Source organism: Vibrio sp. ArtGut-C1, assembly GCF_002105475.1.
Classification (GTDB): domain Bacteria; phylum Pseudomonadota; class Gammaproteobacteria; order Enterobacterales; family Vibrionaceae; genus Vibrio; species Vibrio diabolicus.
This window is the reverse complement of sequence record NZ_NCTH01000017.1, coordinates 1-57671: the sequence shown is the minus strand read 5'-3', so window position 1 is coordinate 57671 and position 57671 is coordinate 1. Positions and strand designations below refer to the sequence as shown.

Below are 57671 nucleotides of genomic sequence, written 5' to 3'. Positions count from 1 at the left end.
GAACGGTTGCCGCAGTACGAGAAGGAACTTGAAGCTTTTTAAGTAAACTCTTCATATGCACTTTAACCGTGGATTCAGAAATAAAAAGACGGTCGGCAATCTGCTTGTTGCGGAAACCTCTTGCCACCTCTCTTAAGATCTGCGTTTCGCGATCCGTCAACGTATCAAAAACGTCCTCTTGTCCTGAACGCTCACTCAAATACTTAGAAACTTCTTGGCTGTAAGCTTTGTCGCCTTGATGCGCTTGTTTTAGCAACTCAACCAGCTCATCAGGCTCGGTATCTTTCAATAAATAGCCATCTGCGCCACTTCGAACTATTGCTTCTATGTCAGCAGGACTATCCGATACGGTTAAGATAACAATTCGAGCTTCACAACCATCAGCACGTAGCGCTTGTAAGGTATCGAGGCCTGACATGCCTTTCATATTGAGATCAAGAAGTACAAGATCCAGTTCCAGCTCATGCGCTTTCGCTACCGCATCTGCGCCATTACTTGCTTCTGCAACGACTTCAAACTCAGGCTCAAAGCTTAAAAGTTGGTGAATACCTCGTCGCATGAGTGGATGATCATCCACCAGCATTACTTTACACACTGTCACTGTTTACTTCCTTACTATGTTGGAATTCTAGTTTTACGGTACAGCCTTTGTTGATCGATGCTTCAATGTGAAGATCGGCATGTAGCCTAGCGGCTCGCTCTTGCATGATACTCATACCGTAATGATTTAATTTTTCGTCTTGATGTTCAAAGCCTATTCCATCATCGGTAACGGTTACTGTGACTTTTCCATCATTATCAAGACATTGAATGTGAATATTATCTGCTTGCGCATGCTTGATGGCATTAATTGCCGCTTCTCTTATCAACTGTAGTAAATGAACCTGCTGGTGTGCATCCAGTTCAGTTGAAGAAAGTCTATTTTTTAACGTAATGTCAGCGACGGTTTGTTCGTTGAGCGTTTCGACCATATCTTGCAATGCTTGGCCAAAACTGCCCTCTTTAATCGTAAGACGAAACGTCGTCAGTAATTCGCGTAGTTGGGTATAAGCAGCAGATAAGCCCGTATCCAACTCGGCAATGACTTGATTCGCCTGAGCTATCGCTTTTTCATCAGGCAAATTCTTTACGCTTCTCTTTAATAAAGCGACCTGAATTTTTAAATAGGAGAGTGCTTGAGCTAATGAATCATGCAGTTCCCGAGCAATGGTGGCTCGCTCTTCCATCAGTAGGATTTGTTCTGCTTGGCGTTGGGCTCGATTGTAATACACGGCACGCGATAAAATCTGCACAAAGTTGTCAATCAGTGCCTCATTCGGACAAGGTAACCCGGCCTTCCAATACAAATAGCCTAAGTGCTCACCGTCCAACGTTAGAGCCTTACTGTGGCAATCTTCATCACAGTCGTGGCAGCACTCTTCCCCTTCCATCAATATCCAGCTCGGTTCTCCCAATTGCTCTATTTCAAGTTTGACTGCTTTAATGCCTTCAAGACTTGCAATATGTTGTAATATGGCTTGGAAGTTATCCTGATTAATACGCGAAGCCGTTAACTCTTTCGACGAGTCATACAATACTTCTAAAGACTGATTCGCATGCTGTAATTTACGCGTTTTTTCATCAACCGCTTGTTCTAGCCCTCGGTATAACTTACCAAGGTCCGTCGCCATCCGATTAAAGGTTCGAGTCAGGATCCCCATTTCATTATCGCTGGATACATCAAGCGATATATTAAATGAGCGATTCTTAATTTGCTCGCTAGCAAAAACTAAAGCACGCAAAGGCCGTACAACTTCGAGGCGCACAAAATGGACAACAAACATACTGACACAAAGGATACCGCCTAACCCTAACCCGCCAATCCAAGCTAAGTTAATCAGCTTTTGCTCCGAAAAGCTTTGCAGCTTAAATACAAACTCATCGATCTGCTTTACAAAACCAGCCACTAGGAGTTGGTACTCCGCCGGGTTGTCTCCTCTCAACACCGACTTGAGCTCATGCCATCTCATAATAAGACGGTAGTAATCATGAGTAATGTCTTCTGGCACTGACCAATGCTGGAGCGCTTTCATAGAAGGTGAGTATATCGAATGTTCAAATGCGTCAATATGTGAAGAGTAATCAACAGATTTAATCTGAATATCATGTGCCAAACGATAACTTTGCATTCGCATTGAGCCAGCAACATTGACGGCTTCTGCATCATTCAAGCTTGACGCTAATGTAAAAATTGCAAAACCAGTCGTAGCAACTGAAAGCAGCAAAATAAGAAGCATCGCGGAAGCAATCGTGCGCGTCACTGACTTTTTCACATTTTTAAACAATCTGAGTTCCTCGCCCATTAACAACCCTATTTGTACGTGCAATGAACCCATTACCTTTCAACTTTATCAATATGTGATCACCTGCGACGGAATTTATTGATCCAAAACAATATTGCATCCCATTTACCTCCTAAGAGGTATTTATACAAATATGTCGAAAACTACAATTTCGTTAGTTTAAATGACAGTTTATTAATGAAAATTGTGGACTATGCTTAGTTTGGGTTCCAAGTTTCGAGGTGACTAAGTGGTAGACCTTTCCAGAAGAAGACTCTTTGCAAGAAAAGCGCACCCCGACAACGCCGTACGTTTGCCTTGGTTAACCAAGCCAGAACAGTTTACGGACGATTGCACTCGCTGCGGTAAATGCATTGAGGCCTGCGAAACAAAGATTATAACTAAAAGTGATGGCGGATTCCCTTCGGTCGATTTTTCTATTGATGAATGCACATTTTGTTATCAGTGTGCAGACGCCTGTCCTGAGCCCCTTTTCTTGCCAAAAACAGAGCAACCTTGGCAAGCGAAAGCAAGCATCAACGATAGCTGCTTAGCAAAACAAAATGTCGAATGCCGAAGCTGTGGGGATATGTGCGACCCGATGGCAATTCAGTTCAAATTAGAGCTGGGGAAAGTAGCACAACCCAATTTAGACCTTGATGAGTGTAACGGCTGCGGCGCCTGTGTTTCAGTGTGCCCGACTTCATCCATCAATGTGAGCAATATAACAGCCTAAGCCGTATGTCGTCGGCCAAAGGCAATAAATGAGAGAGCTATATGTCACTAAATGAAGTGCATATTTCAAGTTTGGTAGTACATGTACTGCCGGAACATCTGGACGAAATCAAACAACAGATCGAAGCACATGAAAATGCGGAAATCTATGGTGACAGTCCAGAAGGCAAGATTATCGTCGTGCTTGAAACCGAGAACCAAGGTTTTATCACTGACACTATCGATGCCATTAACAATTTACCGAATGTCTTGAGCACGGTATTGGTTTATCACCAAATCGAAACTGGGCTTGAAGAAACGGATGAAGAAGACACTGGAACACAACATTCCCAAATCGAGGGTGAAGTATGAAAATGACAAGACGTGCGTTTGTGAAAGCAAACGCGGCTGCATCAGCTGCTGCTGTCGCAGGTGTGACACTACCAGCATCTGCAGCCAACCTGATTGCAAGCTCTGATCAAACCAAAATCACATGGGACAAAGCACCTTGTCGTTTCTGTGGTACAGGCTGTTCTGTTCTTGTTGGTACTCAAAATGGCAAAGTGGTAGCAACACAGGGTGACCCAGAAGCACCAGTAAACAAAGGCCTAAACTGTATTAAAGGCTATTTCCTTTCTAAGATCATGTACGGTCAAGACCGCCTGACTCAGCCGATGCTGAGAATGAAAGATGGCAAATTCCACAAAGACGGTGAATTTACACCTATCTCTTGGGATGACGCTTTCGACATCATGGCTGAGAAATGGAAAGCTTCCCTCGAGAAAAAAGGTCCAACAAGCGTAGGTATGTTTGGCTCAGGCCAATGGACAGTAATGGAAGGCTACGCTGCGTCAAAGCTAATGAAAGCGGGCTTCCGTTCAAACAACATTGATCCAAACGCTCGTCACTGTATGGCTTCTGCTGTAGTTGGCTTTATGCGCGCATTCGGTATCGATGAGCCAATGGGTTGTTACGATGACTTTGAGAACGCAGACGCATTCGTTCTGTGGGGCTCGAACATGGCAGAGATGCACCCTGTTCTATGGACTCGTATTACTGACCGTCGCCTAAGTCACCCTCACGTTAAAGTGAACGTGCTTTCTACTTACTACCACCGTTCATTTGAGTTGGCAGATCACGGCTACATTTTTAATCCACAGTCTGACCTAGCGATTGCTAACTTCATCGCGAACTACATCATCGAAAACGATGCGGTAAACTGGGACTTCGTAAACAAGCACACTAACTTCACTCAAGCAGATACCGACATCGGTTACGGCCTACGTGACGATGATCCGCTACAAAAAGCAGCGAAGAATCCTAACTCAGGCAAGCTAACGTCTATCTCTTTCGAAGAGTACAAAAAGTCTGTTGCACCTTACACAGCTGAGAAAGCCTCTGAAATCTCTGGTGTTGAAAAAGAGAAGCTTATCGAGCTTGCGAAGCAATACGCCAATCCAAATACGAAAGTAATGTCACTTTGGACAATGGGTATGAACCAACATACTCGTGGCGTGTGGATGAATAACTTGGTTTACAACATCCACCTACTAACAGGTAAAATCTCGACTCCGGGCAACAGCCCATTCTCACTAACGGGTCAACCATCAGCATGTGGTACCGCTCGTGAGGTTGGTACGTTTGCTCACCGCCTACCTGCGGACATGGTGGTTGCTAACCCGAAACACCGTAAGATTGCAGAAGAGATCTGGAAACTGCCAGAAGGTACGATTCCACCAAAACCTGGCTTCCACGCCGTATTACAAGACCGTATGCTGAATGACGGCGTTCTGAACTGTTACTGGGTTCAATGTAACAACAACATGCAAGCGGGTCCAAACATCAACACTGAACGTCTTCCAGGTTACCGCAACCCTGAAAACTTCATCGTTGTGTCTGACCCATACCCAACAGCGACAGCGCAAGCAGCAGACCTTATTCTTCCAACAGCAATGTGGATTGAGAAAGAAGGTGCTTACGGTAACGCAGAGCGTCGTACTCAGGCTTGGTACCAACAAGTGGGCACGGTCGGTCAGGCAAAATCTGACCTATGGCAGCTAATGGAGTTCTCGAAACGCTTCAAAATGGAAGAAGTGTGGCCTGAAGAGCTACTAGCGAAAGCGCCTCAGTACCGTGGTAAAACCATGTACGACGTACTATACCGCAATGGTAATGTCGACAAGTTCCCTATCGAAGAAGCTCGCGAATTGAATGACGATGCCCACCACTTCGGTTTCTATGTTCAAAAAGGTCTGTTTGAGGAATACGCAACGTTTGGCCGCGGTCACGGGCATGATTTAGCACCATACGACCGTTACCATGAAGTGCGTGGTCTACGTTGGCCAGTTGTTGATGGTAAGGAAACACAATGGCGCTTTAAAGAAGGTTCTGATCCATACGCAAAAGAAGGTTCTGGTTGGGATTTCTACGGCAATGCTGACGGCAAGGCGAAGATTATCTCTGCACCATATGAAGCGCCACCAGAAGTGCCAAACGATGAGTTTGATATGTGGCTATGTACTGGCCGTGTTCTTGAACATTGGCACACAGGCACCATGACTCGTCGTGTACCTGAGCTATACAAAGCAGTACCAGACGCAGTGTGTTACATGCATCCTGAAGACGCAAAAGCGCGTAACGTTCGTCGTGGTGAAGAAGTACTCATGGCAAACAAACGCGGCGAAGTACGCGTTCGTGTTGAAACTCGCGGTCGTAACCGTCCGCCAAAAGGTTTGGTATTCGTACCGTTCTTTGATGCACGTATTTTGATTAACAAGCTCATCCTAGATGCGACTGACCCACTGTCTAAACAGACAGACTTTAAGAAGTGTCCAGTCAAAATCACTAAGATTGCTTAACCTTCAGATACCGAATGCTACGGCCGTCACTATGGCGGCCTAATAAAGAATTTAAGCCATAAAGGCGGAGATGAAATGATGAAAAAATTACTTGTCGCACTTTTATCTGTAGGTGCTTTAGTGACAGGCATTGCGCAAGCTGAGTTAGATAATCCAGGTGGCATTGGTGGTCTAGAGTCTCTACGTGGAATGTCTCAATTGGAAGACACACGCCCAGCAGATGAGTTCAAAGACTTCCCTAAAGACCAGATTGTTGAAGATAGCTTTGTTTATCAACCACCGTTGATCCCACACAGCATCCGTCACTACGAAGTATCGTTAAATGCTAACAAGTGTCTTGCGTGCCACAGCTGGAAAAATGCAAAAGAGTCAGGCGCGACTAAAATTAGCGTAACGCACTATGTAAACCGAGAAGATGCTGTATTGGCGGATATGTCTCCTCGTCGTTACTTCTGTTTGCAATGCCACGTGCCACAAACTAATGCTAAGCCACTAGTTGAAAACAAGTTCGAGGCAGTTGATTCGCTTCAGTAATTGAAACGCGAGTACGAAGAGGTTATTTATGAAAATACTTAAAGCGTTTTGGAAAAGACTGAAGAACCCAAGTAAAGCTGCCGCTGGTGTGGTTTTGTTCTTAGGTTTTGCTGGCGGTCTTTTATTTTGGGGCGCATTCAACACAGGTATGGAGGCAACCAACACAGAAGAGTTCTGTTCTGGCTGTCACGCACCAATCGTTGCTGAAATTCAAGAAACAATTCACTACTCTAACCGTTCTGGTGTTCGTGCCATCTGCTCAGACTGTCACGTTCCTCATGAATGGACAGATAAGATCGTTCGTAAAGTACAAGCATCCAAAGAGCTATTCGCTCACTATGTTCTGCGTACTATCGATACACCAGAGAAGTTCCAAGAGCGTCGAGGACACCTTGCTGAGCGAGAGTGGGCGCGAATGAAAAAGAATGACTCTCTTGAGTGTCGTAACTGTCACGAGTTTGATTACATGGATTACTCTCAACAAGGCTCACGAGCAGCGGAGCAGCACTCTACTGCGCTAGCTTCTGGAGAGAAAACCTGCGTAGATTGTCACAAAGGCATCGCGCACAAACTACCGGACATGAGCGGCGTTGAAGGCTGGCACTAAGGAGACTTACCATGAGTACTTTAGAATCTGTAATTTGGCATATCCTTGGCTATAGCGCCATGCCTGTGATTATTCTTTCCGGCTTTGTGGCAGTAGCAGCAATCTCTCTCTGGCTGCTGTCATTTGGTAAGGATAAAGAGGTGTAACGTAACGCACTTCTACCCGTCAACTTGCCTATTTGTTGACACTAAGCGCTGAGTATCTACTCGGCGCTTTTTTATTCACCGTCACTTTCGGCCCAAAATCTCCTCAACCGATACATATATTCAATCGGTATAATAAGGTAACCAGTAACGACCAAAAAAAGCGACCATAAAGGTCGCTAAAATTTACTGCTATAGGGAGTTGTTTAAGATTCTTTTACTGGCAGAACCTGCTTGACGTATTGCCCTGGTGCTTCATCGATTGCTGGGTGGTCTTCCGAGCCAATAGGGAATGGTTCGACTTGCTCTTTTGGATTGAATTGAAGTAGCCATTCATTCCAATGTGTCCACCACGACCCCTCTTTGTGCTCGGCATTATTCAACCATTCGTCAGCCGAATCATCCAAAGTATCGTTCAACCAATAACCATACTTATTTTTCGCTGGAGGGTTCACAATACCCGCAATATGACCCGACTCACCGAGAACAAACGTTTTGTTGCCACCAGTGTTCAGGGCACCACGATAAGTTCCCTGCCATAACGCTATATGGTCTTCTTTCGTTGATACAAAATAGCTAGGAATTTTGATCTTATTTAGATCAATCCATACCCCACCAATTTTGACGCCTTTGTCTTGCACCAGCTTGTTCTCTAAATAGAGCTCACGAAGCAAGAAGTTATGAGAGGCGGCACTCACGTTGGTGCTATCACTGTTCCAGTACAACAAGTCAAAATCGACTGGGCTGTTGCCCTTCAAGTAGTTGTCGACATAGTAGTTCCAGTACAAACTGTTTTCGCGCAGTAAGCTGAATGTGACACTTAATGAACGACCGTCCATATACCCTTTTGCGTTGTTTTGCGCCTCAATTGCACTCACAATGGTGTCATTGATGTACGCGCCAACTTCGCCTGGCTGAGAAAAGTCGAGCAATGTGGTGAAGAAAGTCGCTGATTTAATACGCTTCTTCATACGTTTTGCCGCATAGTACGCAACCGTGCTCGCCAGAACCGTACCACCGATACAGTAACCAGCCGCGTTGATTTGCTCTTGGCCCGTTATATCTTCAATTGCGGCGACGGCTTTGACGACGCCTTCTGTCACATAGTCACCAAACTCTACATGCGCTTGTGCCTTGCCTGGGTTGCGCCAAGACATCATAAATACGCTATGTCCCTGCTCTAGCAACCATCGAACCATTGAGTTCTTCGCTGTTAAGTCAAGGATGTAGTATTTATTAATGAAAGGAGGAACGATGAGCAGTGGCGTCGCATTCACTTTCTCTGTTAGAGGTCGATATTGAATCAACTCAAACAATTCGTTTTGAAAAACCACATCGCCCGGAGTGGTCGCCACGTCATCACCCACGCGGAACGCATTGTTGTTCGTCATACGAATTTTCAAAATGTCCGCACTGGACTCAACGTCTTCTTTTAACTGCTCTAAGCCAGCCAGCAGGTTTTGACCGTTTTGCTCAAGTGTCAGTTTCAAGAGTTCTGGATTCGTCGCGATGAAATTCGAAGGGGAAAGTGCATTGATGGCTTGACGAGAAAAGAAAAGTATTCGCTCTTTAGATTTTTCATCCAAACCTTCGAGTGACTCAATTGTATCTAAATAAGTCTTGCTGAATAACAGGTAGGATTGCTTAATGAAGCTATACATCACCTCATTTTGCCACGCTTCATTAGAAAAACGCTTGTCCCCTTTTTCTGCTTCAATGACCTGTTTTTGGTTACCCGCCAACGCGACATTCTGCCAAATTTGTAGCTGCTGTTCCCACCATTCTGCTTGCAGTTTTAAGATCGCAGCAGGTTGATTTACAGCTTGTTCGAAGAGTTTGGCAGTGTCTTCCAAGTTCACTTCTTGCATGGCCTTATTTAAAGGAGAGTTCACGACTGCCTTGTTCACTTCGAAATCATGCCACCACTGTTGATTGGTTTGTTGAAGCTGTACAAGATAGTCCGAAAAGAAGTGCTGAAACATAGTCTTACTCCTATATTCGGAAAAAACAACGCCGCCCAAATTAGGGTCTAGAGACCCTAAGGCGGCGAGAATCGGACAAATTACGCTGGAGTAACAGTCTTTAGATTTTCCGAAGTCATTTTCTCAACGTCTTCTTTGAACTCTTTTGCAATAGCTTGAAGCTTGTTGCTGTCGTCCATCATTTGTTGAGAAAGCTTAGTAAGAACGCTTAGTTGCTGGCTGTTGAAAGCAGTCAATGACGTTACGTCTTTGATTTCTGATGCCGCTTTCATTTGGTTCAGACCCACTTCGCTGTAAGTACGAATTGCATTCAGTTGAAGCTCAGTCAACACTTCTACGTTTTTTGTCACTAGCTTGTTGAACTTCAAGTAAGGTTCTAGATTTTTTTCAGTTTGATCGCTAAAGGTTTTGAAGAAATCTGTGTACATGGTTTATCTCCTAGAGAAAGAATTAAAAATGTCCGTTTAAATAATTACTTAACTGCTTTTATAACCACAGCCGTCCCCATGCCGCCGCCCACACAAAGTGATGCGACACCATATTGACCATTTTGCTTATGAAGCTCGTGAACAAGCGTCACTAAGATTCGGTTGCCCGATGCACCAAGTGGGTGACCTAACGCGATAGCACCACCATTAAAGTTCGCTTTATCTTGAATCGCGTTAACGGGAACTTGGTTGGTTTCCGCCAACTGATGAATCACGCCAAGTGCTTGCGCGGCAAATGCTTCGTTTAACTCGTAAACGTCAATGTCGTTTACCGTTAATTCTGCTTTTGCTAGTGCTTTATTGACTGACTCCACTGGACCTAGACCCATGATTTTCGGATCAAGTCCCGATTGCGCATAGCTTACGATCTCAGCAATAGCCGTGAGTCCATGTGCTTTAACTGCGCTCTCAGACGCGACGATAACTGCACTCGCACCATCGTTAATACCTGATGCATTCCCCGCAGTCACAGTGCCTTCACGGTCAAAAGCAGGGCGCAGCTTGCTTAACGCTTCCATAGTCGCATTAGCCTTTGGGTATTCGTCGGTATCGAATAGCACCGTTTCACGGCGTTGCTTTACTTCTACAGGCACAATTTCGTCTTTGAATTTGCCCGCTTCGATTGCCGCCACCGCTTTCTGTTGGCTAGACAGCGCATACTCGTCTTGCTGTTGACGGGTTAGGCCGATTTCTTTTGCAACGTTTTCTGCCGTCACACCCATGTGATATTGGTTATAAACGTCGGTTAAACCGTCTGCTACGAGCAGGTCTTTCAGCTCTAGGTTGCCCATTTTATTGCCATCACGAATACTACTTGGCGCGGCAAACGGTATCTGAGACATGACCTCAACACCTGCTGCAACAACAATCTCTGTATCGCCACTACGGATATGTGAAACTGCATCCATGACCGTTTTCATGCCACTGCCGCAAACCATGTTTACGCCATACGCAGGAACCGCGTCCGGAATCCCAGCGAACAATGCCGCCTGACGACCAACCCCCATGCCTTGGCCTGCGCCAACAACGTTGCCAACAATCACTTCGTCAATCTTGTCACCAGCCAACTTTGCCGCTTCTAACGCACCTTTAATCGCTACAGCTGCCAAGTTGCCAGCAGAGGTATTTTTCAGGCTGCCACCAAAGGCACCAATTGGAGTGCGCTTCGCTGCTACGATAAACACTTTTTCCATCATCTTATCTCCTTAGTGCATGTATAGGCCGCCGTTCACCGACAAAGTCTCACCGGTGATATAGGCTCCGGCATCGCTGACCAAGAAGCTGACTGATGCTGCAATTTCTTCTGGTGTAGCAAGGCGTTTCATTGGGATTTGATTCGTGATGGATTCCAATACTTCTGGCTTCATTTGCTCAACCATTGGCGTACCTGTGTACCCCGGAGCGATAACATTGACCGTCACACCCGAGCGAGCACCTTCATACGCCAACGCTTTAGAGAAACCTATCATCCCAGCTTTCGCCGCCGAGTAGTTTGCTTGACCAAACTGCCCTTTTAAGCCATTGACTGAGGAGATGTTAATGACACGACCACCGCCTTTTTCGCACATCGCAGCGAACAGAGGTTGCGTAACGTTGAATAGACTATTGAGGTTGGTATTAATGACATCATTCCAAGCTTGCGCAGTCATCTTTTTAAACACGCCATCACGTGTGATACCTGCGTTGTTGATAACGACATCAATGGTCCCTTCTTCCTCAAGCAATTGCGCTAACTTTGCTGCACACTCTGCAGTGTTTGTTACGTCCAACTCAAAAAGGCGAACCTGATCTTTGGTAAACCCTTTACTGTTGAACCACTCCAACGCACATTCATAGTTGCCTGTGAAATACGTAGCGATTACACGGTAACCATCATTCACTAATTGAGAGGAAATAGCAGAACCAATTCCGCCTTTTGATCCGGTGATCAAAGCGACTTTCTTCATCGAAGACTCCATTCTTAACGGCATTTAAAAAAGCAAACTAAATACACTGATGAAATAAATCACCAACTGACGTGTTTATTTATTCTTTTGGCTATCAATCCTGTGATGCCTTTTATTTTAAGTTAAACCAGAAATATTACATTTCAAATAAAAAACTAATCCATTTGCATAAGATTGATTTAGATCTCATTAAGCATGAAATGTTATAAAATGGTTAACCATTTATAAGTCATTGTTTTAAATAAAATAAAGTTAAACACAAGCTTATCAGAACATAAATTTAAGCATTATTTATCAATAAGTTACATACCGAACAATGGACGTTACATCATCTCATGATTTCAGATACAACTCTCATGCTGAGAGTTGTTATCTATAAATACGATTAGAATAATAATTCAAATATCAATATAAGCAATTGTCAGTAATATCATTTAATTACTAACTTAAATGATATTACTGACAGTATAAACTTAATTTTATATTTATAGTTTCACTTATGAAAATTGGTATATTTAGAATGAAAAAATAGAAGAAAACGTCTCGTTTTGGTGCAGTTCGCACTATTATGACGCAGCAATTAAAAAATAATTTCAGTTTTATTTTAAATATCCAAATAACATCAATTAACTAGCATTTAACGTATCGAATCACTTTTAATCTATTGAAGTACCGGTACGGTGCAATATTCGATAGTGCCATCTCCTAAAGCAATCATCTAGATTCTTTAACCCAAGTAAATTGATGTTATATCCAAATGACGTCAAGATGCAGAAATCGTGTCAGTGACATGCTCCGCAAGGCGAGTTGCCTTATCCCACAGCCTTTGTTAACGATTTTTGATTTAGAACCACTAGATCTTCAAATCGTTGCCGTGCCTGTGAGCCAAGTCATTCTCGCTGAACCTAAGCACCTTGAGGTTATTTGGGGATATTTGGGGATAGTATCCTTTATCAATTTGCACTATCTTTGTGGCTTCCATCAAATCACTTAGTTATCAACAAACATGAATCTTGCATTGCTCAGTATGTTCATCCCTACCTTCTTTTTTGTCTCAATTACACCAGGAATGTGCATGACGCTCGCCTTAACGCTAGGAATGAGTATCGGTTATCGCCGCACATTATGGATGATGATTGGTGAACTCGTCGGTGTCGCGCTGGTTTCAGTCTCGGCCGTATTAGGGATCGCAGCGATCATGCTCAACTATCCTTGGATGTTTATCGCACTAAAGTTTATTGGTGGCGGCTACTTACTCTATCTTGGTGTAGAAATGTGGCGATCTCGAGGTAAGTTAGCAATAAATGTCGATAATTTGGAGACACCCAGAAGTGGCAATGTCGCGCTCATCATGCAAGGCTTCGTTACCGCTATCGCAAACCCAAAAGGCTGGGCATTTATGATTTCTCTGCTGCCGCCTTTTATCGATCAAAATGCGGCTCTTGCTCCACAGCTGATCGTGCTTGTCTCCATCATTCTTCTTTTTGAGTTCATTTGTATGTCTCTGTATGCCACGGGTGGTAAAGGACTGAAACGCGTGTTGGGTCAATCAAAGAATGTGCGCCTGATGAACCGTATCGCGGGCACTTTAATGATGGGGGTTGGTGTTTGGCTATTACTGAGCTAAAGCAACGCTGAAATGATGAAAAATATCCTAAGAAAAATTACGCGAAACATAAGTGAAGTATTAGATTTTCAGGCCCGGGTTTGGGTCGTAAACGTTTATGCTGGAGAACACAAAGGCGAATCTTACGTTGTAAACGAAGACAGCTTTTCCGAGCCATTGCAATGGATGAAAAAGAAAGGTTATCACACATCCATGCTGCGCCTGGTTGAATCGATGAAGCGCTCTCAAATCATTGAGTTCGATTTAGGTCACGTCAAACACCGCCTGATGCGTGTGAAATAGCACAAAGTAAAACGCCACTCAAACTGAGTGGCGCAAGCACTTTTTACCTTCAGCACCTCGCCTTACGGCGCGGTATCAATCTCGACAGGTAAGTAGTGCTTCGGTTCTAGTTTGAACAGTTCAGGTAATACGGTACCAATGGAAATGGAAGACCATGTACCTGATAGCACACCAATAAACATCGCGGTTGAGAAACCCGCTAGCGGTGCTCCCCCCATAATCCATAGTGCACCAACAGTAATCAGTGTTGTGCCTGATGTCACCATCGTTCTAGAGAACGTCGCGATGACAGCCTGGTCATTGATGTCTTCCATTTTCCAACTTTGTTTCGCGATCAGTAGCTCACGAATTCGATCTGAAATGATGATCGAATCATTCAATGAGTAGCCTAAAATTGCCAATACGGCAGCAAAAACCGTTAAGTTGAATTCCATTTGGGTAACGGCGAAGAAGCCGAGGACGACAATTACGTCATGAGCCAGAGCAAATACAGAGCCACTCGCTAAGCGCCACTCAAAACGGAAACACAAGTAACCAAGGATGCTCAGCACACAAATCAATAGTGCTAAACCGCCTTGGTCAAACAAATCCTGACCAACTTGAGCACCAACAATACTGTTGCTGACGACATCAACTTGATGTGAAACTGGCTTTAATACCTCTTCCACACTCGGCAGAGTTTGTCCTTCTTCTGGGGCGGAGTAGCGAATAAGCCAACGACCATCTTCACCTGTGCGGGTGACAGAGGTTGATTCACCAAGTTTTGGTTGTAGTGCATCAAGCAGATCGTGGTTGGTTAACGACTTATCGACTTTCACTTCTGTCACCATACCACCAGTAAAATCCAAGCCTAGGTTCAACCCTTTAAAGCCCAGAGCACCAAGTGCGATCACCGTCAAAACGATAGAAACTAGCGTAGTAAAGTGGCGAATTTTACGAATATTTTGTTTTAGCATTTCGACCATGATTAAACCCTCACATCACGACGGGCATCTCGGCCCCAAATTAAATTGATCATTGCTCGAGAGGCAAATACGCCTGTAAACATACTGGTTAACAAACCTAATCCGAGTGTTAAGGCAAAGCCTTGGATTGGACCGTTACCGATGGCGTATAAAATCACGGCGGTGATCATGGTAGTAATGTTGGCATCAAGAATGGTCGAGAACGCGCTATCAAAGCCCAGATCAATCGCTTGAGCGAAACTGCGGCCTTCACGCATTTTGTCCTTAATACGTTCGAAGATAATAACGTTGGTGTCCACTGCCATACCAACGGTTAACACCAACCCTGCAATACCTGGAAGCGTTAGCACCGCACCTGGTAACAAGGCAATTAAGCCAAGCAAACAAAGCATGTTGGCACAAAGCGCCACGTTCGCCACCCAACCTAAGCGGCGGTACCAAAGGGCCATAAAGGTCAGTGTTAAACCCATACCCAAAGCAAGTGCCGCAAAGCCATTTTCAATGTTTTCAGCTCCCAAAGAAGCACCAATAGTGCGCTCTTCTACGATAGTAACCGGGGCAGTTAACGACCCCGCACGAAGTAATAGCGCTAACTGCTGCGCTTCGTCCATGCTGCCAGCGCCGGTAATACGGAATTGGCTACCAAGTTGAGATTGAATAGTCGCAACGCTGATAACGCGCTCGCTGCGCTCTGTTACGCCACGATCGTTTGTCTTGTATTCGCGATAAACCGTCGCCATTGGCTTGCCAATATGCGTTGCAGAGAAATCACTCATCTTTTTACCGCCCGCGTGGTCAAGCGAGATGTTAACTTCTGACATACCCATATTGTCGACGCCTGCACGAGCGTTAACAATGTGCTCACCCGTTAGGACTGGTCGTTTCTCTAGAACAACAGTTCGGCCATCGTTATCTTTCAGTACAAGATCTTGGCCGCTTCGCGCTTGGCCTGCATCTTTCACTTCGTAGAATGCCAAACTCGCAGTGGCACCAATAACGTTTTTCGCTTGTGCTGGGTCTTGTACACCTGGGAGCTCAATACGAATGCTGTCTTTACCCTGACGCTGAACTAATGCTTCCGTAATACCTAGCTCTTCAATACGACCACGCATAATCTTCAAGTTTTGTTGTAATGTCGTTGATTGGAACTCTTGAATATTCTGCTCACTTGGCTCAAGAACAAAACCGCGAGACGAGCTTTTCACCACCCAACCTGGATAGTTTTGACGCAAGAATTTGTTTACTTCAGCTAGGGCGGTATCACTCTCACTGTTTACCGCAATGCGGTTACCACTTTCTGCGCGAATTTGTACACCACGCACGCGCTGATCTCGCAGGCTTGCTTTGATCTCATCGATCAAAGCATTACGTTGCTCCTCAAATGCTTTATTTACGTCGACATTCAAGAGGAACTGTACCCCACCGCGAAGGTCAAGACCGAGTTTGATTGGGCTAAAGCCCATCTCATTCAGCCACTCTGGAGCAACAGACACATATGAGAAGGTAATGCTGTCTTCTTTATTTAGCTCATTGTTTAGTAACGCACGAGCTTTGCTTTGCGCATTTTCATCATCGAATACAATGGTCGTTTTGCCATCTTTTTCGATGATTTTGTCTGCTGAGATGTGATTGGTTTTCAGTAGTTGATTCAACTGAACAACCGACATTTCACTGCTGTTTTGGTTTGAAAACGTCAGCTGGATCGATGGTTGCTCACCGAACCAAGTCGGAATCGCGCTTAACGTTAAGATAATGACCGTGGTGATTAATACGACATATTTCCAAGCTGAATAGTGATTCATCAGCTTTCTGTTCTTTTGCTGCTTTGGTGTTTTTTTCATGTAAACATCATCCCTTCACTACGAAGTGAAGCTTTTAATAACAAGGCTTAACACACGACAGATGCCCCCAGAAAAAAATTCAGGGTATGAAATGCTCAGGACGGTTACGCCCTGTTGAATACAATCGTCGTGTTAAGAGTGCACAATGGTGCAAATAGATGGTGTTTAGGCAGAAAATTGACTATTGAGTGCGACGTACATTGCGTTGGTCTCTTTCCAACCAGAAATGCGATGATCGCTTGTGAAATGATAAAAAGTGTACTGGTTTTGACGCCAATTGATATCCATCAGGCTGTAGGCATAACCTGCGTCAGCATAGAAAGGCGTGTTTAGGTCACCAACAACGTCAACATGCTCATCATCAAGGCCTTCACGTAAGTGAGAAACCCAACGTTGAGTGTTAAATAGGGCTAGCGTATCGAGTCTTGCATGACCTTCAGAAATCGGAGACTGCGTCGTTTCTTCTGAGACTTCAGAAAAATCGATTGAGGTATTTGCAAAAGCAATACTCGCAACAAATGGTTGCAGCTTAGAAAAGTAAGGTAAATGAGCTTTCTGATCGATTTGCGCAGCAAAAACATGCGCTGGTAGCAATACCATCGCAAGCAGCATAAAAAGCAATTTTTTCAAGCAAATCTGAGACATAAGAACTCACTAAAAACAAAACGAGTCGAGTTTTTTCACTCGACTCGATGATAGTATTCCTATTAATTATGGTTCACAACTAAAAAGTTATAAATCTCTAGAGGCTTTAAACTAAAGGCGCTCTGTTAGCGGTAAAAGATATCGCCTTTATCGACATCTAAATAGATTTTGTTCTCTTGCTCCAAACCACCACAATAAATGAAGTACACATTGCGCTTGTCATAAGTAACCGAACGAACCCAGCCACCGAGCTCTTCAAAATCACTCGGATCACAGGTTTCATCGTCTAACAATTGCTGTGTTTTCTTGCGGAAGATGTCCAAGTGGACTTTTAAATCATCCGACTTCTGCAAATATCCATCCAGTATTTCCAAACGCTCTTGTTCTTTAATAACTGGCTCTGCATCAGATAATCCTTCGGAATTCAACCACTCAGCTTTTTCTTCACCGCCCTCTTCATAAACAAGGTAACCAGAGATTCGATACCAACCATCCACTTTTTCTAACACCGATACTTTTTCTCCCTTATAGAGCGTATCGACAACCAAAGCATTAACATTTGGCTTATTGTAAACATTGATTCGACGCTCAATGACATAGTATTCGGTCACTTCAGGGGGGGCGGTTTCTAAATCCAGAATCGGTTTGGATATTTCTTCTTCCACTGGCGCTTGCTCCACTTGCGCAGCTTTTGGCGCTTCAGGTTCATCTTTTTGCATAAAGAAGAGATAGTATCCAGCACCCGCCCCACCGAGCAACAGTATGACAATCAATGCGATGAGAATTTTCTTCATGTACTTTTCCTTTTCATTCTTTGTTCTTATCTCACCGGCAACACGCATGTCGCGGAAATTTGGGTATATACTCAAAAGGGTCGGTCAACTAACGCGAGCAATAATGATCAACAAACTCAATTGGATACTGTTGCTTCTTCTGTTCCCCATTATGGGGCACGCCAATATTCAATGTAAACCATCGTCGTGGAATGACAATCTTACCCAATTCAATCGTTTAGAGTCCAATTACAATAAGCATGTTGAGGTATTCAATGCACTTTTAGCCGAACATAAGCAGCGTCAGTTATTGTCCCAAACCTTTTCCCTACATGAACTCGTGTTACTTTGGCGCGCCCGCTCGAACCAAAATGCGTTCAAAACTCAATTAAAAGCCTCCATTCAATATAAAGAAGAACTCACGACTAAAGCTAATGAGTTGAATAAATTGAGCACACAATCTCAATGGTTAGCAAATGGATGGAAGAAACTTGCCCAAAAGTGCCGTGAGTCAAACGAAACTGCCAATCAAATCACTGCGGAGTGGTATAATACCAACGCTTTGCAACTTGCCGAGGATTACAAACGCCTTTCTTCACAGTACCAAGCACTAGCGCAACTCTATGATAAAGAAGCGAGATCGCTTCAATACGCTCAAGATGTTTCGAGGTAAAAATCGAGCCCGTTTTGAAAAGACGATGTCGGGTTTTCACTCCAATATTGGACGTTATTCGTGCTTTAATTCCCTCTTTTAGTGATCCCAACGTTATATGTAAAAAATGGGACTGTTCCCTTTTACAAACTTGACTAAACCATGACCAAGAGAGGCAACTTATAGAGACATACGTCACAATAATGCTTTACTTATGGCCAATTTTTGGTTAATTTACCCATTAATAAAATTTAATAAAAAGTCACATTTGGCTGGAGATGATGCTACAACCATGGTTATCAATCGATTAAGTAACAGGGACTGTCCTAATGCTACCAAAGCCAAGTTTTTGTCAGTAGTTAGGCACGTAAAAGAGTTTGGTTCAATCAGCGATTTGGACCTTTGTAAAATCTTCGGAGAAACAATTTGGAGTGATGGGAGGGAATACCATTCAGCTGCGTTCTCATTCAAGGTTGATAGATACACAGGTAACTGTGAAATCTCACAATACAAGCACCAATAAGGCTTAAGAATTTATAAGGCGGAGTCAGGAAACTGATTCCGCTTTTTTGATCATCGCAATCGTAAAGTCATGATCGGAATAACCCTCAATCAATTGTGCGTCTGGACATAGCCATCGGCAATAGCGTAACACTCCAACTTTATTATGCGATGCGAGCATTCTCATGCTCGGCAGCTTTTCTTCATCCAATAAGTTAAACACGCACCCTTTCTCTGCGGCCCGGTACATTTTCTCGATCATCTCAATGGTATGATTTGGATTCGCGGATTGATAATTCAATGATCCAGAAGCAAAGACATAATCACTACGGGGCAATACCAACGTTGAAAAGTCACCACATACGAACTCACTTTGAGTACGAAAGTCCCGCTTTCTGGCCTCAGAGATAAACTGTTTTTGCTGATCAATGCCAATATAACTTTGGGGGCGCAGATTGTTGAACTCAATAAACGCTAATAAGTCTCCGTAGCCGCACCCAATATCTAAAAGACTTGAACCGTCTAACGTTAACCCACGGCACAAGGCTTCAAATCGACTGATTTGGCTGTACTTATCTCTCCATCCCAGCGTTCGCGCTCTGTCTGTACCGAACTGTCGGTATCGCTTTCGGTGATAGTGAGCAATCTTAAGTCTATCGAGAAATTTCATCTTTCTTATGCATAAATCGGCAAGCTTCCATTTCCTTTCACTTGTCTAATCGCCAAGTGCGTATGGATATCTTTTACGTTTTCTAATCGTTGTAGCTTTCTTGTGAATGTTTCATAGCCAGCGAGATCTTTGCTGACCACTTCTAACAAATAATCATAAGCCCCTGATACAACATGGCACGAGATCACTTCGTCCATTTCAACAACAGCATGTTCAAATTCATCAATCGAAGAAGCTTGGTGGTTGTTCAAACTGACTTCAACAAATACGGTCATCGCAATACCCACCGTGTCTCTGGACACAATGGCTCGATAACCGCTAATTACGCCCTCCTGCTCTAAACGCTTAATGCGTCTTGCACAAGGTGATGCCGATAATCCTACTTTGTCAGCGAGCTCTGCCGTAGTCAGGGTTGCATCCTTCTGCATCAAGTTGATCAGTTGCCTGTCAATTTTGTCCACTTTTCCTTCCATGCCAATAATCACTAATAATTGACATTTATACGCGCTTTATCACCAACATCAAGCTTAATTACGTCAAATTTTGCCTCCCTTTGGCACGAGTTTTATTCAACAATTAACACATCATTTACAAATGGACATGCCGACAATGATCTTGGGATACGCAGCTATATTAACGACCTTACTGCTTTGGTCTGGTTTCTTTATTTCTTTAAAAGGGGGCGCAATTTCTAGTTTGCAGCCAGCCGATATCGCGTTAGTTCGCTTTCTAATCCCAAGTTTAATTCTATTACCATTTGTGATTAAGCATAAGCAGGCGCTTCGCGTCGTGCCTAAACGCTACCTAACTGGTGTTGTGGTAGGGAGTGGCCTGCCCTACCTGCTGGTCGTCGGCACAGCTATGCACTTCGCTCCCGTGGCGCACGGCAGTGCATTAGTACCTGGCACTTTGCCATTGTTTGTTTCTGCTATCGCGGTGTTGTGCTATCAACAGTCGCTGAGTGCTCACCGCTTAATCGGGCTTTCTACGGTGCTGTTAGGGATTTTCGTATTCCTTCTTTCTAATAGCGGTGCAGAGTACAACTGGTCTCAATTACAAGGCCACATCTTGTTTCTAACCGGTAGCATTATGTGGGCTGTTTTCACCATCAGTGCTCGTGTTGCTAACCTTAATGCGCATGTCTGTGCTGGATTCGTTGCAATCGCGTCTTTGGCACTGCTCATCATTGCGGTTGGCTTCGGATGGGTAGATAGTTACCTAGCGATAACGCCGATCAGTCAGTGGCCGTGGGAAGAATTATTTGGCCACGCGATGTTGCAAGGTGTCGGCGCAGGCTTAATCGCCTCTTTTACCTTTATCTATGCAATCCGAATTATTGGCGCCGAAGCCAGTGCTGCTTTTGGGTCATTAACTCCAGTCGTAGCGACACTTCTTGCCGTTCCAATTTTTGGTGAACAACCAGATTCACTGACTTGGTTAGCGCTGATGCTGGTAACCTGCGGCAGTATTGTGGCAAGCCAAATCTTTATGAAAGATGGAATGAGCCAAACTTATCGCCCACCACTTCACAGATAGCGATAATTTTACAAAAACTTTTGTCCTACTATCTTGAATAACAAAATGGCGTTTTGATAGCCTCGATTTAACCAATAATTAAAACGCCAATGTAATGCCTGCCACTCATACTAAAGATGAACTGCATAGATTCCTCAAACCGGGAATGAAACTTTCGACTAATTTCGAGTTTGGGCCTAAGGACCATTATACGTATTCCACCACCTATCTTGGGATGAAAGAGAACGCGTATTTGATTCTTGATATACCGATGCGTTTGCTTGAAGAGCAAGTGATGAGAAAACTCCCAAACGCCGATGTCATCGTGCGTGGTGTATCAGATACGGAGTTAGGCCATGTCATTGCATTTAAATCCAGTGTTCTAACAACTGCGGTTCGTCCTTCGCCCCTTTTATTTATTCGAATTCCAGGAACATTTGCAACCAAACCAGTCCGGGAACACGAACGATATAAGCTGCAAATGGATTGTAAGATTGTTCATGCGGGGAATGTTTACGACGGTAGCCTTATCGACTTCTCACTGGCAGGTATTGGTATCTCAACCTTTATAGAGCCTGAATTCAACGTTGGTGAAAGTGTCACTATTGACTCTTCTCTAAGTCACTATATCGGAGAAGAAAACCGGTGTGTCATTGCCAACATTAAGAAGTTGGTGAAAGGCTGGGTAATAGGAATTAAGTTTGAAAGCCCAATAGCGATGAGTCACGAGCTAAAAACAGAGTTACTGGAGCAGTCCTTTCTAACCAGTAACGTCTGAACTTACTGCTGGCTAAAGCGCGTCACCTCAAAGCTGTTGAGCACTCTGTGCACCGCATAGGTCACGAGCAGAGTGACAACAATAGCAAACAAAATACTACTCACGCGATACAGCGCGCTGAACATTAAATCGCCATCCGGAGTAAGGTATTGGCCAAATAAAATACCTAATGTAGTTAATCCGCCAAACCCAGCTCCTGACCCACTAGACTCTTTTACATGCATATAGCTGAACATCATCGCGCCAATCCACAGCAATGGGACGATAAACAGCAAGGTATCCGACCAATCGTATAGTACGAGCTGCCCAGCAATACCAAAGGTTACCCCCATCAAGGTCCCCATTGCTCTTTTGCGCGCATACCCTAAAGCACCGTTCCAATGCATAGGAAACAATAAAAGCAAGGTTGTCGCCTGAGCGGACATAGAATCACTGAGGTCAAATAGCTGGAATACCAAGAAAGACATTGTAGCGATACTCGCCCCCATAAGGGCTTCATGCCGCATGCGGTGACTCTGTTTAGGCTGAGATGGTTTTGCCGGTGGCTGACGAGGCTCTGCATCAGGGATCAAAAATGTCACGACGTAGGCCACGATCACTGAAATAACATTCGCTTGTAGGTTGCTGAATACCAGATCATTTAAGTCGGTTGTTGGATAACTTGCAAAATGCAGCATGATGCTCAAGCTCAGCACGCTATTTGCCCCAAACAGGAATAAGCTCCCTTTTGACATACAGGCGAACTTATACAAAAACAACCCGAAGGCGATGATCGTCATCATGCCAGGATGTCCACCAAATAGCCCACCAAGAATACCGACCTCTAATCCGCATACGACCGCTGAAAAAATCAGCTGTCGTGCGGCATGCAGGCTCATGACTGGTACCATTCCAAGTAACAACATCGGTGTTACGGTAAAAAATACGCCATAATTCCAGCCAAAGACCTTACATAAGGTGAAGCCAATGGTCGCGCCAGTTGCAATGCGCAAACACTGACGGAAGTCGTTTTCCGACATGGGATGATCCCATAACTTCATATCGCCTCCCCGTTAATAAATGTAATGAAGAAGACTCAAAAATCGGATCTGACATCTCGCTAACCAGCCAGATAACGAGTTTTCTGGCAACAGTTGCACAGTCGCACGTGCCCCGGCCGGAAATGCGCGCTGTTGAGGTTCATCGATAGCTAAATGTAAACGTAAACGCTGCGCGTCTCTCACCCAACGGTTTGAGTCTGTCGGTGTCGCTAAGCGGCCATCTGCATCAAACTGGCCTGAGCTTACCCCTGCATCCACACTCGTAATACGAGCTTCAAATACGTCACCTGGCAAACTATCAAAGGCCACTAACGCCCGACTGTTCTGATTGAAGTGTCGCAGACTCTTTTCACGAAAGTCGGCAATAATATCCACGTCATCCGAGACTAAAGCCACAAGAGGCGTACCAGCTGCCGCATAGGCACCCGTTTCCAGCTGCAAGTTAGCGACAACGCCATCATGTTCAGCAATTACTTGAGTGTATGACAGATTAAGTTCCGCTTGTTTTAGCTGGTTTTGTGCCACGCGGATATTTACATTCGTTGCACCTAAATCGCCTCGGTTTACTTCCAACTCTTTTAAACGAGCGCGCGCGGCCAGTAAGTTTGCTCTGGCTGCCGTTGCACTACTTTGTGCGTCGTCACGCTGTTGTTGCGAGGTGCCATTGCGATGAAACAATGTATCAAGACGCTTGGCTTCGCGAACTTTTTGCTCGGCGACAATTTTGCTTGCTTCAACGTCCGCTTTTGCCGCTGCAATAGAGGCATCAAGCTGTTCATTATTTTGAATCACACGCTCAAGGTTAAGTTGAGCCTTTTCTACGGCGAGCTGATAAGGCTGTGGATCAATCTGGAATAGTAGATCGCCTTGGCTTATTTCTTGGTTGTTGGCAACATAAAGATGCGTAATCTGTCCACTCACACGGGGAGCTACTTTAGTTACCACTCGCGTTGCCATTGCCTGAGGCGTCAGTGGCATGGCGAGATCTGCGACTAGAAAATAGGCAAAGACAAGGACAAACGCGACGCAAGAATACTTGATCCAACGTGCGAATTTTTGATCTGGAGTCATAGGCGTTTACTTCTCTTTTAATTCGGGTTTCTGACTTATTCGCTAAGTGAATCAAGTGCATTGTGAGCAATCTGATCGAGGATCAATGAAAGCTTTTGAAGCTCTTGGTCATTGATTTCTGTCAGTAGCTTGCTCCGTACTTGAAGAATTCGAGTCTCCATTTGCTTGAGTAGGGTTTTACCTTCTTCTGTAAGGCTAACAATGCGTGCTCGCTTGTCATGCTCACTGCAATGGCGAGTGATCAGAGATTGCTCTTCTAATAGCTTTAATGTGCGCATCAGCGATGCCAACTCAATCTCAAGCGCTTCAGCCAAATGCTTCTGACTGACGTTGTCGCCCATTCGATAAAGTTTCCATAACGCAGTCCAACGCGGGTACGTCAGGTTTAAAGGCTCCAACTCGCGATCTGCAACCATTTTCCACAAACGGGCAACACGAGATAACTTTTCAGCCAGAGAAAGGTCGCGCAAACTGTTGATGTCTTGAATCATAAGATCTACTCAATTACTTAGCTTGCTAAGTAATATAAAATAGTTAGCACGCTAAGTAAATAAGTTTTTGTGATTTAAATCACATCGAATGTGCCATTGGGGAACCAAGTTTGCGTAACGCAACGTAGTACTTGGGTTGAATAGTAGTGATATACGACACTAAAGGTGATATCAGCACTCCTGGCTTATCAACAAGTGAAGCATTGAGATACAAAAAAGCACAACCCTAAGTTATGGCGTTGTGCTTTTCGGTTTAGTGAGCGATTGAATTATCAATTAAGGCTCATAGCGAATGAGTTCATCACGTTCGTTCAATTAAGAATCGCTGCTTGAAGTCAACAAAGGCTTCATGCAGCGCATTTTCTTTAATCGGTTTGAGCAATACGTAATTCGCGCCCGCCTCCATAAACGCATCACTGGTTTCTTTCGCCGTATCGGCAGTACAAGCATAAATTGGCGTGCCTAACTTCAGCTTCTGTCGGATCTCTTTGGTTGTTTCAATTCCTCCAAGATGCGGCAGTTGGTTGTCCATCAAAATCAAATCGTAAGTATGATCTTTTAAGAACTCCATCGCTTCCAATCCATCTTTTGCCCAATCAACCTGCATTTTGTACTTGTTACAAAATGCTTTGAGAATGAAAGCATTAGTATGGTTATCTTCTACCAACAGTACTTTTAGACTCTCTGCGAATAACTCACCAGGTTTAACTCTCAAGCTTGAATCAAGAGGGGTGAGCACTCGCTCACGATCTTTCACTGGCATTGTAATAACAAAGGTCGTGCCTAAACCTTTTTGACTACGTACTTGAACGTCACCTTCCAGCATATCGACGAGGCTTTTCACAATGGTCAGTCCCAAACCACTGCCACCGTATTCTCGAGTGGTCGTTGCTTCCTCTTGAACGAAAGGCTCGAACATTTGGTCAAGCTTATCGGGCTCTATGCCGATGCCCGTATCCGTAATTTCCACTACCAACACACTATTTTCAGCGCCGTAGAACTGCTCCAGTTCAGCATGCAGGCGTACGCTGCCCGAGGGGGTAAACTTAACTGAGTTACTGACTAAGTTGAATAAAATTTGGTTCAGGCGAACTTGGTCAGTAAAGATTTCAACATTGGGATCAATCTTGTTTTCAATGACGAGGTTAACGCCTTTATTTTCGCAAATTGGACGATAAATGTTTTCTAACGTTCGAATCGTGTCAGTGAACGAAAACGGGTGCTTTTGAATATTAAACTTACCCTGCTCAATCTTCGAAAAATCCAAAATATCATTCAAAACAGCAAGTAAGTGCTCACCACTATGTCGAAGTACGTCAATTTGGTTATTCTGTTCTTCCGTTTCGACCGAGTCTTTTAATAATTGAGCAACTCCTAGAATGCCATTGATTGGCGTTCGGATTTCATGGCTCATTTTAGCCAGAAAATCGGCACGTGCTTGGGCGGATTTTTCTGCCTCTTTACGTGCCAAGTTACTTTGTTTTTCCGCTTCAATAAGCGTCGTAATATCCTGACCTTGAACAATGATACCGCTGATATCACCGTCAACTCGAATCGGCGATAAGTTCCAGCGATATACCTTGTCTCCAATTGGTACATTGACGCCAGTTAACGTGGCTCCTTGAGCTGCCATTCGCAGGTGCGGCATCAACTTTTCTTTGAAGCCTTTAAACACTGGGTGCATGGTTTCAATGTCGTTTTCCATGACCAATTCTTTGCGGGCTGCCGGATTAATTTGGATGAGTACGCCAGACTCTGACCACACCATAATCGGCGATAACGCAAAGTTAAACAGATCTCGGAATGAACGCTTTTGCGCTTCCAGCTCTTCAAAGGTGTTTTCTAGTGTCGAACCAATATGATCGAACTCCTCGATATCCGACCCGCCAAACCGTTCGAACCCTTTTTCTTCACGAGCCGAACGAGTATATGCCATCAACGAGCCAAGCTCTTCGACGACTCGATTCTCAATCCACTCTTTGGTCATCAACGCAATCATCACCATCCCGATAACTGAAGCCAACATCGCCAAAAGGTGCTGGATTTGCAGTGTCACAACACTCTGATTGTCTTGCACGGTTAGTAAACACAAATCCGTCGTGGCAGCATTGACTTCGATAGGGGTTTTAATGATCAACAACTGGTCGAGCTTTTGCTGAGACTCTCGCCGCTTCAGAACATCAAATATCTTGTACGCTTCATCTCCGACTAGTGAGCTAGCTAGTGGCGTATCGTTGGCCACCAAAACAACATTATCAACGTTTCCTTCGTTTTTTAGTCTTTCCATCAACCCGAAGTTGTTATCTAGAACAACAACATTGTAAGAATACCCCATCACTTCACCGGTTTTAGGTTGTAAAACCGGTACACGACGCAGTAACAGGTGGCGAGTTCCCATTGGGGTATGTGAAGGAAGGTAATACCAATTGTTGCTAAAAGTCACTTGGCTCGCGAGATCATTGAGAATCAAGTTATTGATGCCATAGAAATGCGCATTCCCATCGTCCCAAATAATGCCTTGATGATCGGTGAGAAAGCGAAATTCTGGCGTATGGGAAGGATCACTCTGGTCAATACTCATGAAAAAGTAATTGAGAGCTTCTTCATCCCGTTCTGTATAAAAATCTAAAACAACATCACTCTTCGAGTTACTGTTGTGATGAATCTGAATCGCAGCAAAATGGCTATCAAAAATATTAAGAATCAGCGCTGACGTCTGTTGCTTAGTTCTGTCGACTTCCTGCCAAATAATTTGCTTCGAGAAGTAATAACTCTGAACGAAGATACCTAAAATGATCGGAGCAAGTACGAGAATGATTATTTTCGTAATAAGCGTCGACAATGAGCGACGCTTTCTTGTTTTTGATGTAGTTGTCATCAATTGTCTGAGTATCTAAATGCGCGTTTTCTTAATGCTTCAATTCTTTCTGGAGAATCAGATTTCGTGACGACTTCAAAATCACCAGAATAAACGGTTGGAACGGGTTTCCCTTCAAGATCCCACTTAATAGCTTCTGCCATTGCAATGCCAGTATCATCGTTCATACGCATAACAGTAACGTCTAACTCCCCTTTCGAAAGCGCTTCTAATTCTGCAGAGCCGCCACCCCAGCCGTTGATCATGACATCATCACGCCCTAATTCTTTCAGCGCATCAACAGCACCTAGCGCCACATCTGTAGAACACGCATAAATAAAATCGACGTCAGGGTATTTTTCCAAACTCGCTTTTGCTGCTTCATACCCAGACTGCTTTGTCGCTTTAGTATAGTAAGCAGATTGTAGTTCAAAGTTGTTATCACGGTTGACTTGATTGATAAAGGTATTGCCTCTGATATCGCTGATATACCCTTCTGAAAAGTAGAGCACACTATAATGGCTCTGTTTTGGAAAACGCTTACCAAACTCCACGGCAAGCTCACGACTGCCTTCAGCATGATCAAAACCAACATAAAGGAACGGTTGGTGATCCTCCCAATCTCTTACCGGTGTAGTGATATTTTGTAAGATCAACTTGGTTTTCTTCGAGTCTAAGACGTGTTCAACAAACTTACGATGCCTAGTGGTATCGAGAGTGAAAATCAGATAATCGGAGTTGCTCTTCAGCGCTTCCATTAAAGACAAACTTTGTTGCTTAATATCTGCGTTGGGACGGGTAAATACTTGATTAAGTTGATAGTCGATATCGAGTTTATCTAAACGCTGTTCAAATGCGTCGATATTTCGAATCCAATAATCCGAAATCTGTTGACCTGGATAAACCACAGAAATTTTTAACGGACGTTTTTTGTCTCTTTCAACCGGAACAGGAGTCTCTCGCACGGCGTCAGCCAACGCATTCGTTAACTGCTTCTGTTCTGGAAACTGGTCTAAAAATTCTTGATATGCCCAATACCCATTGAGGACTTGAGTGGCTTGCGCTATCGGCGCGACAGTGGCCATTGACATCAGGGAGAATACTAACGCTTTTTTCATCTACTGCTCTTTTAGCTTTTTATGAGCCTTTTTCAGCTCTATTCGTTACCTAGCCGAGTCATCCTTTACTCTTGTAATCTACCTTCCTCTGAGTACCTGTTTCAATAATAAATTGGTTCTTAGTCTGAGTTGGAACGAATAAACGTTTATTGTGTACCTAATTGCAAGGTCACAAAATATCATTTCTCCTTTTCATACTCTGAGTGTTTAAACAGAACACCAACCCATTATGCGTCAGTTTGTTCTTACATGGTACTCCAAAACTAAAAAGAAACCGCCTCTGTGGACGGTTTCTTTGTTATTCGGCATGTCGCGAACGCTTATTTCGATAAAGCCATTTCTAACATCATCTGCTGATTTTCATCAACGACAATACTTGCTTTTGACGTAACAAGCAGCTCTTTCTTAGCTTTTGTTAGTTGCTTAATATAATACTCAGCCCGCATGGCAAGTGTCTTTGAATCAAAATCCGAAGACCACTCCAATACCAAGGGACCTTTTCCCTTTAAAGCTTTCGCTCCTTTGCCCGTTTGGTGCTGATTGAATCTTCGCTCAACATTGTTTGTGACACCGCAATACAGCGCATTGCGGTTATTTCGTATCAAATAGACACTCCAACGCTGCGCTGTATTTTCAATCATGAAAGTAGTGACTCGACCTTAGCTTTAAGTTCATCGAGCTCTTCTTTAAGCTGAGCAACTTCGAGCTCTAGCTGGCTGACTCGATCAGAATTAGAGCCAGCCGCTGACACTGGCGCTGGCGCTGCAAGCTCAGAGACGTCAACGTCGCCACAGAACAAATGCATATAGCGTGACTCTCGCTTTCCGGCTTCACGCGGTAACTTGACCACTAATGGCCCTTTGTCTTCGCTTGCTAAGTGCTCCAGAACCGTTTCAACTTCTTTTACATCATGAAATGTCGCGAGACGATTGGTACGAGTGCGAATTTCCCCAGGCGTTTGAGCACCACGCAAAAGCATACAGCACACGATTCCCTTCTCTTGTTCTGTCAGTTTTAAATCACCAAACTCCGTATTACAGAAACGGTGCTGATACTTGCTAACACGGCTGTTAAACGCACTTTCGTCACTGACGAGCCTACGCTCAATTAGAGCATCAACGGCATCGAGAACGTCTGACTCAGAGAGCGACATTACGGGATCACGGTTGCTTTTTTGATTACACGCGTTGGTTAATGCGTTTAGGCTGAGGGGGTAAAGATCTGGGGTGGTAACTTCTTTTTCGATCAAGCAACCAATGACTCGTGCTTCAATTGCCGTTAGCTCAACTTTCATAATGCATTTCCTTATTATTTTTGCATTTGACTTGGTACCTAAATCGCTTCGAAATCATGCATCATACATTGGCAAAGAGATGCAAGAAGCGTTAACGATTCAGGTGTCGGTGTCAGGCTAAAGCATAGCGCAAGACCTGGCACCCTTTGCGAATCGGGTCAGGTATCAATGCTCCGAGAGAATTGGCACTTTCGTCAAATTGCCATCTTGATCAACCATCATTATTTTTGAACGATTCAGCTCAACTTCGATGATTTCGAGTTGCTCGCGAGCGTTGATATACGCTGTTTTTAACTTTTCAGCCACAGAGCGAGTGGCTTGCTCATTATCTTGACTACTTACTTGCTCCGCAGTGTTCCCAGAGTCCATATCAAGTTCATCATTTTGCATTCAATGGTGTTGATAATATAGTGAAGGCCACGTTATGACAATGAATCGATGGATTCTACGATGTTGACCAAAACTCGATTAAAGAAGCGTGATTATGTGGACACATCGCAATTGGTTGAGAAATGTTCAACTCTGCATTGTGATTGATCTAAAGACTGTTATGCCACTGGATGTTGTGCTTTAATCGAGGGAGATATTCATAAAATTAGGAAAGAGAACTATGAGTAGCGTATTTGAAATCGTTAACCAAGCTCGTCGTAAAAACAAACTAAAACGTGAGCTGCTTGATAACGAAAAGAAAGTTCGTGATAACCGCAAACGTGTTGACCTTCTAGAAAACCTTCTAGATTACATCAAACCAGAAATGACTCACGATGAAATCGTCGCAATCATCAAAAATATGAAAGCAGACTACGAAGATCGTGTTGATGACCACATCATCAAAAGTGCAGAAATCTCTAAAGCACGTCGTGACATCAGCCGTCGTATTCGCGAACTGACTGAAGAAGACAAGCAAACTAGCGGCAAAAAATAAACGCTTAAGCTAGATTTTCCAACCCCGAGTAAGGCTACCTTACTCGGGGTTTATTTTTGTCTCTAAACTAAGCGCCGTGTACAATCAATCCAACTCTTATTCCTAACGCATTCAGCTTTCTATGTCCTCAACTACGACAAGTACACAACCAACACTTGCAAAACAATTATTTACGATGACTTGGCCAATGCTATTTGGCGTTCTATCTTTAATGAGCTTTCAGCTTGTAGATAGTGCATTTATCGGTCAGCTCGGCGTTTTACCTTTGGCCGCTCAAGGTTTTACTCTTCCGTTGCAAATGGTCATTATCGGCATTCAAGTCGGTTTAGGTATCGCCACGACCGCTGTCATTTCTAAAGCGCTTGGTGCGAATGAAAGTCGTTATGCCAAACAGCTCGGTGGCTTAGTTTTGATGATTGGCTCAATCGGTGTAGCCGTTTTTGGAGGGCTAATTTGGCTTTTGCGCTACCCCATTTTATCTCTATTAAGTGCTCCAGAGTCTGTGATGCCGATTATCGACAGCTACTGGCCTTGGTGGCTGCTAAGTTCATGGACTGGCGCGGTTTTATATTTTTACTACAGTATTTGCCGGGCTAACGGCAACACCATGTTGCCTGGCACAATGATGATGGTAACCAGCGGCGTGAACCTTGTGCTCGATCCACTATTTATTTTCACGTTTGACTTGGGTATTAACGGAGCAGCAATAGCAACCATCGTTGCTTTTGGGTTTGGTATTTTAGTCGTCGCGCCTCGCGTGAAGAAGAACCACTGGGCAACAACGCAGTGGCAAGACCTCAACGTAGCTAAAAGTGTTGCGTCTATCGGTAACATCATGGGACCTGCGATGATCAGCCAACTGCTGCCTCCGTTGTCGTCCATGTTAGCAACAAAGTTATTGGCAAGCTTCGGGACCGCCGCAGTCGCCGCTTGGGCGCTCGGTTCACGCTACGAATTCTTTGCTATCGTTTCGGTGTTAGCGCTGACAATGTCTATGCCCCCAATGGTCGGGCGCTTACTTGGCGCAAAGAACTACCAAGATATCCAATCGCTAGTCAGTATTGCCGTAAAATTCATTCTGGGCTTTCAACTTTTGATCGCAGCCATTACGTTTGCCGTCGCAAACCCACTTGCACTACTGATGACCAGTGATGTTCAAGTAGAGCAAGTATTAGAAATGCATTTGCTGATTGTTCCTGTCAGCTTAGGTTCACTAGGTGTATGTATGTTGATGGTTTCTCTTTGCAATGCATTAGGTAAGTCTTACACCGCGCTCACCATTTCAGCGCTACGCTTGTTTGTCTTTTTCCTTCCTTGCTTATGGGTTGGCGCTCAAATGGGGGGAATCCGAGGTCTACTTTTAGGCGCTTGTATCGGCAACATTCTGGCGGGCATTTCCGCTTACCTAACCTATCGACAAACCATACGTAAACTCGCTAGCGCTCAAGCAAACGCATAACAATGCATGGTTAAAATAAAGCCCCTTTGATTGGGGCTTTATCGTCTTGAAATGTTATCGATTTAGGCGAGTTTTAATTCATTGAAGAGCTCAAATAGCTGATTCGATTTATAAGGCTTAGGTAAATAAGCATCCATACCTGCAGCAAAACAGTTGTGAATGTCTTCTTCCAAAACACTCGCGGTGAGCGCAATAATGGTCGTTTTCTCACGCCCGGCTTTCTTTTCCCAACGACGAATTTCTTTCGTCGCGGTCAGTCCATCCATCACCGGCATCATACAATCCATTAAAATTGCATCGAATTCTTCTCCCTTTGTGATGACTTCCAACGCTTCTTGTCCATTGCTTGTTATCAAATAGTCATACCCTGCTTTATCCAGAAAGAAACTCGCGATTTTCTGATTCATCAAGTTATCCTCCGCGATTAAGATCCTCCTGTGAGAGCGCGATGTTCGATATTCAGACTTTGGAACACCATTAGTGACAGCGTCACTTGATATGGTTTTTTCTACCTTCGCTAAATCGTCAATGACATGCTTAAATCGATTGCCAAGAAAAGGCAATGTGAGTACAGCATGTACTCTTTCTGCATTGTCGTAGGGAGTGGATAGATGATGCTGACAAATAATCACACGACGAAGATCATATTTGAGTGACAATTCATCTAAGGCTTCATCCGTATTGGAGTCGTCACTATGGCACAGAAATATGACATCAAAGTCATCGTTTATTGCTTTTACTTCATTAACATTATTCGCACCAAAGAGATTGATTTTCGCTAATCGACACTCTTTCAAAAGTTGATCAGCGTAATCGTAATTTGTGCAGATCAAGAGCCCTTTATTTATCACGTCCGAGCGCCAGCCAAACACCGGAATAACGTCAACCTCAATAGAGAATTCAAAGCATGTGCCCACTCCTTTTGTGGATGTCGCTATAAGCTGCCCTCCCATCATGGATACCAGTTGACGACAAATTGCCAATCCCAGCCCCGTTCCACCGAACTGCCTCGACACCCCTTCATCTTCCTGAGTAAAGGGTTCAAAAATCGTCGTTAACTTATCTTGTTCAATGCCTATCCCGGTATCTTCGACTTTAAACATCAGCGTTCCGCGCTCGTTCTCAGGTAACTCGTCATAACTGACATCAACACGTATATGACCGCTTTCGGTAAACTTGACCGCATTCGATACCAGATTCGTGATGACCTGCTTGATGCGATGATCATCAACCATCACTCGAGTTGGAATGTTTTCAGCTAAGTTAATCCCCAGCTCTAGCTGTTTAGATGTGGCTTTGGATTGAAATAAAACCATCGACTGGTACACCACCTCTCGGATATCGGCCTCGACTAGCGACAACTCCAGTCGACCAGATTCGATTTTAGAAAGATCCAAAATATCGTTAAGCAAGGTAAGTAATGTTTGAGATGAAGAGTCAATGTCATCAACGACTTCTTGTTGATGGGAAGATAACTCGCTTTGAGAGAGTATCTCCGTCATGCCCATAATACCGTTTAGGGGGGTACGTATTTCATGCGACATGTTGGCAAGAAATACTGATTTAGCGCGATTAGCAGACACTGCTGACTCTTTAGCATGGAGTATTTCGTCTGTTTGTCTCTGCTTTTCTTCAACCACTCGATTCACTTGCTGAGCGAAAATCGTCAGTTCATCACTGCCATCGACTTTGACTTTCGTCTGTTTCTCTTCATCGTTGATCAGCGCCGTTAAGGTATGAATAATCGCATCTAGTTTGCTATTAACCCGAAACCAAGTGCCAAAGCCAAGCCAAGCCAAGCCAAGCCAGCAAAGCATGACGATAACCAAAATAACGCCAGAGGTAATCATCGCAATATTGGTCTTTTGTTCATGAACTTGTGTTAGGAGCGATTGCTCTGTTTGTTTCGTGAACCCATCAATGAGTACTTGCAAGCGTTGCACACGGAAATCGAGTTCTCTCAAATACGCTTCATAGTCACTACGTGACATGTCCCCTGACATTAATCGCCCACGAGATGCCAAATTTCTCTGATATCTGGGCGACGTAAACAAGCCTAGCAGTTTATCAACTTGATCGTATGACCCTCCTAAATTTAAAAACGCATCCAAATTTTGCTGCTGTCGATCAATAGCCTGAAAAAACAGACTCTGACTCAACCGACTCTTAGGATCTTGAACTAGGCGATGCGTCAACCAGGCTTCTTTCTGTGTCCAAAAAGACAGCTGAGCAAGGTAAGCAATAAAATTCTGCATTCGAATACCGTCCTCACTGCCATACCACTGATGATTTTGTAGCAAAGAGCGCGACATATTTTGAAGCAGTTGAAATGCCCAATCGCCAAGGTCATCCATCTCGTCCAACCTACCGGATAATACCCCTAGCATGGCCTCTTTCAGCTCATCAGCATATTCCGCGGTATTGGGGTTACTGACGAATTTTTGATGCATGGAAGAAATAACACCGTCTTGTTCTTCTATATTAAGTGCGGCTGATGCTTGAAGCGTAGGCTGGCGGCGTGCTTTCTCTATGGAGTATATAAAGTGAGAGGCTTGGGATATCAACTGGAAACCTTGGATATTGATTACCGTTTGATTGAGACGGCTTACGCGCAACGCATTGTCAGAAAACTGCTGAACTGCAAAAACCACTATCACCACCGTGGGTAATAGTGCGAGGAGTGCTAAGCGTGTTTTTATTGATAATCTCAACATCCATCAGCCCAATGGTTGATCTCATCCGATTATTTAATACTAGACTAGTTTCTAGCATTGAAAGGCATATACGACATGGTTACTTTAAAACAACATTCACCTACCAAAACCATGGTCATTCCGCTTATTTCGCCATCGGTCAATGAAATGGTAATTGTGACTCGAATCATACTTTTTGATCTTCAAGCTGAGTACAAACAGTGAAGTTTCACTCATACCTAAGATGCACATCACTTTTCATAAAATTCCAAACCATATGTTCACCTATTTCGTTGCCTTATCGAGACAAATCACACAAAAATGCAAACGAATTCACAGTGACAACAAAACTAATTTGAAAACACACATTATCATCGCGAAAAAAGTGGATGACTTTTTAAATGTCAATACGTGAAAACCACCGCTTTAGTCACATTAATTCACCACTAACACGACCTTAACTAGTGTTTTACACTGGATTTAATTTTCCTAGCAGAATAAGGGCTCCGACCTTAGAATCCGCACACATAACTATTACAACCCGATTACATAACCCACCACACTCTTGCACGCTGCCGAAGAGGCAACAGCAGAGAGTATGGTTAGCCCCCAAAACGTGAAAGGTCTAATACAACAATGAGTCCAGAGAAATATCTCCAAGACTGGCAAACTAGCCAAACGATTGCTGAATCTATTTCCCCTCTAATTGGTAAGCTATATCGTCAAAAAGGAATCGAAGTGGTTCTGTTTGGTAAAACGCTTATCAATGCTACTACTATAGACATTCTCAAAACTCATCGCGTTGCAAGACGTTATACAGGCAGCCCACTCTCACTTGAGCACACAATGCCTATCATTCAAGCGCTATGTGAAATGAGCATTTCTTCGTGTCGTGTCGATGTTGGCCAATTGGCAACTAAGTACTGGAATGAGCATGACGATACTGCGTCTCTAAATGATTTCCTTATCACTGCACTTGATGGCGCACGCGATGCAGACTCTTCATTGAAAGCGCGTGATGTAGTTCTTTACGGTTTTGGTCGCATTGGTCGACTACTAACTCGCCTTCTGATCGAGAAAAGTGGCCCAGGTTACCCACTACGACTACGAGCGATTGTGGTTCGTGGCGGTAAAAAAGGCGATTTAGAGAAGCGTGCTAGCTTACTGCGTCGTGACTCAGTCCATGGTCAGTTCAACGGTAGCATCGTGATCGATGAGGAACGTAAAGCTCTGATCGTTAACGGTAACTACATCCAAATCATCTACGCAAACAATCCAAGCGAAGTAGACTACTCTGCTTACGGTATTAACAACGCGCTTGTTGTTGATAACACAGGTGTTTGGCGTGATTCTGAAGGCCTAAGCCAACACTTAGCGTGTCAAGGTGCAGAGAAAGTGCTGCTAACGGCACCAGGTAAAGGCGATATTAAAAACGTTGTATTCGGTGTAAATGAATCAGTTATTCAAGAAAATGACACCATCATCTCTGCAGCGAGCTGTACCACAAACGCAATCACGCCGGTTCTTAAAGCGCTGAATGATAAATATGGTGTCCTTTCTGGTCACATCGAAACCGTGCACTCATACACAAACGACCAAAACTTGATCGACAACTTCCACTCTGGTGACCGCCGTGGACGTAGTGCTTCTCTGAACATGGTTCTAACTTCAACTGGCGCAGCTAAAGCAGTAGCAAAAGCACTGCCAGAGCTAGCTGGTAAGCTAACAGGTAACGCAATTCGCGTACCGACACCAAACGTTTCGATGGCAGTCGCTAACCTAAACTTAGGTGAAGACGTAGACCGTGATTCACTGAACGATTACTTGCGTGAAATGGCGTTGAACTCTGAGCTTTCGGCACAGATTGACTACACCGATTCAACAGAAATTGTATCAACTGACTTAGTTGGTTCTCGCCATGCAGGCGTCGTGGATGGTCAAGCGACTATCGCACAAGACAAACGTTGCGTACTTTACATCTGGTACGACAACGAATTCGGTTACAGCTGCCAAGTTGTGCACTGTATGGAACAAATGATGGGTGTTCGTTACCAAACATTCCCTCGATAGGTGAACTTTGCTCCACAACGTTAACCACATAGCGTAACGGACAATATCTCATATTTGTTCTAAATAATAAGCGCGAAGCGCATTACTAATATTTTTCCCCGTTTATACGCCTGATCACCCTCAGGCGTTTTTTCATTTCGCTCATTTGACACTCTCCGGACAAAGTGAAGGCTATCATTCATGTTTTGTTCATGTTCACAGCATTAATCTGAACACATGAATTACAGAGAGGTCATGATTATGAATCGGATTATTGTTACCGCACTGGCACTAATTACGGGCTTTTTTACATTAGTATTTAGCTTGATCATTGCGATTCCGTTGACCATCGCAGCATTGATTACAGGCAAGCGTATTGAGAAGCGCGTGAAGAAAATGCAGAAAGAAATGCATGAAGAGTATGAATTCAATACTGGTAAAGCCGATGCTATCGAAGGTGAGTTCGAAGAGGTTCGCCGATAAGTAAATAGAATTTATATAAGTTTCTCTCCCCCGACTGCTCCTGAGAAACTTCTTGCTTTCACCCTGTCTTTACAATGGCAGGGTGCTTTTTTTGAAAAGCACAACGTCAAATAAGCAACTAGCGGCTTATTGTTTTATCTTTGTGTTGTGAGAGGCTGTGTAGCCAGCCTCCCACAAATCACCATCAACACCAGAGTATGGGTTAGATTCTTTCGGGGTCCCATTTTGGCAAGCTTCTCTGCCTTCTCTCTTTATTTCTTCTATGTGATTTAAAACGAAGTCAAAGTGCTGAGGATCAACCTTTTGTAGTAGCGCGTACAAAAGCCCAAAACCAAGCATCGTGAATACAAACAGTTCAAAAAACACCCATATGCTCTTTGTTGAAAGAAATATCCAAGCAACGCTGCAAACACTGGTCAAAATTACTACTAGAGCTAGATTTACTATTCTTTGCATATTGCTCTCTCACCTTCTAAACGGTCATGAAGTCTCTACCCCTTTCATAGGATAAGTAAGAGGAAAGTCCGTTTTACCCAATAAAGCATTCTCGACTTAATATGCGACACTGTTAGTATTAACGTTAAGTGGCTCTCGTTCTAATTATAACAGTGCGTTGGAAAGCTGCGCTTACTACAAATGATAATGTGAACCAAAGTAACACTATTGATAGTATTAACTTTAGCTGCATTTAGCGTCAAGATTACGTAAATTATATGAGGGTTTACTGAGAGCAGAAAAAGGCAGCCGTCCGGGCTGCCTTTAATATTTTGTTGTCTTTGCAAACTTATACGGTTACGACCACTCGAAGTGCCAATAGCATGAGAACAATCCCTGACAAACGATCAATTAACACTGCTTTAGAACGAATTCTGTCCACCACTTTAGAGCTTGATAACACTAGGGTGATAAAGGTATACCAAAGCCCGTCCACAACAAATGGTGTAGCAACAATGATCATTTGATTGCTCAAATCATTACCTAGCGCTACAAACTGACTGAATAATGCGATAAAAAACAAAGCAATTTTAGGACTTAAAATCGAGATAAAAAAACCTTCTCGAGCAGACTGGCTTACCGTTGTTTCCTCGCCTGACTCCAACTTCGCCGCCACACCGCCTTTCGAACGCAGCGCATTGAACCCTAAATATGCAAGATATGCCGCGCCTGCAAGGCTGATCGTCTTGAACAACATCGGGCTTTGCTGCAAAACAACAGCGAGGCCAATCAGCGTGATAAAGGCATAAACGCCAATTCCAAAAGCGTGTGCCCAAGCCGTTGCCAAACCATTGATGCGTCCACCAGCCAAAGCATGTTTTGCCACAATTGCTAGGCTAGGCCCAGGTGACATAGCGCCGAGTAAACACACGGTAAAAAGTGATAACCAAACTGTTAGTGTCATAAATAACCTCTCTCCATTTGAATTCAATCTATCAATTGAAGAGCTATAATTTGAAATCAAAGTTTCGCATAAAAGTCATGATTTAAAATCATAACTTAATGGATGGAGTATTCCGATATTTTCATCACCGCGTGGATTTGCTCTCGCACCCACTGATGAGCTGGATCATTGTCGTATTTAGGATGCCACATCAGCCAATATTCATGGGTAGGTGTCTCAAAAGGAAGCGCTTTATGAACCAAAGGCCAGTGCTTGGCCAAATTATTTGCAATGTGCTCCGGAACTACCATTAAGTGCTCACTTGAGACCAAACGATTTACCGCCGCAGAGAAAAAAGGCACTTTAAAGGTAACATGACGCATCAACCCCCTGTCTTTTAGTGCCATATCGGTACTTGAGTCTTTGTCTCCCCCACCCGTCACTTGAATATGCGAATGACTGATGAGGTCCTCTATAGAAATCGAAGCCTTACCAGCTAAAGGGTGAGACGCCTTCATCAAACAAACTGACTTATCAGAACCAATATTGATGCTAGATACACCTTCAGGCTGAGTGGGATACATAGAAGAAGCAAGGTGGATTCCTAACTCGTGAAGCTTATCGATAAAATCTAGTTGCCACAGTCGATACGCCAAATCCAATTGTGGTGCTTGTTCACCCAAGTGAGAGGCAATATCGGGCAAAACGTATTGTGCCACGTAATCACTTGAGGCAATAACCAGCTCGCCTTGCCACAGTTGTGGCTCAAAAGGTTTGTCATCGAGTAAATGATCAAACTCAGCCAGTAACGCATCAAGCTTTGATTTTAATGCTATTGCTCGCGGGGTTGGTATCAGCTGATTACCTTGACGAATAAGCAGTGGGTCACCACACAGATCGCGCAATTGTGCAAGCTGTCGACTAACCGCAGACTGCGTAATGTGCAAACGTTCTGCAGTTCGGCTGACATGACACTCTTCTAAAAGTACATGCAAGGACCTAAGTAGATTCAAATTGATGTTGTTTAACATACCGGCTCAAGAAGGTTTTAATAAATAATGGCACCCATGATGCTTATTTCACAAACTGGTTGCCAGTCGTATTAAAGAACTCAGCTAAAACGGTATGAGTCATGAGGTGCCTTAGCTCTGGGTAACGTTGAATTTGATCTCTGATTTCGTTCAAACGAGTCATCGTAGGTACTTCGACAAAAACCATCATATCCGTTTCACCACTGATTGCATGGCACCATTTTACGCCATCGATTTTGTATAGTTCGTCGGCATATGATTCGCAATAATACGTGGATGTAGATTTATCGAACTTTAGAGCAAAATAAGCACAAATCGAGTCCCCGCCTGAAGAGGCAATTTCAGCGTGATACCCGAGAATCACTTTGTCATGTTCTAGCTTACGAATACGAGCCGTCACCGCAGAACGAGAAAGGTTCACTTTATCCGCAATTTCAGTCACCGACAGCCGAGCGTTGTGTCGGAGAAGATCCACAATCTTGTGATCAAACTTGTCCATATACTTACCAAGCTTTCCTTATTTTTCTCATTCTATACCGATTCTAACTGCATAAGAAACCAACATTTTGTTGGAAATATTTAAAACAACCGTCATATTGACGGTTCAGTAAATCATTTTGTTATTAAGATTTTGGATATGCTATTTGGTAAGCATGAGATGAGCACCGTTATCCATTCAAATAAAAGAGCGATAACGCATTGAAATCAAATACGCTTCTTATGCACTCAGCGCACTAGCGGGCTCATTAAACTCCAATAAATGAGATAATTAGAATCCACAAGCGTTTTCGTCATAAGCCCTACAACATTGGATGAATCAATTAGCATGGAACAGCTCAAAAAAGACATTTCACTCACATCCGGTATCGCCCAACTATCCACAACATTAATGGGAACGGGGCTTTTTATGATACCAGCCATTGCAGCAGGCATAGCGGGTCATTTTTCACTATGGGCCTGGATTTTATTATTCATCGCCATTTGTCCTATTGCGCTGACTTTTGCCCAGCTAGGCAAGCGATATCCCAACGCGGGCGGAACCGCATTTTTTGTGCGTAAAGCATTTAACGCCAAGCTGGAAAGTAGTGTAGCTTGGCTATTTGTTAGTGTCATTCCGGTAGGGGTTCCGGCCGCGATTGCACTCGCCGCAGGCTTTCTACAGCAAATATTGCCAGAGCCTATTAGCAATAATCTGTTTGCACAAATTCTAACGGTATTACTTCTTGTGTTCGTCAACTTGATGGGCACTAAGTCATCAGGTCATTTACAAACTCTTATTGCTTTGAGTGTCTTTGCGCTCGTTGGCACATTTTTATGGAAAGGTGACGTTAACAGCGCCGATCTCGTGATGCCAGCTATCACACAAGAGTCAATTTGGCCTATTACCGCAGCGCTAGGCGTGATGTTCTGGTGTTTTGTTGGCATAGAGGCTTTTGCTCATATGGGGGAAGAATTCAAAAACCCTCAAAGAGATTTCCCTATTGCCATTATTGTCGGTTGTTTTGTAGCGGGAGCTACGTACTGGGCTTGCTCTGTTGTTATTTTAAAGTTTGGTGCATATGGTAATGCTCAATTCGATAATGCATCGATTCCATGGTTGAGTGCTCAACTACTTGGCGATGGGGCCAAATGGATAATCAGTTTGATCGGATTCTCCGCTTGTTTCGCGAGCGTTAACTTATACACACAGAGCCTAGCGCGAATGGTCTGGGCTCAAGCTCGGGAACATCGTCCTTACAGCCCACTAGCCAAGATTTCGCGTCGTGGTGTCCCTTTCTCAGCCACCTTATTAGTTGGCGGCGTACTGCTAATATCTTGCGTGATAGGAACGCTATCGCAGCTCGATCTGGAGTTTTTCCTAAAACTAGCAAATAGTGTATTCGTTTTGGTTTACATGTTGGCGATGTTAGCCGCTTATAAATTGCTTCGTGGGTTTGGTAAAGCGCTTGCGGGACTTTCTCTACTGCTTTGTACCGGTGTTTTTATATGTTTAGGCTGGTCAATGTTTTATGCACTTGGCATTTTCACTCTACTTTTACTGCCTTGGAAACAGTGGCGACATAAACGACAAACACGCGCAGTTGAATAGTCACCGTTTCCCATGTCGAAAAATTTGGGCTAAACGTTGGATACCAGCGTCTATGTTCTCTAACGCGATATTGCCATAACCAAGCACGGCACCATACCAGTGACGTGCTTGGAAACCTGGATGTTCATAATAGCTCAAAGGTCGCAAGATGATCCCTTCATGCTCTGCCAGTTTTGTAAAACGCAGCTCATCTATACCGTTTTGCCATTTCAACGTAATATGAAGCCCCGCCGCTTGGCTAACGACGCAAACACTGTCGCCAAAATGCTGTTGAATGGATAAATGCATCTGTTCATGCTTAGTTTTGTACAGTCGACGCATTTTTCGAATATGACGTAATAACCCACCTTCAGTAATAAAATCTGCCAACGCTTCTTGAGTGTGCGTCGGTGAATCACCACTTAACGCATCTTTAACCACCAAACATTGCTCTACTAAACGTTCAGGAACCACAAGGTAGCCAAGCCGCAATCCGTTAAACATTACTTTACTGAAGGAACCCACATACAACACACGATCATCTCGACCCATTTGAGCTGCTAGCCCCTGTAAGCTGGTGTAGGGACGATGAGCAAACTGAAATTCGCTGTCATAATCGTCCTCGATGATCCAACTTGATTGCTCGACCGCCCAGTTGATGATCTTTCCTCTTTGCTCGGTATTGAGTGTGGTCCCCATCGGATATTGATTACTTGGTGTGATATACAGCGCATCGGCATCGCTTGAGGTCACCGCTTCCACATCAAAACCTAATTTCTCTCTTACGAACAAAGGCTCAAATTGATAGTTTTGGAACTGAATCAACTTCCGCATTTGCGCGTAACCTGGTTGCTCCATCAGAACCTTATCACCTTGTTTGAGCACTACCATCGTCGCAATTGACAACGCTTGCTGCGCCCCAGAGGTAATAATAATGCGCTCTGGGGAACAATTCACTGAACGACTTGATGCGAGGTAGTCAGCTAAAGCACAGCGCAATGCCCAACTACCCTGAATATCTTGATTCCCCAACAAGCAGGGGCGGGACATGTGGCGATTGAGTAACTTTTGCCACTGCGCCATCGGAAATGCGTCCAAATCCGGCACACCCGGTGCAAATGCGCGGTTGATGTCAAAGTTGGTTTTCGGTGATGAGTCTCTCTGAACTGAATTAGGTTCAGGCAAGTACTGCTCCGGCAGTTCTACGGCAACATAAAAGCCAGAACCTTTTTGGCTGTTCAAGTACCCTTCCGCCACTAACTGTTCGTAGGCAGAAATCACGGTATTCCTACTTAGATTAAGCGCCTGTGAAAGCTTCCGCGTAGAAGGCAACTTCCCATTCTTCACCCACAATCCTTGAACAATTTTCTTGCGAATAGCAAAAAACAACGCTTGCTGACGCGTTCCATCACTTTCTTTTAAATGTAGGTCACCGATATCAATCAAAGACAAACTGGATCCATCCATTAGTTAAAACTGGCTCTCTTTAAGCTACCAGTTAAACGCTACATTGCAATCAAAGAATGAGGATCAAGCGCTCGTAATCGTGAGCAAACAAGGAGAGAAAATGCTATCCAACACCAATAGAACGGAAATTAAGAAAGGCGCACATAAAGCAGTCTCTGATGTTAGCAAACTGCACGCCATCATAGATGAAAGCCTAATCGCTCATATTGCGATAACCAACGAGTCAGGCCCTGTGGTCATCCCCATGCTGGCATGGCGTGTCGATGATTACGTGTATATCCATGGTGCCAACAACAGTCGATTGTTACGCTCACTCAAACAAGGAGTGCAAACGTGCTTAACCTTTACTTTGTTTGATGGTTGGGTATTGGCTCGAAGTGCGTTTCACCACAGTGCGCACTATCGCAGTGCAGTGGTCTTTGGCCAGTTTGAGATGGTGGAGAATAACCAAGAAAAAGACAGGTTGCTGAATCACTTTATCGAACAGATCGCTCCAGGGAGAACAAAACAAGTCCGTTTGAGCAATGAAAAAGAGCTCAAAGCCACCATGCTGCTGCGTATCCCACTCACAGAGGCATCTGTGAAAATCAGCAATTTTGGCGTCAACGACGATGCGGAAGACATGGACATTCCTGTTTGGGCAGGTGTCCTACCCTACCGAACTGTCGTAGGTCCACTGCAAGCTTGTGAAGATTTGTATGAAGGTATCGCTGAACCAGACTACCGCAGTGCCTACTCTAATCGTTGGCAGGAATAAGCACCGTAAAACGTGCGCCGCCTAAGTGACTCTCGCCGACAGAAAGTTCCCAACCTAATTGCCTCGCTGCACTGGTAGCGATGGCAAGCCCTAAACCAAAGCCTTTCACGTCGGCGTTGCGGCTTTTGTCTAAACGCGAAAATGGCATAAATACTTCTTCTCGCATCGCTTCAGGGATGCCCGGACCATCGTCCTCAATATCGATGCTCCAGCAATCCGCTACCATTCGAATCGTCACCTCAACGCAGGATTCACCGTAACGCTTGGCGTTTTGCAGTAAATTATCGAGGACGAGGTTACCCAAAGTAGGCTGAAAGTGAATCAATTGGTTCGCGAGTTCATTTTCTGCTCTCAACATGGTGGACTCTAAGCCTAGGTAATTCATGCGGCTTTTACACCAAAGAGGCAGTTCCATGGTTTCAACAGAATCGCTCAAAGAATGGTTTTTCACACTCAAGCGAGACAGCATGACAATGTCGGACGTTAAATCCGTCACTACATCAACGTATCGTTCAATATCGTCATGTAACTCTGCCTGCATTTCACCACTCGTGCGCCGAGCTAAATCCGTCGCTAGCTGAATACGACTCAGCGGAGTGCGCACTTCATGAGGAATAGCTTGAGTAAAGATATGGGTTTGGCGTACTCGTCTCTCAATCTCTTCAGACATGTTGTTGAAGCCTTGGGCGAGCTCTTTCACGGGTTGCGAAAATTGCTTTAGATCGACTCGCGTATTCAACTCACCAGAACCAAATTGTTGTTGTGCAGCCGTTAGTTGTCGAATTTGGCGGTCAAGACGTCGTACAGGTATGTAAACCATAATGCCTAAACTGCACACAACAACCAAAAGTAGAGTCAGTATAAATACAATCTCAGAATCTTCATTCCAATCAACATCTGGGCTAAAGAAATCCGTTTTTTCTTTGAAAACTAAACTCTTCGAGGTGTTAGGTAAAGGGAATACCGCGGCATAGGTACTGCCATCAATAAGATAAACAGGTATCCCTTGTATTCGGTACAGCAGCTTACAATCTCGACAAGGCGGTGATCCGTCCCAGTTTTCAACCAATGTTAAATCAAAGATAAAGAAATCTTGCTTGCCGTTTTCGGTTAACTTCTTGTAGAGAGAATCCGGAGTGCCTCGTTGCTCAATGTATTGATCGACAAAATAAGCACCATCACTCAAAAAAACGCCGACTTCTGTTTTGCGCATGTACTCTTCCCCCATAAAGAGAAACAAAGCAACAGTCAGCGCAAGGCCAGTAACTAACCCCACATATAGACGAGTAAACAGGGAAAACATGCGTCATTTACCTGTCAGCATGTAGCCGTGGTGACGTATGGTCTTAATGGTAGCGGTATGGATATGAGCCTTAGAGAATTTCTTCCTTAGTGAGGATATACGCATATCAATCGAACGATCAGTAATACAGTATTCAATACCTCTGGCAAGACGGCAACATGATTCACGAGATACTGGCTTATCGACATTCAGCATCAGGAGCTCTAAAATCTCAAACTCAGAACTCGTCAAACCAATATCTTTTTGCAAATAAAATGCTTGGGAACGACGAAGACAAAGGCTAATGCCATATCGGCTCAGCTTTTCTTCTTCAACGGTATCAACTTGACGACGATAGCGACGCAACGCCGCTTCAATACGGGCGAGAAGGATGTTGCCTTTTATCGGTTTGGTAAGGTAATCATCAGCACCGAACTTAAATAAGCTCACCTCGCTCATTTCATCATCGGTTGCAGTCAAAACAATGATAATCCCATGATAAAATTTACGTGCCTCTTGGCATATTTCTGCGCCATTTTTTCCTGGTAACATCAAATCTAACAGCACTAGGTCCGGCTTGAGTTCCTTAATCGTTTCTAATGCATTTTGACCGTTGTCGATAACAGTTACTGTATAGCCTTCGGCTTCGAGGTACATTTTGGTTAATCGAGCAATCTCAGAGTCGTCTTCTACCAGTAAGATTGTATTGCCCACCATGAATCATTTACTCCACCAATATGATGGAGGGAGTATATCGCTCGTCCTATACTGCGCAACCCACTTAAATGATAATTTTAATAAAAAGCAGGCTTACATACGCTTACAAACTATACATATACGATAATCCTAATCATTCTACGCCCCTAAAACCATGCAATAACCTGATGTTTTATTCATTAGCAGAATATAGCTTCACATAAAAAATAAAGTTCGGAATAAAAATCTACTATATTTTTAAATATATCGAATGATAGTCCTTACCAAAAAACAATATCAATATATATGACTCGATTTGCTTATATAGACAGGACTTTATGTTGCTTCTAAGTTTCTTGCTCTAATAAAGTCTACGAGTAACATGAAATGAGATATTCCCAATTAACACCTTTAGCCATATTTTGCGCTATAAGTCTAACTGCTTGCGGCGGCAGTGAATCTAATTCGAAACCATCAACAACGACACCTCCAACACCACCAGCGCCAACATTGAGCACTGTCACAATCCCAACTGTCGTTTCTACAGAGCTTCCAACCAAGTTAAAAGTGGCTGCTGATGCGGGCTTCACCCACTATGTGAAAATCTCCCTTTCTGAAGCAAATAACAATGATACATTTCACATTGTGGCTGTTGATGACGGTGCGAATAATGAAAAAATCTTTCGTGCAGCCAAAATCATCCAACACCTTCTCACAAACCAACCAGACTCTAAGTACGGCGCTGACAAGTCTCGTATCGCTAAGACATTAGCCGAGCGTGATGCCACACTAATGCTGACCGAAAACGACGAACAGAATGATGAGATGCTAACCAAAATCTTCATCAACGAACTGATTCGCCAAGACAAACTGAACGATGCAGTGACAAACTCGGGCTTAGCACACTCTTTTGATACGAGTTCTCTAGAAAAGTTTGTTGTAAGCATGATGGTACTTAACGAAGAAGATATGGATACACTTGTCACATCTATCGTGGCAACATTAGTAAATAGTAAAGAAACACCAAACTGGCTAAGGAACAGCCAATCTCTGATGTATCGAGAACTGACAGTTGAAGGCGATTGCCATTACATGAGTAATTTTGCCGATTACTGTGCCAATCTTGGTAAAAAAGCCGAACGAGACGCCGCTTTTGAAGAAATTTTACACTTGGTCCAAGCGCAAGGTATTGCACCTAACACGGGGACTGCGGCACTGCAAAATGACATTCAAGCTCATGCGTTAAAAATCTATAACGATATTCAAGCGGGCAAACCGACGGTGTGGCGCCCAACTCAGTATGACTGGGACGATTGGAAATCGGACGACTTCGATCCTGAAAGTGTTAAACAAACGGGCCCTTCATATTCTCACGAATACTTTGCTGCCGCTTTTGAAGCTTACATGGGTGTAGCAAAAGCAAACGGACAAGGTTTAGATGGCTACCAAGCGTTAACACGTGAAGAAATGCAAACTCAAGATCCACAAGCCGTTGATTGGATCAGCGGCTTATTCCACGGATACTTGCAATACACCGCGAACATCGACTCTGCGGGCGTCAAACTTTACACAGAAAAGACAAATCCAGGCACAGTGCCTACCTTCCGTATGGCTCCCAACAAAGACGGCTTGATAGAAGCATACACCTACAAATCTCAGTGGCTGACAAGAGTGAAGATCATTGGCGACGACGCAATGAATGTGATCGGTAATGACCAAAACAATACCTTTGAAGGCAACAGCAAAGACAACAGCATTTATGGTGAAGGTGGTATCAACACCTATATCGTGCCACACAAACTGGCAGAATGTACTGTTATCAAAGCAAAGAGCGTTTCTGTTAAGTGCCCGAGTACAGGCACTGACGAATTGTACGACATTCAAAAGATCCAATTCACCGACCAAATCTTAGATGTAACCGAGCTATAAACGATGAAAAACATGAAGAAACTTACTCTATTCGCTCCCCTACTCCTTGTAGGTTGTGGTGGCCTAGCCGTCATGGATCGTACTGATGCCGTAAAAGCACAACCAGAAATGCTGATCAAAACCGACGGAGATTTTTGGGGGTTCGGTGCAGATGGCCATTTTGATTTTGCTGGTAAGTACAAGGGCAACTATTCACGCAGTGCTTCTAACTCAAGTTGGTTTAACCATATCTCTTTCAAAGAAGGTACGATGGGCGCAGAAGTTACTCGTATCGACAACGGGGAAACTTGGCTTTTGAACTGCACTGGAGGCGGTATGTCGGTTAACTACATGGGCGTCGATTTTGGTGGGAATGATCCTTACACCTGTGACATTACTCAAGATGGTAAAAAAGTCGGTGAGTTTGCGATGGAGCCAAAATCCGCTCTCATCGACATCAGCTTTGAGAAAAAAGAGACAGGCGTGGTGCGTATCGGCAGCACCCACTTTAATGTAGAAACCGTACATACTAGTCCAGACGCCATGATGGCGGTAGACATTCCATTGGGTTATAGCTTTAAGGAAGGCACACAAGAAATTGCCGCTGTACAGACGAACGGTACCATTGCGGTACAGATGCTCCCAGAACTTAGTGAACAAAAAAAGGATGTGATTGCCATCGGCGCTGTTGCAAGTGCACTAAGCTGGCGCCCTAAGAAATAGCCATTACATTAAACAACACCACACAAAAAAATAATAAAGCCCTCTACCTTGAGGGCTTTTATTGCTTGTTTTCATAAAGACAAGTGAAGCATTACTTTTCTAATCTTCCCGCATACTGCTTGGGCGTTAATCCACGATGCTTCTTAAACATACGATTGAAGCTCGCCACATTGGTGTAACCAAGGCGCATGGCTATGTCATCAATACTCACGCGCTTACTCAATAACCCAGCCGCAACATTACTCAATACATAGCCGGATACCATCGAGAAGTTGAGGCCTAATTTGTGCAAACGACGTTGAAACTGCTGTTCAGATAAATCAAGCAGAGAAGAAACGCGCTCTAACGTTGGCAATCCATAATGACTGCTGTAGTTCACCACTTCATAAATCACTTTCAACTCATCTTCTGGGTCGGGCATATTAAGCAAATCATCCAAATCGGAAAAACTCATCGCTAGACGGCTGTCCTCGCGATGGCTCACTTGGCGGGAAGCTAATCGGTCATCTCCCGGGATCCATATTTCTGTTTTTGGCTGACTCCATTCCACCTCGCAGCCGAAATATTCTCGGTATGGTTCAGTATTTTTTCTCGACCCTGAAACCTTCACGCGCAAAGGCTGATAGTCTTTACCAAGAAATTCGCGTAGCACTTTAATCATAAATACCGCACAGCGGATACTATCGTGCACCTTTACTGACGTTTCTATAAACGGATTGTGGTAAGTCCATTTGATGATTTTGCCCGACTGTTCGCCAGCAAAAAACGCCCCAGATTGTAAGTTACTCGCACCATAATTAACGCGTCGAATCGCGCTGGCTAAATCATTCCCAGAAAATAGCCAGCGTCCCACAGGCCCAAGCTTTTGCAGTTCAATACCTCGGCTGAGACTCAAAACCACATCTGGATCACTACTGGCTTGTTCAACACAACGATACCATTCTGCGACGGCTTTTAGCGGGATCAGTGTCATTGGGTTGTGAAATACCGACGACGGAATCCCCAGTTCATCCGAGCCCAAATTATATTTAGATAACGCGAGGTTATGCATGTTTAGAATGCCCATCGCGCGAATAAATCGAACCGTCTTCATTACCAATCACATCAAATTTAACCCTCTATTGATTGAATCTGTCACAAAGAAAGACCTAAATCAAATCCAGATCACAATACGCCAACCGTTTGATAGAGGAGTGTTTAATGAGTTTACTGAGTGTCCCATTTGTCGGAACTGGTGCAGATACAGCGTTACATGTTGTCGCTGCTGTCGTTTTAATCGCGAGTGTCGCGGGCGCGTGTTACGGCTTTTGGAAAATCCATGAGTTGCCAATTAATAAGGCGCACAGCAAAGACCATCATCAGATAGGGCTCATCACTGCGCTCACCTGGATTGGGTTTGTCTGGCACTGGGTTTGGGTGCTAGCTGTGATCTTTGCATTCGTTGATATGGAAAAAGCCATCATCAATCTGCGTGATACATGGAGAAGTAAACCGCAAACAGAAACACAGCCAAAAGAGGAAGCGTAATGTTAGAAGGTTTAGCGGTATGGGCTCTCTTCATCTATCTGCTGCGTTTGGTTGGCATGCCTTGGAACAAAGCAACCAAATCGTTCGCTTATCTTGGCGGTTTGAGTTGGCTAATGTTCGTATGGGTAGGTTTGATTAACTTCACCCCGATGGATTTATCCGGTGGTTCTGTCGTGCAGTCACCACACATCCAATTGCGTCCAGATTCAACCAATGTAAAAGGTAAAGTTGACCACATTTACATTACGCCGAATCAGCAAGTTAAAGAAGGTCAGCTCATTTATGAACTTGACCCAACGCAATACGAAATCGCATTAAATCAGGCGAACGTATCCGCCGATTCTGCACGAGTCGCATTAGCTACGGCAAAAGGCGACATCGAGATTGAAGAAGCGAATCATCAAGCATTGGTGCAAGATCTAGAAACATCAAAGAGCCAATTGGAAGCGGCGAAAGTTGACTACAAATTGCAGAAAAAGATGCTAGATCGTTATGTTGAGCAAAACCGAGTGGTGCAAAACACCATCACGGAAAGCGACATCGACAAACAATCGAGTGCGGTTGATATGGCACGTCACAACGTGTTAACCCTTGAGTCTCAAATTAAGAAGAAACAAGTCGATATTTCCCGTGCAAAACTGGCGATTCATAAAGCAGAGCTCGCAGTTGAAACGAAACAAGCCGAACTGCGCCAAGCTGAAGAGCAAATTGCAAAAGCGCAATGGGATTTGAACAGCACCAAAGTTCATGCCCCAACAGATGGCTTTGTCACCAACTTTATCCTGCGTGAAGGTCAGCGTGTTTCGATGATGCCACGTATTAATATGTACACCAACGAGAAGTACGTGCTGATGCGAGTCAACCACCAGGCGATTCGTAACATCAAACCGGGTCAACCTGCGGAATTCTCCTCGTCCGTTTACCCAGGCAAGATCTTCTCAGCGACCGTCGAAGGCATTGTTGAAGCAACAGGTGAGTCACAAGGTAATCTGCTGGGTTTCGATGATTCTGTGCGTGTCACCACTGGAAAGAATTTACAGAACAAACACCACTTTGTTCGTCTTAAGATTGATGAGCCAGAAGGCTACGACGTTCCTGTTGGCTCTGTTGGCCTCGCATGGGTCAGCGGTGAAAAACCGATAGGCTTCATGGCCTTCTTGGATGTGATTCGCGGGATCATCATTCGAATGAAGTCTCAGCTGTACTTCTTCTACTCCATCTAAACTCACAAACCGCCAGTTTCGCTGGCGGTTTTTTCATTTGTATCCAAACACATCCTTTTCCCGTATAACAATTAGTTAGTAAACAGCGGAGAAGATTCATGTCGGCAAAGGAAAGAAGCCTACCTACCCATCGTATCTCAAGGTTCAGCAAGTTCGCTTCACTTGCTACCCGTGTCGCAGGCAATGTGATTGCAGAAGGCACGAAACAAATCGCCAAAGGCAATAAACCAAAAGCGAAAGACCTATTGCTGACGCCGCAAAACATCGCGCGTTTAACCGACCAACTTGCTCACCTACGTGGCGCTGCAATGAAGCTTGGTCAAATGCTCTCAATGGATGCTGGTGATGTTTTAGAACCTGAACTTGCCGATATTCTTTCCCGTCTTCGTTCCGACGCAGACCCAATGCCTGCAAAACAACTCAACGCAGTAATGGAAAGTTCGCTTGGAACGAATTGGAAAGCTGAGTTTCTATCATTTAACTTCAAACCAATCGCCAGTGCATCAATAGGACAAGTGCACCAAGCCTACAGCGATGCGGGCGATAACCTAGCCGTCAAAGTGCAATATCCGGGCATACGGAAAAGTATTGATAGCGACGTCGATAATGTCGGTACACTGCTCAAGGTCGTTGGGTTGATTCCCGAGTCTGTCGACTACAAAGGATTGCTCGAAGAAGCGAAAAAGCAGCTACATGATGAAGCCGATTACGCACGAGAGGCGCAATTTGCCATTCGTTATCATGACGCTTTGAAGGAGCACCCTCATTTTGTCGTGCCGAAGATTCATACTGAAAGTTGCTCAGACTCCGTTCTCGCCATGGAGTTTATTGACGGCGTACCCATTGAACACATCGAACATTATGATCAAAGTACGCGAGATTTTGTCATGCACAGTTTGCTCGAATTGCTGTTCAGAGAGCTGTTCGAATTCAAGATGGTGCAAACCGACCCTAACTTCGCCAATTACTTGTACATTGAAAGTACTCGCCAAATCGGCTTGTTAGATTTCGGTGCAACTCGCGAATACAGCGAACGATTCAGTGCCGGCTATCGCAAAGCCTTTGCGTCCGTCATGAATAATGACGAACAAGGCTTGAATGACGCGCTTGAGCAAATTGGCTTCTTCAGCCAAACCATCTTACCTGATCAGCGCCAAGCGATTCTCGATTTAGTAAAAATGGCATGTGAACCCATGTTAGTTGATGAGCCATATGATTTTAAAGCCAGTGGCTTAGCGCAAAAACTTCGCGAAGCTGGCACTATTTTGAGCATGGAACAAGAGTACTGGCATACCCCACCTGCCGATGCCCTATTTTTACATCGTAAAATTGGTGGAATGTATTTGCTCGCAGCGAGAATTGGCGCAAAAGTGAACATTCGCCAATTGGTACAGCCATATCTCACTATCAACAGCGAATAGCCTATTGTTTTTCTGTTACTTTCAAGTACCTTGAGCAAGGTTAAGATGCATAGTTGTGCATCTCAATAACATGCCATACTTCCATAAAACAAATTAACTATCGGGGTACTCGGTGAGCAAGTTTCAAGATCTCTCCACTCTAATCCAGCAAATTGGCCAAGCCGAAGAAGCGGATCAAGTCGCAACGCTCAATGAATCTATTGAAGCGGGTCTCGAACCTGGCGCAGTCGCCCTAATTCTGGAAGCCTTTCCAATCGATGATCGTGTTCGCTTATGGCGAGCTTTGCCACTAGAACTGCATATCGACGTGTTAACGGAAATGCGTGCCGACGTACGTTTTTCTATCATCAATGCATTATCTGAAGTCGAGCTAAAACTCACCCTCGCTAAACTTGATAACTTATCGCTGATCGAATGGGCGGATTCGTTGCCTGAGTCGATCATCAACGAAGCGCTCGCGTTGATCGAAAAAGATGAGTTAGAGCTTTACGATCAGGCAAACGAATATGAAGATGAAGAACTCGGCCACTGGGCTGAGCGTAAAATCATCACCCTGCCCTTTAATATTACGATTGGAACGGCTAAGCAGTTAATGGAGCGCTATAGCTACGACACGCCTCAACAGGTCTACCTGATCAACCGTAATAAACAGTATCGAGGGACAGTCAATTACTACGAAATTTTACGTAGTGATCCTGATACTCGCTTGAAAACACTCGTTATTGAAGCGGTGACGGTGCTAGACAGTAAGATGATGCTTCCCGAAGCGGTAGAAGCATTAGAGCACAGCACGCTGCCCGCTCTGCCTGTGACTGATGCAGACCAAACTCTGATTGGTGAAGTCGATTGGCAATTTGCATTACGTACGCAACGTGAAATCTACGAAGCGCGCTTAATGGCCGGTACTGGTATGGATGAAGGCGATGACTTGTTTGCGCCAGTATTAAAAAGCTCACAAAAACGCGGCGTGTGGCTGGGCATCAATTTGCTGACTGCAATTTTAGCGTCTGTCACTATCGGGCTATTTGAAGACGTGATTGCTCAAGTGGTGGCTTTGGCCGTACTAATGCCAATTGTTGCATCGATGGGTGGCATTGCAGGCAGCCAAACGCTGACTCTAATGGTTCGTGCGATGGCGCTTAATCAGATTACCCCAGGTAACCGATTCAAATTCTTAAAAAATGAGCTGGGTATTGGCTCACTGAACGGCATTGCTTGGGCGCTAATCATCGGCGGGTTAGCCGGATTGTGGTTCCAATCGCCAGTTTTAGGTGGAACCATCGCGCTGGCCATTATCGTCAACATTATTACCGCTGCTTTATTTGGCGTATTGATACCCATTATTTTGGATAAGTTTAAATTGGACCCTGCTTTGGCTGGCTCGGTGATTCTAACAACAGTGACAGATGTGGTTGGTTTTTTCGCCTTTTTAGGGACGGCGAGTTTAGTCATGCTCTAAAAAGTCCACTGTTTATTAATCAATCATTAGCATAATAGAGTCAAATTGCATAACGCAGTTGCAAATTGCAAACAAACTCAAACTTTAAGCAACGCATGTCACAGAAACTACGTATTTTAGGGCATATTAAAGTTGGCACAGTAACTGCATTATATAAATCGACCCTTCTTAAGCCGAGGGTCACCTAGCCAACTGACGTTGTTAGTGAACTTGATTTTGTTCACATGTATATAAGCCAATCGCACTCTTTGCGGTTGGCTATTTTTTTATGTGGCTATTGCTCTCTTATCCTCTGACCGAGCTCGGTTGTACTTTTCTTGCCCACAACAGATTGTTTACTGTTTATAAAATTCAAATATTCGCCCACTAAACCATTAGAAATGCCAGCTTCAACAAAAACAAATCACCTACATAAAATAAAACCAAGAAAACACACCCCAAAAAAAGAACAAATGACGTCCAAACCAAAAATCTCATCATGAAATCGTTTTCTTTTCATAGAAATCGACTGAACAATCCAGAGTTATAGATAAATTTAATCCATAAAAACAAATAGCAATTCAAAACATTCATTTCACATAGAAAACCTGTCTATAAATCATAGAAAATACGTAAAAATAAACTTTTCACTTTTAGAACTTAAAAACCAAACAATTGTTATTAAAAGAAAAAACAGACACCAAAAATCAAGCAAACGTTTAAATTGCAATTTTATCATTGACTATTAAATTTACATCACGATAATACGCGCCGTTTGCCTGAAAACCAGGTGCTATAATTTAATATTTCAATGTGCGGAGGTAATAATGGCTGGAGACAATAACTACAGTCTTGGACCAGTTCCCAACACGGCCAGAAAAGGCGTGGCGTCACTAACCATGGTGATGTTAGGACTCACTTTTTTCTCCGCAAGTATGTGGACAGGGGGTTCTCTCGGTACTGGGCTCTCCTTTAATGATTTTTTCCTCGCTGTTCTCATCGGTAACCTAATCCTCGGTATTTACACTTCTTTCCTCGGTTACATCGGCGCTTCTACTGGTCTCTCTACTCACCTTCTTGCTCGTTTCTCTTTTGGTTCTAAAGGATCTTGGCTTCCTTCTGCTCTTCTTGGTGGTACTCAAGTTGGGTGGTTTGGAGTTGGTGTCGCGATGTTTGCGATTCCGGTGCATAAAGCAACGGGCATCGATACCAATACATTGATCCTCGTTTCCGGTTTGCTCATGACCGCGACCGTTTACTTTGGCATCTCAGCACTGATGGTGTTGTCAGCAATTGCCGTTCCTGCCATTGCGCTACTTGGCGGCTACTCTGTCATCGAGGCAGTAAATAGCGTTGGCGGTATTAGCGAACTACAACAGGTTCAACCAACCGAGCCACTCGATTTTTCAATAGCTCTCGCGATGGTTGTCGGCTCTTTTGTCAGTGCTGGTACATTAACGGCAGATTTCGTGCGCTTTGGCAAAAAGCCGCGCAGCGCTGTGATGATCACAATGGTGGCATTTTTCATCGGTAACTCGTTAATGTTTATCTTTGGCGCGGCAGGTGCGTCGGTGACTGGTCAATCAGACATATCTGAAGTGATGATTGCGCAAGGTTTATTGATTCCTGCCATCATCGTACTTGGGTTAAACATTTGGACGACTAACGACAACGCGCTCTACGCATCGGGTCTTGGATTTTCCAACATCACAGGCTTACCAAGTAAATACATCTCGATGGCGAACGGGCTTGTTGGCACACTTTGCGCTCTCTGGCTCTACAATAACTTTGTTGGCTGGCTGACCTTCCTATCGTTGGCAATTCCACCGATTGGCGGCGTGATCATCGCTGACTTCTTCACGAACCGTAAGCGCTACGCAAACTTTGAAGCCGCCCAGTTCCAAAGCGTAAACTGGGCTGGCATTATCGCTGTAGCGATTGGCGTTGGTGCGGGACACTTCCTTCCTGGCGTAGTACCGATTAACGCTGTACTTGGCGGCGCAATTAGCTTCCTAATTCTTAATCCTATTCTTAACAAAAAAGCACTGGCTATACAGCCAGCGTAAGGAACCATCATGACAACACTACTGATCAAAAACGTAACGCTAAAAGGACAAGAAGGTCTGCAGCAAATTTTGATTGAAGATGGTCAATTCAAGCGCATTGAAAGCAACGATGTGGAGCTTAATCATAACGGTGACACCATCGATGCTGAAGGCGGCATGGCGGTGGCGCCTTTCTGCGAGCCACACATTCACCTAGATACAACGCAAACCGCTGGCGAGCCAAGCTGGAACATCTCTGGCACATTGTTTGAGGGTATTGAACGTTGGGCTGAGCGCAAAGAAATGCTGTCGATTGAAGACGTGAAAACGCGCGCAAAACAAACCTTAAAATGGCAGATCGCAAACGGTGTACAACACGTTCGTACTCACGTCGATGTTTCAGACCCTACCCTAATTGCCCTAAAAGCGATGGTAGAAGTGCGTGAAGAGATGAAAGAGTGGGTAGATATCCAAGTCGTCGCCTTCCCGCAGGAAGGTATTCTCTCTTACCCAAATGGCAAAGAGCTGCTAGAAGAAGCCGTCAAATTAGGGGCGGACGTTATTGGCGCGATTCCACACTTTGAATTCACACGCGAATATGGCATTGAATCACTGCACTACGTATTCGAGTTAGCGCAAAAATACGACCGCCTGATCGACGTGCATTGTGATGAAATCGATGACGAACAATCTCGCTTCGTTGAAACACTGGCAGCATTAGCGCACAAGTTTGATATGGGGAATAAAGTCACGGCCAGTCACACCACAGCGATGGGTTCCTACAACGGTGCATACGCATCTCGCCTGTTCCGTTTATTACGCATGTCCGGTATCAACTTCGTGGCAAATCCATTGGTGAACATTCACTTACAAGGCCGTTTTGATGATTACCCAAAACGTCGCGGCGTAACACGAGTGAAAGAGATGCTGAATGCCAACATCAACGTCTGCTTTGGACACGATGATGTATTTGACCCTTGGTACCCACTAGGCACTGCAAACATGCTGCAAGTGCTGCATATGGGTCTGCACGTGTGTCAGTTGATGGGTTACGACCAAATCAACAACTCACTGGATCTGATCAGCACCAATTCAGCACGTACACTGAACATTCAAGACAAGCACGGCATTGAAACAGGTAAGCCAGGTAGTTTACTGATTCTTCCTGCAGAAAATGTTTTTGACGCAGTACGTCGCCAAGTGCCGGTTCGCTACTCTGTTCGTCACGGTAAAGTCATTGCAGAGACACAGCCTGCGACGACTCATATTCATCTTGAACAAGCAGAGCAAGTGGAGCTATGCTGATTTCTGGTGTATGGAAGAGAAGGGAAGTTGCGGTGTAATCTGTTGATGTAGTTCTCGCCAGAACAATTAACAGAAAGGTA

The 57671-nt window shown here is 44.2% G+C and carries 54 protein-coding genes (1 of these 54 running past the window's edge); 25 read left to right on the top strand and 29 right to left on the bottom strand.

Going from position 1 to position 57671, the window contains the following annotated elements:
- Together B7360_RS15225 and narQ are read right to left on the bottom strand one after the other, a co-directional pair.
- Nucleotides 1-601, bottom strand: partial view of a response regulator gene (locus B7360_RS15225; RefSeq protein ID WP_005398453.1) — the 5' portion only. Its footprint begins 32 nt before the window's first position; 601 of the gene's 633 nt are visible here — the first part of the coding sequence; it begins with the start codon at nucleotides 599-601; its stop codon lies off the left edge, out of view.
- On the bottom strand, nucleotides 588-2324 hold the full coding sequence (gene narQ, locus B7360_RS15220; protein ID WP_048625157.1) for a nitrate/nitrite two-component system sensor histidine kinase NarQ: 1737 nt from the start codon (nucleotides 2322-2324) through the stop codon (nucleotides 588-590). The genes B7360_RS15225 and narQ overlap by 14 nt, the downstream gene beginning before the upstream one ends.
- 247 nt (nucleotides 2325-2571) lie before the next feature.
- Here narQ and napF point away from each other — a divergent pair, with 247 nt between their 5' ends.
- From napF to B7360_RS15190, 6 genes are all read left to right on the top strand, one after another.
- Nucleotides 2572-3057, top strand: coding sequence for a ferredoxin-type protein NapF (napF, locus tag B7360_RS15215; protein ID WP_005398455.1), 486 nt, complete (start codon nucleotides 2572-2574; stop codon nucleotides 3055-3057).
- Nucleotides 3058-3098: 41 nt separating this feature from the next.
- Nucleotides 3099-3407, top strand: coding sequence for a chaperone NapD (locus B7360_RS15210; protein ID WP_005398456.1), 309 nt, complete (start codon nucleotides 3099-3101; stop codon nucleotides 3405-3407).
- Nucleotides 3404-5893 carry a periplasmic nitrate reductase subunit alpha gene (napA, locus tag B7360_RS15205; protein WP_085343900.1) on the top strand — a complete coding sequence of 830 codons (2490 nt, stop codon included), beginning with the start codon at nucleotides 3404-3406 and terminating at the stop codon, nucleotides 5891-5893. The genes B7360_RS15210 and napA overlap by 4 nt, the downstream gene beginning before the upstream one ends.
- A 78-nt stretch (nucleotides 5894-5971) precedes the next feature.
- Nucleotides 5972-6427 (top strand): nitrate reductase cytochrome c-type subunit, encoded by a 456-nt coding sequence (locus B7360_RS15200; protein WP_031780699.1) that lies wholly within the window; start codon nucleotides 5972-5974, stop codon nucleotides 6425-6427.
- 28 nt (nucleotides 6428-6455) lie between these two features.
- On the top strand, nucleotides 6456-7034 hold the full coding sequence (locus B7360_RS15195; RefSeq protein ID WP_005398274.1) for a NapC/NirT family cytochrome c: 579 nt from the start codon (nucleotides 6456-6458) through the stop codon (nucleotides 7032-7034).
- A gap of 11 nt (nucleotides 7035-7045) precedes the next feature.
- A complete protein-coding gene (locus tag B7360_RS15190) occupies nucleotides 7046-7180 on the top strand; it encodes a TIGR02808 family protein (protein ID WP_005373546.1) in 135 nt (44 codons plus the stop codon).
- 203 nt (nucleotides 7181-7383) lie between these two features.
- Here B7360_RS15190 and phaC read toward each other — a convergent pair whose 3' ends face one another.
- The 4 genes from phaC to B7360_RS15170 form a co-directional block, all read right to left on the bottom strand.
- Entirely contained in the window at nucleotides 7384-9159 is a 1776-nt protein-coding gene (phaC, locus tag B7360_RS15185) for a class I poly(R)-hydroxyalkanoic acid synthase (protein ID WP_005398277.1), read from the bottom strand.
- An 80-nt stretch (nucleotides 9160-9239) separates the two neighbouring features.
- Nucleotides 9240-9587, bottom strand: a complete 348-nt coding sequence (locus B7360_RS15180; protein ID WP_005398278.1) for a phasin family protein — start codon at nucleotides 9585-9587, stop codon at nucleotides 9240-9242.
- 44 nt (nucleotides 9588-9631) lie between these two features.
- Nucleotides 9632-10840, bottom strand: coding sequence for an acetyl-CoA C-acetyltransferase (locus tag B7360_RS15175; protein WP_085343920.1), 1209 nt, complete (start codon nucleotides 10838-10840; stop codon nucleotides 9632-9634).
- Between the two features lie 12 nt (nucleotides 10841-10852).
- A complete protein-coding gene (locus B7360_RS15170) occupies nucleotides 10853-11593 on the bottom strand; it encodes an SDR family oxidoreductase (RefSeq protein WP_005398281.1) in 741 nt (246 codons plus the stop codon).
- 1006 nt (nucleotides 11594-12599) lie between these two features.
- Here B7360_RS15170 and B7360_RS15160 point away from each other — a divergent pair.
- On the top strand, nucleotides 12600-13220 hold the full coding sequence (locus B7360_RS15160; RefSeq protein ID WP_041853084.1) for a LysE family translocator: 621 nt from the start codon (nucleotides 12600-12602) through the stop codon (nucleotides 13218-13220).
- Nucleotides 13221-13235: 15 nt separating this feature from the next.
- Nucleotides 13236-13502 (top strand): hypothetical protein, encoded by a 267-nt coding sequence (locus tag B7360_RS15155; RefSeq protein WP_012842361.1) that lies wholly within the window; start codon nucleotides 13236-13238, stop codon nucleotides 13500-13502.
- A 62-nt stretch (nucleotides 13503-13564) separates the two neighbouring features.
- On the opposite strand, the gene secF is transcribed toward B7360_RS15155, so the two are convergent.
- The 4 genes from secF to B7360_RS15135 all read right to left on the bottom strand — a co-directional run bounded on the left by secF (nucleotide 13565) and on the right by B7360_RS15135 (nucleotide 17747).
- Complete coding sequence (secF, locus tag B7360_RS15150) at nucleotides 13565-14467, bottom strand: protein translocase subunit SecF (protein WP_005397711.1); 903 nt, start codon at nucleotides 14465-14467, stop codon at nucleotides 13565-13567.
- Nucleotides 14468-14469: 2 nt separating this feature from the next.
- Nucleotides 14470-16308 (bottom strand): protein translocase subunit SecD, encoded by a 1839-nt coding sequence (gene secD, locus B7360_RS15145; RefSeq protein ID WP_005397712.1) that lies wholly within the window; start codon nucleotides 16306-16308, stop codon nucleotides 14470-14472.
- A 165-nt stretch (nucleotides 16309-16473) separates the two neighbouring features.
- Nucleotides 16474-16953 carry a hypothetical protein gene (locus B7360_RS15140; RefSeq protein WP_005397713.1) on the bottom strand — a complete coding sequence of 160 codons (480 nt, stop codon included), beginning with the start codon at nucleotides 16951-16953 and terminating at the stop codon, nucleotides 16474-16476.
- A gap of 125 nt (nucleotides 16954-17078) precedes the next feature.
- Nucleotides 17079-17747, bottom strand: a complete 669-nt coding sequence (locus B7360_RS15135) for an SH3 domain-containing protein (protein WP_085343899.1) — start codon at nucleotides 17745-17747, stop codon at nucleotides 17079-17081.
- Nucleotides 17748-17850: 103 nt separating this feature from the next.
- On the opposite strand from B7360_RS15135, the gene B7360_RS15130 reads away from it, so the two are divergent.
- Nucleotides 17851-18399: an ATPase gene (locus B7360_RS15130; RefSeq protein WP_085343919.1), complete on the top strand. Its 549-nt coding sequence runs from the start codon at nucleotides 17851-17853 to the stop codon at nucleotides 18397-18399.
- A 526-nt stretch (nucleotides 18400-18925) separates the two neighbouring features.
- Here the strand turns inward: B7360_RS15130 and B7360_RS15120 are convergent.
- Nucleotides 18926-19549, bottom strand: coding sequence for a class I SAM-dependent methyltransferase (locus tag B7360_RS15120; RefSeq protein ID WP_005397716.1), 624 nt, complete (start codon nucleotides 19547-19549; stop codon nucleotides 18926-18928).
- A 5-nt stretch (nucleotides 19550-19554) separates the two neighbouring features.
- Complete coding sequence (locus tag B7360_RS15115) at nucleotides 19555-20010, bottom strand: Lrp/AsnC family transcriptional regulator (RefSeq protein ID WP_031780652.1); 456 nt, start codon at nucleotides 20008-20010, stop codon at nucleotides 19555-19557.
- Between the two features lie 148 nt (nucleotides 20011-20158).
- On the opposite strand from B7360_RS15115, the gene B7360_RS15110 reads away from it, so the two are divergent.
- Both B7360_RS15110 and B7360_RS15105 read left to right on the top strand, forming a co-directional pair.
- Complete coding sequence (locus tag B7360_RS15110) at nucleotides 20159-21085, top strand: DMT family transporter (protein ID WP_005397718.1); 927 nt, start codon at nucleotides 20159-20161, stop codon at nucleotides 21083-21085.
- 94 nt (nucleotides 21086-21179) lie between these two features.
- Nucleotides 21180-21842, top strand: coding sequence for a flagellar brake protein (locus B7360_RS15105; protein WP_085343898.1), 663 nt, complete (start codon nucleotides 21180-21182; stop codon nucleotides 21840-21842).
- Nucleotides 21843-21844: 2 nt separating this feature from the next.
- Here B7360_RS15105 and B7360_RS15100 read toward each other — a convergent pair whose 3' ends face one another.
- The 8 genes from B7360_RS15100 to B7360_RS15060 all read right to left on the bottom strand — a co-directional run bounded on the left by B7360_RS15100 (nucleotide 21845) and on the right by B7360_RS15060 (nucleotide 30082).
- A complete protein-coding gene (locus B7360_RS15100) occupies nucleotides 21845-22882 on the bottom strand; it encodes a DUF2955 domain-containing protein (protein WP_085343897.1) in 1038 nt (345 codons plus the stop codon).
- A 12-nt stretch (nucleotides 22883-22894) separates the two neighbouring features.
- Nucleotides 22895-23953, bottom strand: a complete 1059-nt coding sequence (locus B7360_RS15095) for an HlyD family secretion protein (RefSeq protein WP_053807920.1) — start codon at nucleotides 23951-23953, stop codon at nucleotides 22895-22897.
- Nucleotides 23954-23988: 35 nt separating this feature from the next.
- A complete protein-coding gene (locus tag B7360_RS15090; protein ID WP_005397727.1) occupies nucleotides 23989-24444 on the bottom strand; it encodes a MarR family transcriptional regulator in 456 nt (151 codons plus the stop codon).
- Nucleotides 24445-24745: 301 nt separating this feature from the next.
- Nucleotides 24746-27322, bottom strand: a complete 2577-nt coding sequence (gene luxQ / locus B7360_RS15085; protein WP_005397731.1) for a quorum-sensing autoinducer 2 sensor kinase/phosphatase LuxQ — start codon at nucleotides 27320-27322, stop codon at nucleotides 24746-24748.
- Nucleotides 27322-28419: an autoinducer 2-binding periplasmic protein LuxP gene (locus B7360_RS15080; RefSeq protein WP_074190484.1), complete on the bottom strand. Its 1098-nt coding sequence runs from the start codon at nucleotides 28417-28419 to the stop codon at nucleotides 27322-27324. The genes luxQ and B7360_RS15080 overlap by 1 nt, the downstream gene beginning before the upstream one ends.
- A 320-nt stretch (nucleotides 28420-28739) precedes the next feature.
- Entirely contained in the window at nucleotides 28740-29060 is a 321-nt protein-coding gene (locus B7360_RS15070; RefSeq protein ID WP_012842363.1) for a GIY-YIG nuclease family protein, read from the bottom strand.
- A complete protein-coding gene (locus B7360_RS15065) occupies nucleotides 29057-29713 on the bottom strand; it encodes a YceH family protein (RefSeq protein ID WP_085343896.1) in 657 nt (218 codons plus the stop codon). Before B7360_RS15065 ends, B7360_RS15070 begins: the two co-directional genes overlap by 4 nt.
- 165 nt (nucleotides 29714-29878) lie before the next feature.
- Nucleotides 29879-30082: a hypothetical protein gene (locus tag B7360_RS15060; RefSeq protein ID WP_031780656.1), complete on the bottom strand. Its 204-nt coding sequence runs from the start codon at nucleotides 30080-30082 to the stop codon at nucleotides 29879-29881.
- 241 nt (nucleotides 30083-30323) lie between these two features.
- Here B7360_RS15060 and B7360_RS15055 point away from each other — a divergent pair, with 241 nt between their 5' ends.
- Nucleotides 30324-30638 carry a DUF496 family protein gene (locus B7360_RS15055; protein ID WP_005373603.1) on the top strand — a complete coding sequence of 105 codons (315 nt, stop codon included), beginning with the start codon at nucleotides 30324-30326 and terminating at the stop codon, nucleotides 30636-30638.
- Between the two features lie 121 nt (nucleotides 30639-30759).
- Nucleotides 30760-32097 carry an MATE family efflux transporter gene (locus B7360_RS15050; protein WP_046875878.1) on the top strand — a complete coding sequence of 446 codons (1338 nt, stop codon included), beginning with the start codon at nucleotides 30760-30762 and terminating at the stop codon, nucleotides 32095-32097.
- A 62-nt stretch (nucleotides 32098-32159) separates the two neighbouring features.
- On the opposite strand, the gene B7360_RS15045 is transcribed toward B7360_RS15050, so the two are convergent.
- Nucleotides 32160-34811 carry an ATP-binding protein gene (locus B7360_RS15045; RefSeq protein ID WP_085343895.1) on the bottom strand — a complete coding sequence of 884 codons (2652 nt, stop codon included), beginning with the start codon at nucleotides 34809-34811 and terminating at the stop codon, nucleotides 32160-32162.
- A gap of 615 nt (nucleotides 34812-35426) precedes the next feature.
- Between B7360_RS15045 and B7360_RS15040 the strand changes: the two genes are divergently transcribed.
- Together B7360_RS15040 and B7360_RS15035 are read left to right on the top strand one after the other, a co-directional pair.
- Complete coding sequence (locus tag B7360_RS15040; RefSeq protein WP_074190481.1) at nucleotides 35427-36860, top strand: glyceraldehyde-3-phosphate dehydrogenase; 1434 nt, start codon at nucleotides 35427-35429, stop codon at nucleotides 36858-36860.
- Nucleotides 36861-37100: 240 nt separating this feature from the next.
- On the top strand, nucleotides 37101-37322 hold the full coding sequence (locus tag B7360_RS15035) for a hypothetical protein (protein WP_005397748.1): 222 nt from the start codon (nucleotides 37101-37103) through the stop codon (nucleotides 37320-37322).
- A gap of 126 nt (nucleotides 37323-37448) precedes the next feature.
- On the opposite strand, the gene B7360_RS15030 is transcribed toward B7360_RS15035, so the two are convergent.
- From B7360_RS15030 to B7360_RS15015, 4 genes are all read right to left on the bottom strand, one after another.
- Nucleotides 37449-37688 (bottom strand): hypothetical protein, encoded by a 240-nt coding sequence (locus tag B7360_RS15030; protein WP_237308774.1) that lies wholly within the window; start codon nucleotides 37686-37688, stop codon nucleotides 37449-37451.
- Between the two features lie 418 nt (nucleotides 37689-38106).
- Nucleotides 38107-38721, bottom strand: a complete 615-nt coding sequence (locus tag B7360_RS15025; protein ID WP_048624827.1) for a LysE family translocator — start codon at nucleotides 38719-38721, stop codon at nucleotides 38107-38109.
- A 95-nt stretch (nucleotides 38722-38816) separates the two neighbouring features.
- Entirely contained in the window at nucleotides 38817-39731 is a 915-nt protein-coding gene (locus B7360_RS15020; protein ID WP_065646227.1) for a LysR family transcriptional regulator, read from the bottom strand.
- Between the two features lie 43 nt (nucleotides 39732-39774).
- On the bottom strand, nucleotides 39775-40230 hold the full coding sequence (locus B7360_RS15015; RefSeq protein WP_005396378.1) for an Lrp/AsnC family transcriptional regulator: 456 nt from the start codon (nucleotides 40228-40230) through the stop codon (nucleotides 39775-39777).
- A 327-nt stretch (nucleotides 40231-40557) separates the two neighbouring features.
- On the opposite strand from B7360_RS15015, the gene yjeH reads away from it, so the two are divergent.
- The gene (yjeH, locus tag B7360_RS15010; protein WP_006741172.1) at nucleotides 40558-41820 is read left to right on the top strand and encodes an L-methionine/branched-chain amino acid transporter; all 1263 of its coding nucleotides are present in this window, start codon (nucleotides 40558-40560) and stop codon (nucleotides 41818-41820) included.
- On the opposite strand, the gene B7360_RS15005 is transcribed toward yjeH, so the two are convergent.
- Nucleotides 41821-43266: a PLP-dependent aminotransferase family protein gene (locus tag B7360_RS15005; RefSeq protein WP_085343894.1), complete on the bottom strand. Its 1446-nt coding sequence runs from the start codon at nucleotides 43264-43266 to the stop codon at nucleotides 41821-41823.
- Between the two features lie 100 nt (nucleotides 43267-43366).
- Between B7360_RS15005 and B7360_RS15000 the strand changes: the two genes are divergently transcribed.
- Complete coding sequence (locus B7360_RS15000) at nucleotides 43367-44023, top strand: pyridoxamine 5'-phosphate oxidase family protein (protein ID WP_054866983.1); 657 nt, start codon at nucleotides 43367-43369, stop codon at nucleotides 44021-44023.
- Here B7360_RS15000 and B7360_RS14995 read toward each other — a convergent pair.
- Both B7360_RS14995 and B7360_RS14990 read right to left on the bottom strand, forming a co-directional pair.
- Nucleotides 44004-45326 carry an ATP-binding protein gene (locus tag B7360_RS14995; RefSeq protein ID WP_085343893.1) on the bottom strand — a complete coding sequence of 441 codons (1323 nt, stop codon included), beginning with the start codon at nucleotides 45324-45326 and terminating at the stop codon, nucleotides 44004-44006. The genes B7360_RS15000 and B7360_RS14995 overlap by 20 nt on opposite strands.
- Before the next feature lie 3 nt (nucleotides 45327-45329).
- The gene (locus B7360_RS14990) at nucleotides 45330-46022 is read right to left on the bottom strand and encodes a response regulator transcription factor (RefSeq protein ID WP_005396371.1); all 693 of its coding nucleotides are present in this window, start codon (nucleotides 46020-46022) and stop codon (nucleotides 45330-45332) included.
- 366 nt (nucleotides 46023-46388) lie between these two features.
- Between B7360_RS14990 and B7360_RS14985 the strand changes: the two genes are divergently transcribed.
- Nucleotides 46389-47930 carry a hypothetical protein gene (locus B7360_RS14985; RefSeq protein ID WP_085343892.1) on the top strand — a complete coding sequence of 514 codons (1542 nt, stop codon included), beginning with the start codon at nucleotides 46389-46391 and terminating at the stop codon, nucleotides 47928-47930.
- A gap of 12 nt (nucleotides 47931-47942) precedes the next feature.
- Nucleotides 47943-48632 (top strand): hypothetical protein, encoded by a 690-nt coding sequence (locus B7360_RS14980; RefSeq protein ID WP_085343918.1) that lies wholly within the window; start codon nucleotides 47943-47945, stop codon nucleotides 48630-48632.
- Nucleotides 48633-48723: 91 nt separating this feature from the next.
- Here the strand turns inward: B7360_RS14980 and B7360_RS14975 are convergent, their stop codons facing one another.
- Complete coding sequence (locus tag B7360_RS14975) at nucleotides 48724-49725, bottom strand: AraC family transcriptional regulator (protein WP_006741180.1); 1002 nt, start codon at nucleotides 49723-49725, stop codon at nucleotides 48724-48726.
- 107 nt (nucleotides 49726-49832) lie between these two features.
- On the opposite strand from B7360_RS14975, the gene B7360_RS14970 reads away from it, so the two are divergent.
- From B7360_RS14970 to B7360_RS14945, 6 genes are all read left to right on the top strand, one after another.
- Nucleotides 49833-50159 (top strand): MFS transporter, encoded by a 327-nt coding sequence (locus B7360_RS14970; RefSeq protein ID WP_046875867.1) that lies wholly within the window; start codon nucleotides 49833-49835, stop codon nucleotides 50157-50159.
- The gene (locus B7360_RS14965; RefSeq protein ID WP_085343891.1) at nucleotides 50159-51382 is read left to right on the top strand and encodes an HlyD family secretion protein; all 1224 of its coding nucleotides are present in this window, start codon (nucleotides 50159-50161) and stop codon (nucleotides 51380-51382) included. Before B7360_RS14970 ends, B7360_RS14965 begins: the two co-directional genes overlap by 1 nt.
- Nucleotides 51383-51480: 98 nt before the next feature.
- Nucleotides 51481-52803: an AarF/ABC1/UbiB kinase family protein gene (locus B7360_RS14960; protein WP_085343890.1), complete on the top strand. Its 1323-nt coding sequence runs from the start codon at nucleotides 51481-51483 to the stop codon at nucleotides 52801-52803.
- A 112-nt stretch (nucleotides 52804-52915) separates the two neighbouring features.
- Entirely contained in the window at nucleotides 52916-54262 is a 1347-nt protein-coding gene (locus tag B7360_RS14955; protein ID WP_085343889.1) for a magnesium transporter, read from the top strand.
- 806 nt (nucleotides 54263-55068) lie between these two features.
- Nucleotides 55069-56307, top strand: a complete 1239-nt coding sequence (codB, locus tag B7360_RS14950; RefSeq protein ID WP_085343888.1) for a cytosine permease — start codon at nucleotides 55069-55071, stop codon at nucleotides 56305-56307.
- A 9-nt stretch (nucleotides 56308-56316) separates the two neighbouring features.
- Complete coding sequence (locus B7360_RS14945; protein ID WP_085343887.1) at nucleotides 56317-57591, top strand: cytosine deaminase; 1275 nt, start codon at nucleotides 56317-56319, stop codon at nucleotides 57589-57591.
- Nucleotides 57592-57671: the final 80 nt, after the last annotated feature.

What these genes read in the sequence shown, in the direction of transcription:
- B7360_RS15210 (WP_005398456.1), top strand. Translation starts at nt 3,099, where the DNA reads ATGTCACTAAATGAAGTGCATATTTCAAGTTTGGTAGTACATGTACTG.
- napA (WP_085343900.1), top strand. Translation starts at nt 3,404, where the DNA reads ATGAAAATGACAAGACGTGCGTTTGTGAAAGCAAACGCGGCTGCATCA.
- B7360_RS15200 (WP_031780699.1), top strand. Translation starts at nt 5,972, where the DNA reads ATGAAAAAATTACTTGTCGCACTTTTATCTGTAGGTGCTTTAGTGACA.
- B7360_RS15195 (WP_005398274.1), top strand. Translation starts at nt 6,456, where the DNA reads ATGAAAATACTTAAAGCGTTTTGGAAAAGACTGAAGAACCCAAGTAAA.
- B7360_RS15190 (WP_005373546.1), top strand. Translation starts at nt 7,046, where the DNA reads ATGAGTACTTTAGAATCTGTAATTTGGCATATCCTTGGCTATAGCGCC.
- phaC (WP_005398277.1), bottom strand. Translation starts at nt 9,159, where the DNA reads ATGTTTCAGCACTTCTTTTCGGACTATCTTGTACAGCTTCAACAAACC.
- B7360_RS15180 (WP_005398278.1), bottom strand. Translation starts at nt 9,587, where the DNA reads ATGTACACAGATTTCTTCAAAACCTTTAGCGATCAAACTGAAAAAAAT.
- B7360_RS15175 (WP_085343920.1), bottom strand. Translation starts at nt 10,840, where the DNA reads ATGGAAAAAGTGTTTATCGTAGCAGCGAAGCGCACTCCAATTGGTGCC.
- B7360_RS15170 (WP_005398281.1), bottom strand. Translation starts at nt 11,593, where the DNA reads ATGAAGAAAGTCGCTTTGATCACCGGATCAAAAGGCGGAATTGGTTCT.
- B7360_RS15160 (WP_041853084.1), top strand. Translation starts at nt 12,600, where the DNA reads ATGAATCTTGCATTGCTCAGTATGTTCATCCCTACCTTCTTTTTTGTC.
- B7360_RS15155 (WP_012842361.1), top strand. Translation starts at nt 13,236, where the DNA reads ATGAAAAATATCCTAAGAAAAATTACGCGAAACATAAGTGAAGTATTA.
- secF (WP_005397711.1), bottom strand. Translation starts at nt 14,467, where the DNA reads ATGGTCGAAATGCTAAAACAAAATATTCGTAAAATTCGCCACTTTACT.
- secD (WP_005397712.1), bottom strand. Translation starts at nt 16,308, where the DNA reads ATGAAAAAAACACCAAAGCAGCAAAAGAACAGAAAGCTGATGAATCAC.
- B7360_RS15140 (WP_005397713.1), bottom strand. Translation starts at nt 16,953, where the DNA reads ATGTCTCAGATTTGCTTGAAAAAATTGCTTTTTATGCTGCTTGCGATG.
- B7360_RS15135 (WP_085343899.1), bottom strand. Translation starts at nt 17,747, where the DNA reads ATGAAGAAAATTCTCATCGCATTGATTGTCATACTGTTGCTCGGTGGG.
- B7360_RS15130 (WP_085343919.1), top strand. Translation starts at nt 17,851, where the DNA reads ATGATCAACAAACTCAATTGGATACTGTTGCTTCTTCTGTTCCCCATT.
- B7360_RS15120 (WP_005397716.1), bottom strand. Translation starts at nt 19,549, where the DNA reads ATGAAATTTCTCGATAGACTTAAGATTGCTCACTATCACCGAAAGCGA.
- B7360_RS15110 (WP_005397718.1), top strand. Translation starts at nt 20,159, where the DNA reads ATGATCTTGGGATACGCAGCTATATTAACGACCTTACTGCTTTGGTCT.
- B7360_RS15105 (WP_085343898.1), top strand. Translation starts at nt 21,180, where the DNA reads ATGCCTGCCACTCATACTAAAGATGAACTGCATAGATTCCTCAAACCG.
- B7360_RS15100 (WP_085343897.1), bottom strand. Translation starts at nt 22,882, where the DNA reads ATGAAGTTATGGGATCATCCCATGTCGGAAAACGACTTCCGTCAGTGT.
- B7360_RS15095 (WP_053807920.1), bottom strand. Translation starts at nt 23,953, where the DNA reads ATGACTCCAGATCAAAAATTCGCACGTTGGATCAAGTATTCTTGCGTC.
- B7360_RS15090 (WP_005397727.1), bottom strand. Translation starts at nt 24,444, where the DNA reads ATGATTCAAGACATCAACAGTTTGCGCGACCTTTCTCTGGCTGAAAAG.
- luxQ (WP_005397731.1), bottom strand. Translation starts at nt 27,322, where the DNA reads ATGACAACTACATCAAAAACAAGAAAGCGTCGCTCATTGTCGACGCTT.
- B7360_RS15080 (WP_074190484.1), bottom strand. Translation starts at nt 28,419, where the DNA reads ATGAAAAAAGCGTTAGTATTCTCCCTGATGTCAATGGCCACTGTCGCG.
- B7360_RS15070 (WP_012842363.1), bottom strand. Translation starts at nt 29,060, where the DNA reads ATGATTGAAAATACAGCGCAGCGTTGGAGTGTCTATTTGATACGAAAT.
- B7360_RS15065 (WP_085343896.1), bottom strand. Translation starts at nt 29,713, where the DNA reads ATGAAAGTTGAGCTAACGGCAATTGAAGCACGAGTCATTGGTTGCTTG.
- B7360_RS15060 (WP_031780656.1), bottom strand. Translation starts at nt 30,082, where the DNA reads ATGGACTCTGGGAACACTGCGGAGCAAGTAAGTAGTCAAGATAATGAG.
- B7360_RS15055 (WP_005373603.1), top strand. Translation starts at nt 30,324, where the DNA reads ATGAGTAGCGTATTTGAAATCGTTAACCAAGCTCGTCGTAAAAACAAA.
- B7360_RS15050 (WP_046875878.1), top strand. Translation starts at nt 30,760, where the DNA reads ATGTCCTCAACTACGACAAGTACACAACCAACACTTGCAAAACAATTA.
- B7360_RS15045 (WP_085343895.1), bottom strand. Translation starts at nt 34,811, where the DNA reads ATGTTGAGATTATCAATAAAAACACGCTTAGCACTCCTCGCACTATTA.
- B7360_RS15040 (WP_074190481.1), top strand. Translation starts at nt 35,427, where the DNA reads ATGAGTCCAGAGAAATATCTCCAAGACTGGCAAACTAGCCAAACGATT.
- B7360_RS15035 (WP_005397748.1), top strand. Translation starts at nt 37,101, where the DNA reads ATGAATCGGATTATTGTTACCGCACTGGCACTAATTACGGGCTTTTTT.
- B7360_RS15025 (WP_048624827.1), bottom strand. Translation starts at nt 38,721, where the DNA reads ATGACACTAACAGTTTGGTTATCACTTTTTACCGTGTGTTTACTCGGC.
- B7360_RS15020 (WP_065646227.1), bottom strand. Translation starts at nt 39,731, where the DNA reads ATGTTAAACAACATCAATTTGAATCTACTTAGGTCCTTGCATGTACTT.
- B7360_RS15015 (WP_005396378.1), bottom strand. Translation starts at nt 40,230, where the DNA reads ATGGACAAGTTTGATCACAAGATTGTGGATCTTCTCCGACACAACGCT.
- yjeH (WP_006741172.1), top strand. Translation starts at nt 40,558, where the DNA reads ATGGAACAGCTCAAAAAAGACATTTCACTCACATCCGGTATCGCCCAA.
- B7360_RS15005 (WP_085343894.1), bottom strand. Translation starts at nt 43,266, where the DNA reads ATGGATGGATCCAGTTTGTCTTTGATTGATATCGGTGACCTACATTTA.
- B7360_RS15000 (WP_054866983.1), top strand. Translation starts at nt 43,367, where the DNA reads ATGCTATCCAACACCAATAGAACGGAAATTAAGAAAGGCGCACATAAA.
- B7360_RS14995 (WP_085343893.1), bottom strand. Translation starts at nt 45,326, where the DNA reads ATGTTTTCCCTGTTTACTCGTCTATATGTGGGGTTAGTTACTGGCCTT.
- B7360_RS14990 (WP_005396371.1), bottom strand. Translation starts at nt 46,022, where the DNA reads ATGGTGGGCAATACAATCTTACTGGTAGAAGACGACTCTGAGATTGCT.
- B7360_RS14985 (WP_085343892.1), top strand. Translation starts at nt 46,389, where the DNA reads ATGAGATATTCCCAATTAACACCTTTAGCCATATTTTGCGCTATAAGT.
- B7360_RS14980 (WP_085343918.1), top strand. Translation starts at nt 47,943, where the DNA reads ATGAAGAAACTTACTCTATTCGCTCCCCTACTCCTTGTAGGTTGTGGT.
- B7360_RS14975 (WP_006741180.1), bottom strand. Translation starts at nt 49,725, where the DNA reads ATGAAGACGGTTCGATTTATTCGCGCGATGGGCATTCTAAACATGCAT.
- B7360_RS14970 (WP_046875867.1), top strand. Translation starts at nt 49,833, where the DNA reads ATGAGTTTACTGAGTGTCCCATTTGTCGGAACTGGTGCAGATACAGCG.
- B7360_RS14965 (WP_085343891.1), top strand. Translation starts at nt 50,159, where the DNA reads ATGTTAGAAGGTTTAGCGGTATGGGCTCTCTTCATCTATCTGCTGCGT.
- B7360_RS14960 (WP_085343890.1), top strand. Translation starts at nt 51,481, where the DNA reads ATGTCGGCAAAGGAAAGAAGCCTACCTACCCATCGTATCTCAAGGTTC.
- codB (WP_085343888.1), top strand. Translation starts at nt 55,069, where the DNA reads ATGGCTGGAGACAATAACTACAGTCTTGGACCAGTTCCCAACACGGCC.
- B7360_RS14945 (WP_085343887.1), top strand. Translation starts at nt 56,317, where the DNA reads ATGACAACACTACTGATCAAAAACGTAACGCTAAAAGGACAAGAAGGT.